This window comes from Asticcacaulis sp. W401b, assembly GCF_046503825.1.
GTDB lineage: Bacteria > Pseudomonadota > Alphaproteobacteria > Caulobacterales > Caulobacteraceae > Asticcacaulis.
Genome location: NZ_JBKFEE010000020.1, coordinates 1 through 49829, shown reverse-complemented (window position 1 = coordinate 49829; position 49829 = coordinate 1). Strand labels below are relative to the sequence as shown.

Sequence of the window (49829 nt, the reverse complement as noted above, 5' to 3'; positions counted from 1 at the left end):
CTATGACCCGTAGCCAGCTCTCAAAAGGCGACTAATAGTTAGGCACCCGCCTCCAAGTGGGGCGGCAGATAAAGCGCTTCGAACAAAATAGAGCTGGACGCCTGGTTCCGTCACTGGGTTTGAGGCAATTGGCAGAAGCATCGTTCTCTTAGCCCCTGAAGTTTCAGGTTTCGGGATTCTTCAGTAGGGAAACCCGCCGGCCCCTACTCATTGAAAGCTGGTTCACGATACATATGTAGGATCTATCAGCAGGCCCCACCTGCAAACAGTGGACGTGAAAGCCGATGGAGGTCACGTGCAGTCCGAAACTACATTTGAACGCGTACACAGCTCTGATGCCGATCGACTGCACGCTATGGCCGGGCGAATCTATCATCAGCATTACGCCGATCTTTGGGAGGATCGAGGGGCGCAGTATCTTCGAGACGCTCTTTCTGTAGAGAAGCTACGGGATGAGCTGAGCCAGCCCCAAGCACGGTTCTTCTATATCCAGTCCCGTCTGGAGAGCGCAGGATTTATCAAATTCAACCTCCCCGCCGAATCGGGCGAAAACGACGGGCTCTATCTGGAACGCCTCTACCTCGACGAGGCTTTCACTGGCCGGAGTCTTGGCAAGCTTGGCCTTCAGTTTGCCGAACAGCAGGCGATAGAATTGGGCATTGAACGCGTGTGGCTCAAAGCCATGGCGTATCGAGATGACGTGTGCCGCTTTTATGCGCGACATGGCTATACGGCGTGTGGCGAAAGCACCCTATCCTTTCCGAAAGTCGTCCACGGCCGAACAAAAATGATCACTTTCGAGAAGCGGATCAGTCGGCAATCAGACGCTACTTAGCGAGACGCGGTAGCGACACATTCGGAAAGAAAGCTTGTCTCACCTGCCGAGACAAATTTGCGTAGATTGAAGGCGAACTTTCGCAATTGTGAAGGCATCGCAATGAGCAAGCATCGGGTCGTCGTCATTGGGGGTGGATTTGGCGGACTACAACTGGTCCACGATCTTTCCGGTGCAGATTTCGAGATTACGCTCGTTGACCGACGAAACCACCATCTGTTCCAGCCTCTTCTCTATCAGGTCGCTACGAGCATACTCGCCACGTCAGAGATCGCATGGCCTATTCGCCACCTCTTCCGCGACCGCACGGATGTAAGAACGATCCTCGATGAGGTCATCGGTGTCGACACCGAGCAAAAGGGTGTCCGGCTCAGGAGCGGCGGAACCTTACCCTATGATACACTCGTGCTGGCGACCGGCGCTACGCATGCCTATTTCGGGCGCCCAGAATGGGAGTTGGTCGCGCCGGGTTTGAAGACCTTGGAAGATGCCACAACCATTCGCCGGCGAGTCCTATTGGCCTTTGAACGCGCTGAAATAGAATCCGATCCTGATATCCGAAATGCCCAACTGACCTTTTCGATCGTCGGTGCCGGTCCGACAGGTGTCGAACTGGCCGGCATTATCGCGGAACTCGCTCACAAGACCCTTCCTAAAGAATTTCGGCATATCGATACCCATCAGGCTCGCGTCGTACTGATCGAGGCCGGGCCGCGGATTCTTGCCTCGTTCTCGGAACCCCTTTCCGCCTATGCCAAGGCCACACTCGAAGCCCGCGGTGTCGATGTTCGCGTGAACACCTTTGTGACGGATCTCACATCGGAAGGGGTGACGATGGGAGAGATATTCATGCCAAGCCGCACTGTCGTCTGGGCTGCCGGCGTTCAGGCATCACCCGCTGCATCCTGGTTGGATATACCCGCCGACCGCGCGGGTCGAACGATTGTCCAGCCCGATCTGACCGCGCCGGGTCTTCCGGATATATTCGTGATCGGGGATACCGCGGCGGTGACCAACAAGGACGGCAAGCCGGTTCCAGGCGTGGCGCCGGCCGCGAAACAACAGGGCGCTTACGTTGCGAAGGTTCTGCTGGCGCGCAGATCGAAGAAACCCCTGCCCCGGCCATTCGCCTACAAGAACCAGGGCAATCTCGCTACTATCGGGCGGAGTGCCGCTATTGTGGACCTTGGGGCTTTGCGCCTTAAAGGCGGACCGGCATGGTGGTTGTGGGGCATCGCGCACATCTACTTCCTCATCGGTACAAGGTCGCGTCTGGCGGTCGCGTGGAACTGGCTTTGGATTTTCCTGACCCGGCAACATAGTGCCCGACTGATCACGCAGCGCGAGACGATCAGGACCGAAGCGCCCCCGTCGTGCTAGCTCGCCTTCCTGTTCCAGTGAGCGGCCTCGAAGCGTCGACCTTTGGAGCATCGAAAAACTCATATAGCGTCGAGCGCCTATACCGCTCTCTCGGAACCAGCCAGGGTGACGGGAACTGGAAACGATTGACCGCGTCTATGTAGCCCTGTGGCTCGACGGCGAGCGCACCCGCTGGAGCGTTTTCCCGGTTCAGTCCTGAATAGAGCTGTAAGCAGGGCTGGTCGGTCGAGACCGCAAGCTCCAGAGAATGGTCGGGTGCAATCATGCGAAACGCGGGCTCAACCGGCCTCAAGATCCAGGATTGGTTCAGGCCAATTCGGGTCAACTGGTAATGTTTGCGGGCCAGCAGATCCCCAAGTTTCGTCGCCTTGTTCAAGTCGAAGGGAGTTCTTGGCAGTCGAAGGACGTCACCTGTTGGAACGTACGTCCGATCGAGCTCTAGGACTGAATCGCTATGGACCTGAAGGAGATGATCCTCGATCGCACCACCCGCGCCGCTTGCCAGATTGAAATAGAGGTGGTGGGTCAGATCGATCGGCGTGGGCGCGTCCGTCTCCGCGTCATAGGAAATACGAAGGCTTTTGGGGGCCACAAATTCAAAGGTGGCAAGCACCTTCACATTGCCCGGAAAGCCTTCCTCACCGTTCGGTGACAAATAGGACAGAACCACACGGTGGGTCGAGTGCTCGACGATCTCCCAAACCTGTTTGCCAAAACCCTGCGCGCCGCCGTGCAAGCAGTTCGGAGCCTCGTTGGCCGTCACGTTGTGCTCGATGTTGCCGAACCGGAATTTCGCCCCGCTTATCCGGTTTGCAACCCGCCCAATTATACTGCCGATGTAGTTCTGATCGGTAATGTAATCGCGCCAATCCGGAAGATTGACGAGGACCTCACGCGGCTGGCCATGCACAAGGATGCGCAGTGAATGGAGGATGGCCCCATACGGAAGGATTGTCGCTTCTGAACCGGCCGTGTCTGATATTTTGAGTAAGGGCAGGAGCATCATACCTTATCATCACGATCTTGCCTCAGGCGATGACCCTGCGACCAAAAAATGAACCCACCCCGGCAAGCCGAGGTGGGCGTAATCAGGCGCGTCTAACAGCCCGCCACATCAAGTTAGTTCGTAGAGTCCGGAAAACGAATTGTGGTTTCGTATTCAGGCGTCATGGTGACTTTGCCGACACGAATGATCTGCTCACCCGCCTTGACCTGCGGCGGATTGGGAAGATCGACATAGAACGGCATATCCGGGAGCAGCGGGCGGAAATTGAAGAGCATGTAATCACTCTTGCCGAGGAATCGCTTCGTACCGATGCGCCACGCCTCACCGGCATAGAAGTGGTCAGCGACCAGATCATTGCCGACGAAGGCCTGAGCCGTATCCGCCTCGTAAGGCAGGTCCATCCAGACGTCGACGACGCCGGGGGGAAGGTCCTTCTTTGGCAGCGCAACCGTCACCTTGTTATAGGCGGGCCATTTGACGTCGACAGCCGGTTCGTACGCCTTTTGCGTCAGCTGGTAAGTCGCAAAGCCGCGCTTGGCCACCAGTGACTTCACAGCGCCGACGCCGACCAATTCGGGCCCCTTTGCCGGTGCCGGATACACACGAACCTGAGCGACATTCTTACCTACCGACCGGAAGGCAATCTGGCCGTTCTCGTAGAGCGGCGTCGCCTCGCTAATAAAGAGGTGCCGGTCATTATTCTCGCCCAGAACCCAGGCGTTCATAGCGGAAGCGTGATCCAGTAGGAGCACGTTCGTCTTTTTGCCGCCGGTCTCGACTTCAAACCGCGCGACATCAGCCGACTTACATTCAACCAGCTTCAGAGACTCGACGGCACGGACGGTGCAGCCGTTCGACGAGGACGCTTTAACGACCGTATTGCCCGGGAAGACGAACTGACTGGCGATGCCTTCGTGGCCGAAGAACACGTAGTGCTCTCCGCCCTTGTTGGATAGGTGCGCCATCGGTTGTACTGTCGCCGAGACCAGATTCACGCCCGACAGATCGAGATTGACGGGGAGGATCAGGTTTTCACCGGCCGGAATGTGCATCTCGCCCTTGAGCGGCAAGGCGACGGTCCCATTGGGAGTTTTCACCTCAAACCGAGCATCCTTGGCGACGTTCGTCACGTGATCCTGGAAGTTGTTGATGAAGAGGAAGCCAGATCCGTTGGCCCCCCGCGCTGCGTATCGCAGCGTCTTGGTATCCAGACGATCGATTGACGCGGCATTTGCCGGCAAGGCGACCGGGCTCGGGGCCAGACGATCGCCGAAGTCCTTCATGAAGAAATGCTGGACCTTCAGGCGATTGAAGGTCGGGCGAACATCGCCGAATTCACCCAGCGGTCCGCCGAAATCATATGACATTTTCGGGTATCCGACCGGTTCGTCAGACAGGAACGACCGTTTGCCGTGGGGCGTGGTTCCGCTCTGGAACATGTAATAGCCGATGCCATTTGAACCGCTGCCCAAGAACCGGTTCACCAACGCATCGGCACTTTCGAGAGGTATATAGGGACGACGGGCGTAATGGTTGATCATGCCAGGCCCCAACTCCGCTGCGAGGTAGGGGTACTCCGTGGCGTTATAAGACAGGGGTGCGTAGTCAGGATTTTTCTGCAGATCCGTGTAGAGATAGAGCGATGACGGCCGGGCCTTTGCGTCCCAGCTCGGATAGGCATAGGCCGCCTGCACCGGAAGCGTTTCATTCGGTACGATGGTTGCGTTGCCCCACCCGGTCGCCGTCCAAAGAGGCGCATCCATACCGGCGTCCTCTGCCAGCTTCTTCAGGGAGCGCATGTGCTCAACGCCCACCGCAGCGCGCGTGTTGACGGTCGCCGACGAGCTGACCTGATGGTGGGTCACGCCCTTATCTTCTGGCGCAACTGTATAGTCGAGGGGTTGGCCCGGATAGTTCAGTGCCCACGGTGAAGCCGAATGCTGATATTCGTTTTCGATCTGGAGGCCAACGATCGGACCACCATCTTTGAACCACAGTCCCTTCACCTGGTCAGCGATATTCTTATAAAGAATACCGACGTAATTCAGATAGACAGGATCGTTGGCGCGGACTGTCAACGGTTTTGCCAAAAGCCAGTCTGGAAATCCGCCGCTGCGCACTTCGCCGTGGCCGTAAGGACCGACCCGCAACAGCACCTTCACGTCGAGCTTCTGACACAGTTCGATAAACGCCCGAAGGTCGCGGTCGCCCGACCAGTCCCACTTGCCCTCTTCTTCTTCGTGTACGATCCAGTGCGCATAGGTGGCCACCGTATCGATGCCGCCCGCCTTCATCTTAAGAAGCTCTTCTTCCCAGTACTGATGCGGATATCGATAGTAGTGGAATTCGCCGGTGATCTTTATGACCGGCTTTCCGTCGACCGAAATATAGGACTGATTGACGGTGTAGCTGTGACCTGCCGCGTTCGTGCCACCGGATTTCAGATGGTCACCCTTATAGGTGGGCTGCGCGCCGGATAAATCAATCTGCAGCGGTTGAGATGCGGTTTGGGCACGGGCCGCGCCGCCCATTACCGCCAACAGGACGCCAGCCGACACCATCACTTTGAGAATTTGCTTTTTCATAGACCTCTCCCTCGGCGCCATGGCTAGGCGCTCTTAAAACCTCTTGGGAGTGACGTAACACCCTCACAACATGAGCGTCAAATCTGAAATTACTAATATTACAAATAATACTTCAACAATCGTTTGAGTAGCGAAAATTTAGCCCGCGCAACTTCACGGCAAAACGGAATCAACCCAAGCTTTGAGCAGAACAAAAGGGCACGGCATGGACGGGAAAGCGAACACTGGGGGCGAATGGCTGGAGCGATACTGGGTTTGGCTCGCGGCTGGAACCGTCACGCTTGCGTGGATTCTCAATCTGGGGATCGGATGGTGGCAGCTTTGGTCGGCCCTGAGGGTCAGCTCAGAGACCTATATAAATGCCGGGGTCTTCGGCGATATGTTTGGAGCAGTGAACGCGCTGTTTTCCGGTCTGAGCATAATCGGCATCGTCTACGCCATTCGCCAGCAGGATCAGCAACTCAAGCTGGCGCGCGCAGAAGTTAAAACCGCACAGGACACGCTTCGTATCGCCATAGAAGATGCCGATAAAACTAAATCCATTCTCGAGGAGCAACAGGCCCAGTCACGTGCGCAGAATGAGGCCTTGCGCACGCAGGCATACGAGAATACTCTGTTCAACGTCATACAGAACCTGCTTTCAGCCGAGAACGGCATAACCGTGCGATCGACGAGGACATCAAACGGTGAAAAAGAGGTCACGATTTATCGGGGAAAGGACGCTTTCTATAACTTCGCGGTTGGGGACGCGCAGAAGATTTATTCGGGTGAAAGCCGCGGAAACGACACCGCACATCTGACCCAGATCGCAGACCGCTACTACAGTTTTTTCGTCCGAAATAGCGGCAACTATTTTCGCATTCTCGAAAACGCATTCAGTATGACAGCCGCCTCGCCCAACCGACATTTCTACAGCAATATCGTAAAATCCAACCTGACATCGACACAAGTTCTAACGGCCGCTCTCATAGGCATCAGCGAAAAGGCGAAAACCTTGAAAGCGGCGATCGAAGAGAATGCCCTGCTAGATATTTTTGCGGACGAGCCGGAAGTCTTTGCGTTTTTCAGGCACACATATTCGGCTGCGGCTTTTGGCCTCACTGAGGAGGACTAACCCCATCGACGAGTACCGTGGTGGCCGCCATTACAGTCTCACAACCTTCGCCGTCTGAGCGACCGGCTCCACGGTCTTGAGCGGGTTCTTGAGCGCATGAACGAACGGCTTGGCGTCGATCTCGAACACGTCGCCCGCCTGCGTCTTCACGCCGTCGGCGAAGCTCGCCGTCGCCGTACCGAAGCAGTGCACATGCACATCGCCCGGCACCCGGAACAGCTCGTACTTGAAGTGGTGATGCTCAAGGTTCTCGAACGTGTGGGACATATTGTCCTCGCCGGAGATGAACGGCTTCTGCCAGATCACTTCGTTGCCGCGTACGATCTTCGACGTGCCCTCGACATGGCTCGGCAGATCGCCCGTCAGGATCTCGACGCCCAGGCTGGCCGGACGCAGCTTGGAGTGGGCCAGCCACAGATAGTTCTGCTTCTCGGTCACATGGTCCGAGAACTCGTTGGCCAGAGCAAAACCGATGCGATACGGCTGACCGTCGTCGCCGATGACGTAGATGCCGGCCATTTCCGGCTCCTCGCCGCCGTCTGCGGCAAAGCCCGGCGACACCAGTTCGGCACCCGGACCGACCAGCGCGTGGCCGTTACCTTTGTAGAACCATTCCGGCTGCGCCCCCGCCATGCCCGAAACTGGCTTGCCGTTCTTCACGCCCATCAGGAACATGCGCATCGAATCGGTCAGATTCTCTTCGCCGCCGGCCTCTTTGGCCTTCGAGTGCATCTTGTCGCGACCTTCGGCCGAACCGAGGTGTGTCAGGCCCGTCCCCGTCAGGTGCAGGTGCGCGGCGTCCGGATGGTCGATCGGGGCCAGCACGCGGCCTTCGGCCAGAGCGACGGCGATGTCCACCGCTTCGCCCAGACCCTGCTCCTTGACCTGATCGACGATCGAGCGCTTGGCGGCAATCGCGGCCCGCGCCAGTTCGTAGGTCGAGGCGACGCCCAGAATGACCTTGGCCGAGCCGTCATCCTCTCCGGCGGCCACGCCGCGCGGCCCGTGGGCATAAACAAACTGGATCAGGCGAAGGGTCATTGGAGCTTCCTTAAGTGACAAGGCCGCACCAAACCGAAGCGCCAATTATGGCGCAGGTCGCCGGCCCCTCAAGGTGGGGTATCAGTCGTGGTAGATTACCGAGCGACCACCATCGATCGTGATGACACTGGCATTGATGAAAGGGGCCTCATCCGACGCGAGGAAGACGGCTGTCATCGCGACCTCTTCCGGGCGGCACATCCGACGCGGCGGATGAATGTCTTCCGCCTTTTTACGCTCGGCGGCCGGGTCAGGGAACGTCTGGAAGTAAGCCTCGGCAATCGGCGTATCGACGTAGCCGGGGGCGATGGCGTTCACGCGCACGCCTTTCGAGGCATATTCGATGCCCAACGACCGGGTAAGGCCCAGCAGAGCGTGCTTGGCTACCGGATAGGGGAAACAGCCCGGGATGATCGAAAAAGAGTGCGTCGACGCAATATTGATGATCGCCCCTACTCCGCGTTCGATCATGCCCGGTAGCACGGCCCGACTTCCATGCATCGCACCCTCAAGATCAATTGCAAGGCACCGGCGCCAGTCTTCATCTGACATTTCGAGGGGATCACGGAACACGTTGACACCAGCATTGTTCACGAGAATATCGACACGACCGAACTCGGAGATGGTTCGAGAGATCGCATTGTCAATCGACGCACGGTCGGCAACGTCGCACTGAACCGCAATCGCACGCCCACCGTCAGCCCGGAGTTTCCAGGCGACATCTTCAGCAGTCTTTGCGTTCAGCTCGGCGATACACACAGCCGCGCCCTCTTTTATGAAGGCTTTGGCTATGGCAGCACCAATGCCTTGGCCCGCGCCCGTGATGACGGCGATTTTGTTAAGCAGACGCATCGTCGATTACCAATCCACTACGGTGCCGTCAGACAATACGGCGTCTTCGGCGATAACATCAATCGGTTCTTGCTTGAAGGGATGCTTAGCGATGATGGCTTCGTTGAGTTCGACGCCCAGACCAGGTTTTTCAGGCACCTGCCAGTTCCCATTTTTGCGGACGATCGGGCTGTCGAGCACTTCACTGAACCAAGGCACCGCGCCCGACATCTCTTCTTGAATGACGAAGTTTTGAGTGGCGACGGCAAAATGCAGTGCCGCAACGCCCGCCAACGGTCCAAGAGGGTTATGTGGGGCCAAGCCCACGCCAACGGCTTCTGCCATGGCCGCAATCTTGCGACCGGCGGTGAATCCCCCTGCGTGACAGAGATCCGGTTGCGCTATTCCAACCGCTCGGTGGGCAAACAAGTCCTGGAATTCACGCACATCGACGAGGCGCTCTCCCGTGGCGATCGGCACCGAGGTTTTGTCCGACACAGCTTTCATAGCAACGCTATCGCCCGGCGGCACCGGCTCTTCCACGAAGAGTGGGCGATGTGGCGCAAGTACGTCGATATAGGCCAGCGCAGCGGACGCCGACGCGGGGCGACCATGGAAATCGACCATGATCTCAATCTTATCGCCTACAGCGGCGCGGACGTCGCCCATGATCCGTCCCAGCAGGTCTAGATCTTTGGTAGCGGCCGTATAGTGGGTATAAGGAATGCAAACGATCTTGAAGGCATTGTACCCCGCTTCGGTCACTTTCAGGGCCTGCTCGACTACCGATTCTGAAGACATTGAACGGTAGACCGAGGTCATATCGCCGAGTCCAAGGTGAGTGTAAACCTTCACTTCGTCGCGTACCCGGCCACCCAGAAGGCGCCAGACGGGCACGTTCAAGTCCTTAGCCGTAATATCCCACAACGCCATGTCGATGCCGCTTACCGCCGACATACCGATCGCACCGAGCCGCCAGAAAGAGTGTTTGACCATTCTTTGGTGGTTGCGTTCGAGTTCACGTGGGTCACGGCCTATCAGCAATGGCTTTAGGTCTTCCACGGTTGCAGCAACGGCTCTTGTTTTCCATTCAAGCGTGGCTTCACCAAGTCCATACAGCCCAGGCTGGTCGGTATCGACCCGGACGAAAATCCAATTGCGCATGCCGGCGTTGACGATGGTCGTCGAAATGTCGGTGATCTTCATTTTTTTGTTCCTCTCCGGACGCACGACTCCTTCGCAGGCAAAACTCGCCTCCGGCAACGTCGCATTCAGGGTTCAAAAAGACCTCCGGCGCAGCCAAGGGAAAGCGACGCCGGAGGTTGGCCAGTTTCTTATTTCGGCTTCTTGTGGGCGAGTTGGGCTTCGATCTCTTCGAGTGACTTGCCCTTAGTCTCAGGCACCCGGAGGGCAATGAAGATGAAACCAGCCAGGCAGATCACGCCGTAGCACCAGAATGTTCCAGCCGCACCCAGTCGCTGGTTGAGGATCGGGAAAGTGTAGGTGACGATAAAGCACCCGATCCACAATGCAGAGACGGCGATCGACATGGCGACACCACGAATACGGTTGGGGAAAATCTCGGACAAGAGCACCCAAGTGATCGGCGCCAAAGACATACCGTAGGCGGCAATAACGCCCAGGGTGAGCAGGAGGACGATCGGACCAGTGATACCAAGATAGAATGCGCCACCAAGGAGCACATGCATGATGGTGATGGCGGCACATCCCCAAAGCATCAGGGTGCGGCGACCGAGCTTATCGACCGTGGCCGTTGCCAGCAGGGTAAAGGCAAGGTTGATCGCGCCGGTGATGACGATGTTGAACATAACACCGCTGAGGTCGTAGCCGGCACTGCGGTAGATTTCTTCGGCGTAGTTGAAGATAACGTTCGTGCCGCTCCATTGCTGCAGCACGGCAAGACCAATACCGGTCAAGAGAAGACCGAGGATCGCCGGTGAGAACAGCTCCCCCATCGAGCTTTTCTCACCGCGCTCGCGGGTCAGCCCTGCGTCAATTTCAGCAATCTGGTCTGCGGCATATTCTTCTCCGCCGATCTTGCCGAGGATATTTGTCGCCTGTTCGCGCTTGCCCATCTTCATCAGCCAGCGTGGGCTTTCCGGAACGAAGAAGGCCAAAATGAAGAAGATGATGGACGGAACCGCCACCGCCGTGAACATCCAGCGCCAGCCAAACTGGCCCTGCCAGGAGTCGCGGATCGCATTGTGATCCATGGCACCGACATCACCGGCGATGAAGAAGTTGACGATCTGCGCGCCCAGAATACCCAGAACGATGGTCAACTGGTTCATGGTCACAAGACGTCCGCGCCAGGCAGCGGGTGCGACTTCTGCGATATAGGTTGGCGAGATGTTAGAAGCGACACCGATGGCGACGCCGCCAAGGATACGCCAGAAGACGAAGATATCGAAGTTCGTCGCCCAACCGGTGAAGATCGAGGATACACCGAACAGAATGGCTGTCAGGATCAAAAGCTTTTTGCGGCCTATCCGGTCGCTCAGGACGCCGCTGATAATCGAGCCTAGCAGACACCCCAGCAGCGAGCAGCTATTGGCCCACCCGATCTGCTCTTCCGTGGTTAGATGGAAGTACGGCTCGTAAAACGGCTTGGACCCTCCAACGACGACCCAGTCATAACCGAACAAAAGCCCACCCAGAGCGGCAATTGCCGAGATCATCCAGATGTAGCCGAGATTAAAACGGTACTTGTTTGGAGCACCGGCGGCACCGGACGGGCCATCGGAGATAATATGCATTGAAATTGTGTCCCTGCGACTATTTTGATTGCGATGCGTGCCCACGCGCCAACGCATCGCACGGTCGGATATAAACCGAACTCTTAGAAGCCCGTCAAGCCTGATATTATAAATAAGTCAAATGTCAAGCACAACGGTGCGTTGTCTCCCTTGGCAGGGGAGTTTGTGACGAGTCTGCGGGGAGAGGGAGGCCCTCCCCGCAGTGTACGCTCATCGATTATTTTTAAAAGCCTGGGTCAAGGCCGGCTGCGCATTATGATTCCAGTCGAAGACAGTTGAGTTGTCGACCGCATTGTTTCCGCCCACAATCCAGCCGAAGTTGGCCTGATTAACCGCAATAGGGTCCCACCACTGGATGCCGACACACCGACCGTTGTTGACGCTTTTGCAGATGTTCATCAGGTCATAGGTGTAGTCGCGTTGCCCGGCAGGGGTCTGCGCGTAACCGACATTGCCATTATTGATCAGCTGACCCTGATAGCCGTTGGATAAGGTCGGGTTCCAATTCGTCGCCGTCTCCATGATGACGATGTCCTTGTTGTAGGTCGCCCCTATGCTGTTGAGTGACGTCAGCAGCTCAGGAAGTGTATCCGTGGTCGTGTGACCTTGGGTACTTTCCCAGTAGGGATACCAGGAGACGCCGATGACATCGAAGTTCACACCGTTATTGACGGCCGCCGTAAAGAACCAGTTCGCGTTGTAGGGCGAGTCGATGTGCAACATGACCTTTGAGGTTGGCGAGGCCGCCTTTACGGCCTGTGCGCCGGAATTTAGCAGTTGCGCTAATTGCGACCAGTTGGTGAGCGGTCCGTAGTTCCCGGGGTTGAGCAAAATCCCGCATTGCATCTGATTGCCGAGCGAGACCATGGTTGGCGGGGTACCCTGGTTCTTGAGCTTTTTGACGATGTCAAAGGTGTAGTTGTAGACCGCTGTTTTGATCTGGGCGAACGACATGCCGCTCCATTCATGCGGCACATCCTGGAGGCACCCATCTGCCCACCAGTCGGAATAGTTCAGGCTCAGTTGAACCTTCATCCCCTTGTTACCGGCCCGCTTAGCCAGATTGAGAATGTCCGTCGTATTTTGAAAACCCATCGGCATTTTGTTGGACGGTGCGTAGGCTGCGTTTCCCGGATCATTGAAAGCGCGTAGACGAACGAAATTGAAGCCGTTATCAGCAAGGATCTGCATGGGGTCTTTCAGCAGACCGTTCTGGTAATATTTAGCCCCCAGAGACTCGATATAGGTCAGACGGGACACGTCGCCGCCTTGCAGGAAGCTGTAGGCCGGGCCGGAATCGGCAGTAAACGTCACATTGTCCATTGCCACCCACTGATTGGCCGCAGCGACTGAGTAGAGTCCGATCCGGCAGGCGCCGCCGGTAACCTGAACGCCGCGCACCACGACTTTTGTCCACCCTGACGACACGGGAATGGATGTCTGCCGGACCGCCCCACCACAATTTTTAGCGTAAAGATACGCGCTAGTCTGGCCGCCGCCATTCTTGAACATGGCCGTCAAGGTGTATTGGCCGTTCGCGATACCCGTCAGCGACTGGTAGGCATCGGTTTCGTAGGGGCCGCCACTCCAGAAAACCAGACCGTAGGAACCCGTGTTCGCGCCTGTCGCCCCGACACTGGCGGAATTCATGACGTTGGTGGCGATGGTCCAGCCACTGGTTGTACCCGTTTCGAAGCCCGGGTTGTTGATCGCGGCCAGACATGGCGCCGACGCGAAGAGCAGACAGGCGATGATGGCCCGCCTGAAGCCTTTGAACACTGATTTCATTCCATGTAACTCCCTGTTTTTAGCGCCGGCAATATCGCCGGCTTAAAGGTACGCGGCACTAAACTCGGGACGTCGCAGCAGAACTAGCCAATTGGGCGCGGGGCTCCGCCTGATGGCCGCGTCGAAATCTTTCGAAGCCAGCCGCGCAGGGGCTCGTCGATCAGAATTAAGAGGAGCCACGCGATAACCGGGACCGCGACCATGATTGCTACCGCAACCGTCCATAGAAGGGTTGGATTTGGCTTTGCCTGCCAAATCCAATGTGCGAACACATACAGAAAGGGGTAGTGAAGGATGTAGAGCGGATACGACAGACGTCCGCTGATCCGGGCAATTGCATCGAGCCTGGGGCGTGAACGGGCTTCAGGTCGGTTCGCCAGCATGATGATCGCTGGGAACGCGAAAACCACCATGAGCCAGTCGAACACGCCCCCGTACGGCTTGAACTCAGGCGCCGCGAATATGAAGGCGAGCCCCAGACCGAGTACGGGAAAGGCAAAAGGTAGCCGAAAGCCCCAGTTCAGACGATAGATTAGCAGGCCAATGGTGAAGGATGCCGTAACCCGAACGAAGCCCACCCACGCGTTGTCCCACGCCCATCCACCGGTCAGACTGCCGCTAATCATCGCCGCGAGAAGCAAGCCCGAAACACCGGTCCCTGCGATGAAGACGAGCACCTGCTTTGAAAACCTGTAGCCGAAGAGGCCGTAGGCAAAATTGACGAGGTACTCCTGAAACAAAGACCAGGCCGGCCCATTCAATGAGTGGGTCATGTTCCAGCTGGCCGGCAACGCTGGCGATGGCAGGATGCAAACTATCAGCCCGAAATTAAGCGCGACCAGCCACGGCAAATCCGAGATTGCTTCCTTTTGATCGGCGGTCATGAACGGATCGAATAGATAGGCGCAGAGCCCCAGAATTGCGCCAACAACGACCAGAGGGTGCAGACGGACCAGGCGGCGCACAATGAAGGCCCTGAAAGTCAGGGTGGGCGCCGTGCAGACGCCGCCAGCCAAACCTTCGTCATAGGCGTGACCGATGATGAATCCCGACAGGCAAAAGAAGAAGTCGACCGCCAGATAGGCATGTCGGAACGCATTTTGTGCCGGACCCGGTACAATCAGTTCGACGACATGGAACAGGAAGACGCAGAGCGCAGCAATGCCGCGCAGACCGTCCAAGGTCTGAATGTGGTGTTTCATAGCGCCCTGTATTTTTATCATTCTCGGGATTTGTTTGGCGCAAGTTCACCAGCGCGTAGCTAGATCCCTTGCTCCCTTTCATCCGATGCCGCCTGTGACGCGCGCGCCACAATTCTCATCATTCGAAAAATCCCTGTTGTGTTTAATGTTACTGATATTATAAATAAGCGCAACCGTGCAGTTCAGAACAGACACGGCACCCAAGGTAAAGAGGAACAGCCTATGAAGAGAATTCTCCTGGCGACGACCGCAACTGCGGTCGTCCTGATGAGCACGCCTGCCTTCGCTCAAGAGCCCACGCCCACCGCAGACGAAACCCAGGAAGTGACGGTTGTCGGGATGCGTAAGAGCATGCGCGACGCTCTGGCCACCAAGAAGGCGCAGACAGGCGTCGTTGAAGTCATCTCCGCCAAAGACATCGGCGTCCTGCCCGATGTGACAATTGCCGAAACCCTGGCGCGGCTGCCGGGTCTGAACACAGTACGCGATCGTGGAAACGATTCGCAGGCGGCCATTCGAGGCCTAGGACCACGGATGGTTCTCGGTCTTATCAATGGCCGGGAAATGGCTTCCTCCGAACCCGACCGCAATGTCCGTTGGGAGATCTTTCCATCCGAAGTCGTCTCAGGCGTGTCTGTCTATAAGTCGACCCAGGCCAGCCTGGTTTCCGGCGGCATATCGGGTACTGTCGACATCCAGACCATCCGTCCGCTTGATTACCGCGGACCAAAAGTGACTTTGCGGGGCGGCCCGGTCTACTACGATGGTGGCACGAGCTATCCGGATTACGACGAAATGGGCTACCGCTTCTCGGGGGCCTATGTCACGAACCTCGCCCCCACGCTGGGCTTCGTCGTTGCCGCCTCTTACCAGAAGCAACAGAACGGCTATGAAAGTGTCGGCGGCGGAGGCTGGAATACGACAAACTCCGGTGCGGTGACGCCAGGGGGACCGATCGTCCAGACGCCTTGGGGCGCGAGCCTCGATGGAAAAGCACTCCAAACGGAACGCGCCAGCATCTCGTCATCGCTGCAATGGCGCCCCTCGTCTAACTTTGAAGGTCGATTCGACGTTCTCTACAGCCTCGTAAAGCTCGACGAAGCCGATGATGGCGGTTGGTTCACCGACTGGGGTAACTGGGACGGCTACAATACCGGGACCACGGCCGCCCCCGGCTATACAAACAATGTCGTTCGCGACGGCTCGCTCGTCAAAACCGATATGACGTTCAACTCAAACTTCAACTCCTACATCTCCCGCTACAAACAGGACATGAAGCTGTTTGCCACGGGCGTTAACGGCAAGTGGACGAACGAACAGTGGACCTATGTCGGTGACCTCTCCTATTCACAAGCCGAACGCTACGGCCTCTGGCAAGCGGCACTGCTGGTCAACAATACCGGTCGGGCGTCTTACGACTATACGAAGGAGCTGCCTGAAGTCTTCGTGGAAACGAGCCCCTGGGAAGCGGCGCGCAACGGCACGCTGTTCGCTCAAAATGGTCAGGCCGACACGAGCCGGCTGCGCGACACGATGTGGACAGGGAGCCTCGACGCGACCCGATACCTGTCGAACAGCATGTGGACCAACCTCAAATTCGGTCTGCGGGTAGCCGATCGTGCGAAGGAGGACGGTCCGGCGGCGACGGTCGCCAGGGCGACGGCGCTCAGCACTACGACCGCTGTAAGCCCGAACCTCTTCACGCCGTTCAATTACAAGAACTTCAAGGTGCCGACGCTCTTGCACGGTGACTTCGAACAGGTCGTCGCAGCACTTTACGGCCCGACTGGCCTTTCTACGCTGTCGCCCGATTACAAGAATACGCCATTCGTCTCGAAGGTCTCGGAAACCGTGATCGAGGCGTATGCGGAAGCGAACTACGACACGGCATTCGCTGGTCTGCCGGTCAACGGCAATGTGGGCGTGCGTCTTGTCGATGTCGATCAGTCGAGCTTCGGTCCGAGCAACGGCGTCAACATCACCATCGACAACAGCTATACGAAGGTGCTTCCGAGCGCCAGCGCACGCTTCGACCTCGGTGACGGCCAGTATGTCAAAGTTGGCCTCGGCCGCGCGCTTTCGCGTCCGCCTCTGAACGACCTTCGGGTCGATCGCAGCTTCTCGACGATCCCGCCCTACACCGGCGGGGGCGGCAACCCTTACCTGAAGCCCTACATCGCCGACCAGCTCGACATTGCCTATGAGAACTACTTCCGTTCAGACGGGCTGTTTGCGATTGCCGCCTATACAAAGAGAATCCAGAACTATGTCGGGTACGATACTCGTCCTATGACCATCGCCGGCGTGCCTCAGCCGGTGGCCTTCACCTCGCCGTTCAACGCCGAGGACAAGGGGACATTGAGCGGCCTGGAAATCACCTATCAGACGCCGTTCTATTTCATCCCGGGTCTGGAGAAGTTCGGCGTCTATTCGAACGCCGCCTTCACGACGTCCGACATCAAGGAAAACAGCCCGGCCGGCAATCCGTTCCCCATGAATGGGGTCGCGAAGCGGACGGCCATCCTCGATCTCTGGTACGCCGACGACAAGCTGGAGGCGCGTCTGGGTGTCAAGTACCACTCGCCCTATACGGTGCTGTTCACCTGGAATTCGGCGGGTCTTCAGGGCATCAAGGAGGAGACCTCTGTCGACTTCAGCGCCAGCTACCGCCTGACGGAACAGGTCAGCGTGCGCTTCCAGGCAGCCAATCTGCTTGATACGCCGCTTCGCCTTTACGACAACAACAACCCCAGCCAGATCGCCCGAAACGACGTCTATGGGCGCCACTTCCTGCTGGATTTCACGCTTAAATTCTAATCCGCCTCCCGCAAGGCCTTTTGGTACATGGCATTCCAGCCTTGCGTAACTGCAACCATGACCCGGAAACGGGTCATGGTCTCTTTTCAGGCCAGTGACCCGAAAAACCGCACTTAACCGGTATCCCGGGCGAAAATAACAGGGACATCGCTATGATCACGCGCAAGCGGCTGCTCCAGCTGATGCTTGGGGGCTCGGTATTTGCTCTATCGGGGTGCGGAGGCGGTGGGGGCGGATCAGGGGGAACGACACCAACTCCAGCTAACCCGAGCACCGGCACGTCCCTAAGTTTTGTCGACTCGTCCGGCATCTGGAAGTGGCGAGCCTCTTCAGCCGAGGTCGCACTTTTCGGCGTGAATTATTGCCTTCCGAGTGCGGCCGCCTACCGCGCTATGAAGGCCTCCGGCGCCTCATTGACCCAAACCATCAAGCAGGACGTCGCGCATTTCAAGCGTCTCGGGCTCGACGCCATACGTCTGTGTTTTTGGGGGGACTGGGAAAATTCGACACTGACTGGCGAGCTGATTGTCAACGAGCATCTGACCCTGCTGGACTTCCTTGTCGCCGAGGCGACATCGGCGGGCATCTATATGTTACTCTCGCCCATCGCGACCTACGACGCCAACTGGCCTGACAATATGTCGGCGCCGAAGGCTGGCTTTCAGAGCGCCTTTGACCGGTCTGTCATGGGCACCGATCCGAACGCCCTGAAGGCAACGACGACCTATCTCGATCAGCTGCTTAAGCGTATCAACAGCATCACCGGCAAGACCTATGCGGCCGAGCCCAACATCATTGCCATCGAGCCGGTCAACGAACCTTGGCACCATTCAAACGATGTTGCCGGCTCGATCAAATACATCAATGCCCTCGCCGACGCCGTGCGTAAGGCCGGTTCGGATCGGCCGGTTTTCCATAATCTGACGCAGGATATGGGGATGGCGAACCCCATTCGGGAATCGACGGCCGAAGGTGCGACCTATGCCTGGTATCCCACCCGCCTCGCCCTTGGGACCGAAGTGGAAACCAACGGCCTGCTACTTGTCGACACCTATCCTCAATTCAAAGATCCGCGCGTCAGCACCAAGGCGAAGCTGGTTTATGAGTTCGACGCCGCCATGAGCTCGGTGAATTATATGTTCCCGGCCATGGCGCGCACCTTTCGTGAAGGCGGCGCGCAATGGGCGACCATGTTTACCTATGACGCCTGGCCAATCGCGGCCGGCAACCTGGAATATACTGACCACTTCCTGAATCTGGCCTACACGCCGCAAAAGGCCATCAGCCTGATGATCGCGGCACAGGCCTTCAGAACCCTGCCGAGGGGACAGTCTTACGGCCAGTATCCGGCCAGCATGTCGTTTGGGAACACCCGTGTCGATGATCGCTTGAACCTGGCCGAATGGCGTACCGACGACACTCTCATCTACACGAGCGACACGGTTACGACCGTGTCTTCACCCGCCAACCTGACAAAAGTCATCGGTTGCGGGTCGTCCGCCTACGCCGATTACGATGGCCTTGGTGCTTATTTCCTTGAGAAGCTGACTGACGGGGCCTGGCGCCTTGAGGTCTATCCGGACGCCCTCATGATCGACAATCCGTTCGACGAGAGCATGAGCAAACGCCCGGTTTCTCGAGTAGTCTGGCGTCAACGGAATCTCCGCTTGAGTGTGCCCAACCTCGGCCCAAATTTCGCATTCGAGAAGATCGACAGCGTCGGAACACCGGGTACAGCCTCTGGCGGCGCGTTTACCGTCACACCCGGCGTTTATCTGCTCCGGCGAGACGGGTCGATTGCCAAACCCGCGGCAAATGCCTCTTACTTCGCACCGCCCTCAGAAAATGGCGCTGTCTCCGTCGTGCACAGGGCCCCGCGGCCTATACGCCCTGGTGAAATCTGGACGCCTGAGGTTGCCGTTGTCGGGGCCACCGATCCCGAGCGCGTATGGATCGACATCGTCTGGGGCGGAACCGGTCAGATCGAACTGACCAAGGGCAAGGGCTTCACCTGGTCTGGTAGCTTCAACACGTCTGCCCTGCCCAATGGCACCGTCTACTACCGCGTCAATGTCCGCGTGGGAGGCGTTACAACCGCGTATCCCGCCGCTCCGTCGAGCTACTACACGGCCGTGGATAAGGCCGATGCCATTACCCTTTTTGAATCGAGTCGAGATTGGGAGAAGATACTGACGCCGACCGGCAATTGGGCCGATTGGGGCAAGGTCAGCGTCATCTGGAGCGGCAGTACGGCGTCCAGCATTTTTATCGATGGCACCAACGTGCTCTACGAAACGGGACAAGACGCTACCTGTCAGTTCAGCTGGCAGGGTCCGGTGGACCTGAAAGAAATGGCCGCTGGTGCGTTCACCAAGCTCAATATCGACGCGCGCTCCGCGAGCGGCTCACCCGGGAAGGCCACTGTCATCCTGCTTGAGCGAGACGGCCTGGCGTGGGGCAAAACGCTCGTCCTCGACACGACCATCAAAACCTACACGATCGCGTTGAATGATCTCGTACAAGCTCAGGCCGCGATGCTTCCTCGGGCCTATCCCAACGCGATCGCCCCGGCCTTTCTGCGGCCACCGGAGAACGCATCGAGCCGGACGCGCGTCGCCGTCGATAACCTGATTGGCGTTCAGGTCTCGATTGGCACGCGGTTCATGTCGGGCGGGGATGCCACAGCTATGGTCGAGTTTAAAAAGGTAACTCTCAGCGTGTAGCGGGTATCCGACAACATCTGCCACCCCACAGGCTAGATCGGGATTCGTAATATTATAAATAATATATTTACAACGCCTTGTTTATTGGCGAGAAGCGTCAGGACAAGGAGGCAGCTTCATGGAAACGATAATTGGCCGCACTGCGCCCGGCGCGAAGGTGGGCGAAGGACCAATCTGGTCGGCACGCGATGGCTGCCTCTATTGGGTCGATATTCTGGGTAATGCGCTGCATGCCTATTATCTTCAGTCCGGTTCAACACGTACGTGGTCGTTTCGCCAGCACGTTTGCTGGATTATCGAGCGGGAGAAGGGTGGGTTTATTTTGGGCCTTGCCGACGGCATCTACACGCTAAGGCTTGAACCTTTTGCCATGACGCATCTGGCAACGCTGTTTCCCGCGGAAAGCCAAAACCGCCTGAATGACGCGAAGGCCGATAATTTGGGTCGCATCTGGGCCGGGTCGACGCATATGCCGCAAACTGAAAAAAGCGGTGCTTTCTACCGCCTCAACACCGACCTTACGACGGTAGAGGTCGACGGGCCGTACCAAATTGCGAACGGACCGACCTTCTCTGCCGACCACAGGAAGGTCTATCATACAGATTCCGCCGAAAGTGATGTCTTTGTCTTCGATCTGATCGATGGGGAGCTTGCCAATAAGAGGCGGTTTGTCCACTTCCAGTGGGACTGGGGTGCACCTGACGGCATGACGACGGACGCACAGGGTGGGATCTGGATCGCGCATTGGGGCGGCGGCCGGATCAGCCGCTTCACGGAATCGGGCGAATTAGATTTCGACATCCCCATTCCCGCTCGTCAGGTGACAAGCCTTTGCTTTGCCGGAAACGATCTTGATCGCCTTTTTGTCACCACGGCAGCGCTTGATCAACCATCGGACCGGCTCGCGGGAACCCTCTTCGAAGTCACCGGTGATGCCCTTCGCGGCCATACCGGTCTGCCCACTCAAAATTTCAAAGGATAAGCCGTGCCTCGTTCACTCGTTGCCGCCGACTGGGGCACCACGAACTTCCGCCTGTTCCTTTTCGATGATTCCGGTCAGGTAATCGCACGCCAGACCGCCAATATAGGCTTGAAAAATCTCGGCGTGTTGACGTTCGAGCAGGCGCTGCATAGCGTTCTGAAGGACGACTTCTCTGGGCTGGAGCAACTGCCTTTCCTATTGGCGGGGATGGTAGGCTCGCGCCAAGGCTGGATCGAAGCGCCGTATGTCGCCTGCCCCGCAGGCCTCGACACGATTGCCGATGGCATCGTCTCGGCGCCTTCAGAGCGTCTGAACGTATCGATCGTCCCCGGTCTCTTCGCCGAGACCCCGGGGACGGGGCTCTTGAACGTGATGCGGGGCGAGGAAACGCAGATCCTCGGCATAATGCAGTCGGATTCCGCGGACGGCTTTATGGTCTTGCCGGGCACACATTCGAAATGGGCGCTTATCCGGGACGGACGCATCCAATCCTTCTCGACGCATATGACCGGGGAGATGTTTCAGGTCCTGAGGGCGCACTCAATTCTGGGCCTCCTGATGGCGCATGACGCGGCGGATGAAACGGCCTTTCTGAAGGGGGTAGAACGCGGCATGTACAATCGGGCCTTTCTCTCGGTAATCTTTTCCGTGCGAACGGAAGCACTCTTCAACAATATCCCACCCCAGCAACTGTCGGCTTATCTTTCAGGCCTCCTCATCGGCGCGGAGGTGATCGCCGAACTGGAGCGCCACGGGCACTGCCCTGTCCGTCTCGTCGGCGATGGTGCGCTCGTCAATCTTTACGAAAAGGCCCTCAGCTATGCCGGCTTCAAGGACGTGACCCGGATCGACGGCTCCGCGGCTGCCGAAGCCGGTTTGTGGGCCCTACATCAGCAAAGGAGCTGCGCATGAACGCCCTCGATCAGTGGAAAAGCATTCTCGACACCCTGCCCTTAGTCGCAATCCTACGAGGTCTTACCCCCGCTGACGCGATCGCAACGGGTGACGCTTTGATCGAGGCCGGCTTTCAGGTCGTTGAGGTCCCGCTCAACTCGCCGCAACCTTTCGATTCCATCAAAGCGCTTGTTAGCCACCTTGGTTCGAGAGCCATAGTCGGTGCTGGAACGGTCCTGCGGGTTGAGGACGTAAGACGCCTCAAAGACGTAGGTGGTCAGATATGTATCTCGCCGAACGCCAACCCCGAAGTGATTCGCCAGGCCAAATCGGACGGTTTGATTTCGTTTCCAGCCTTCTTCACCCCGACAGAGGCGTTCACGGCCATTGACGCGGGGGCCGACGCCCTGAAGCTCTTTCCGGCGGAACTGGCGGGGCCAAGCGGCTTGAAGGCCGTAAAAGCTGTTCTGCCACGCACGGTGCCCGTCTTTCCGGTCGGGGGCGTCGAACCCGGCAATATGGGCATTTATCTGGATGCCGGCGCCGCAGGTTTCGGAATAGGTTCAAGCGTTTACAGGCCGGGTGACACCCCTGACATCGTCTTCGCCAAGGCGCGTAGTTTTGTCGAGGGATGGCATTCTCTGAAGGTGAGCTCCAAAGTCTGAGGCGTGAAGACCAAACGCTTTTGGTTTCGAGTGGAACCAAATATTGACCAACACAGGACAGCTCCAAAAGTAAAAACTCTCGCGCAATAACAATCATTTGAGTAAATTGGGGTATTGTAATATCCCTATGCGGATTAGCCGTTTTACCTCGGAATTTCATGCGCTCCCCAGTCGTCAGCACCAGCGTCACGCAGTCAATCGTTCAGGATTTGGGCGCAGGTATCGTCACGGGTCGATTCAGCGAGAGTGCCTTTCCGAGCGAGAGCTTGCTTTGCGAACACTATGGCGCTGCCCGGACGGTCGTTCGCGAAGCGGTGAAAATGCTGGTGGCCAAGGGGCTGATCTCCACCCGACCCCGCCAGGGTATTCGCATTGCTGCCGAAGACGATTGGAACCTGCTCGATCCGGACGTTTTGCGTTGGCTGCTCGAGCGCAAATTTTCGATGAAGTTGCTGGTCGAGTTCACTCAGATCAGACTTGACGTGGAACCGGGTGCCGCCGCCCTTGCGGCCATTCACGCCACCGCTGAAGATCGCCGCAATATTACGCGGGCTATCGAGCGGATGTACGCGGCTGAGAACGGCGATGATGACTCGCTTACGGCTGACATCGCTTTCCATGTGGCGGTTCTAAACGCCAGCGGAAACCGCTTCTACCGCCAACTGCGCGAAATGATTTCGACCGCGCTTCACGTCAGCATTCAGCGAACCAACAAGCTGAAGGGCGTGCACAAGGCCAGTGCCAAGGACCACGATAAGGTCGCCAAAGCGATTTTGTCCGGTGACCCGGAAGCTGCGCGCAAGGCAATGTTTGACCTGATCGACGGTGTGTTCGTACTCATGGGCGACGACGCAAAGTTCGCTGAAAAATAATATTTATAATACAAGACGCTTGACGCCAAACGGTTGCGCAACTATCGTTCCCCTATAACAAATAGGGTCGAAAACGCACGCGTCAAAGACCCCTTCCCGTAAGGGCTTTCCCATGCTTGACAACATCTCTGCGTCGCCGGTTCAGGCGACCTCGCTCAATGCCTCGATCAAGTCGATAGAGGTCTTTCCCGTGCCGCCGCGCTGGCTCTTCGTTCGGGTGGAGACCGAGAACGGATCGGTCGGTTGGGGCGAAGCTTCGCTCGAAGGGCACACTGAGGCGGTGCAGGGCGCGTTTGCATCGCTGCGTGACCGTTTTATCGGTACTGATCCGGAACGCATCGAAGACGTGTGGCAGACGGCGTATCGTCTGGGCTTTTATCGAGGGGGGCCGGTTCTCATGTCCGCGCTCTCAGGCCTCGATCAGGCGCTCTGGGATTTGAAGGGCAAGGCGCTCGGCGTGCCCGTACATCAATTACTGGGTGGCCGTGTGCGCGATCGCATTCCCGTCTATGCCTGGATCGGAGGCGACCGCCCGTCCGACGTGGTTGAGGCCGCGCGCGTGCGCAAAGCCCAAGGTTTCACCTGCCTGAAGATGAACGGCACCGAGGAAATGGGCTGGCTGGACTCGCCCAAGTCGCTGGATGCGACCGTGAAGCGTTTGGAAGCCGTCAAAGGTGAAGGTATGGATGCCGGCCTTGATTTCCATGGCCGCGTCCACAAGCCCATGGCCAAGCAACTTGCTAAGGTTTTGGAACCGTTACGCCCGCTCTTCATCGAAGAGCCGCTGCTGAGTGAACATCCTGAAGCGATCGCTCAGTTAAGCCAGCTTACAACCATCCCCATTGCGCTCGGTGAGCGACTTTACAGCCGCTGGGACATAAAGCCCTTCCTCGCCGCCGCCTCGATCGACATTCTCCAGCCTGACCTAAGTCATGCCGGCGGTATTTCTGAAGTTAGACGTATGGCGGCGATGGCCGAAGCCTATGACGTTGCCATTGCGCCGCACTGCCCGCTCGGGCCTATCGCCCTGGCAGCCTGTATGCAGGTGGCGCTCTCGACGCCCAACTTCGTCATTCAGGAGATGTCGCTGGGTATCCACTACAATACCGGCGGCCACGACCTCCTGTCCTACATGCTCAACCCGGCGATCTACGACGTTAAGGACGGCATGGTCGAAGCCTTCTTCGGCCCTGGCCTTGGCGTCGAGGTTGACGAAGACAAGGTGCGTCAGATGAGCCGCGACTGCCCACCGTGGCGCAACCCGGTCTGGCGCGGCCAGGATGGCTTTATTCGTGAGTGGTAAGATGAGATTCGAAAACAAGACGGTGATAATCACCGGTGCCGGCAGCGGCATCGGACAGGCAACGGCGATCCGTTTGTCAGCCGAAGGCGCGAACGTCGTCCTCATCGGACGCGATGTCACGGCGCTTGAGGAAACACAAGGACGCGTGGCCAATCCCGATAAGGTCCTCCTACGCCCCCATGATGTCGCGGACGAGACTGAGGCCGGCGCCACCTATCAGGCGGCAATTGATCGATTTGGCTATGTGGATGGCTTCGTCAACGTCGCTGGCACGATGATCTACCAGTCACTTGGCGATCTGACCGGGGATGATTGGGCGCGTATCATGAAGATCAATTTCTTCGCGGCGGCGTTCTTCACTCGTCATGCCTTTAATCACATGGCGAAAGGTGGCAGCCTCGTCTACGTCTCCAGTATTCATGCGCATCAGACCTCACCTCTGGTCGGCCCGTATGCGGCCGCCAAGGCGGCGCTGACTTCACTCGCCCGTACGGCGTCGATTGAGGGCCGGGCCAAGAACATCCGCGCGAATTCGGTTCTTCCGGGTGCTGTCGATACACCCATGCTGCGCGAGAGCCCCAATATCAAATCCGGGCTTGAAGTGCTCGACCCGCTCGATATCGGTCAACCTGAGGACATCGCCGCCGCCGTGGCGTTTGCCCTGAGCGACGAGGCGAAGTTCCTGACCGGTTCGGAAATCACGGTCGACGGTGGAAGGCTTGCAAAGCTTTAGAAACGCGGCCAAAGACGCAACCCAACGTTTATTCGATCTGTAGAATCGGGCATATTCGGACTATGTTCGAATTCGCCGTGCAAGTTCCGGAAGACTTCCCCCTCGACGACGTGAACGGTCTTGCCGAACGCCTTCAGTCGTCGGGGTTCGTTGTGCCTGGTTTTGTTCCCTCAGACTACGGTCCGCTAGACTTCGCATCAGTCAAATACCAGTCAGGTATAGACGGGCTCCAGTTCATGGTCCTGCCTGACCGCAACATCGCCTCACGGATGGCTCGGATTGCGAAGGCGGGGCTGACCGAGCCAATCGATACGCCAACCCGGACCGCCGTAGATATGATGGCCTACGCGCAAGCGATGGGCTTCGACATCGAACCTTCCATCGCTTTTCATGAACTCGGACACGTTCAGGGCAATGCGATCGCTAACGAAGAACTGTCATGGTTTCGAGCGGCGGACAGGGGCGAGTTTGCGCACGAATGGGTGGATATAGCGATGGGACGGCGCACCCAGCTGTCCAACGCCTACCCGGATGACATCGGTAATCTCGATCTGGCCTTCCCGCTCAAGCGCTGGCAGAAGAACTACGTCGCCATCCTGAAGATCGCAGAATTAGAACTCTCCGAACTCAGCCCGCTCGATAAATTCGTAGCGCTGATCGACTGGATGTATCGAGACTTTATGGTCGCTGGTCCCGCCGCAATCTTGTCCGCTTTCTATTTCTCCCCGTCCTCGCAACGCAAGAGAGTGCTTAAGCAGCTGCGATCGCCCGCCCGGGGCTCTGCGATCCAAGGTATCCAAAATGCGGCTTGGGACGTGACGCACCTTAGCGACTTCGTCAAGCGGGTCCCAGAGGGAGAAGAAACGGGAACCAGATATCTGTTCGTGTCTGCAGATAAGACACTGACGACCATAGCTCCGCTTCTGTTGCTCCCATTTGAGGCGGATGAACATCAGCCCTCGCTGGCGGAATCTCTTGCCAATTGGTGGCCCGCAAAGGCCGCCGAACAAATCGCCGGTATGCTCAACACGTACACCGGTAAAGCGAATGAAGAGACATGGCGTCGCCAGCGCACAGGGAAGACAATCCCAGAGTTTATCGAAGACGGCGAAAGAAAGATCCTGGCTTGGGCCGAGCGGAGGTAGCAAAGAAGGTGCGGGCAACAGCTATTCGTTCGCGTCAACCACGCTCAGCCTAGTCGATCAGCACGAGTTCGCCCGTCGCGGTCATCACGTACTCATAATAGAACCATTTGTCTGTATCGCTCGCGGCTTCGATTTTGAAGGCGGTGATCAGGCGCTTGCCGTCCGTTTTTAGATAGATGGCGCCGTAGACTTCCACATTGGTTTTGGCGAGCTTTCGCAAATCAGCCTTGATAGCGTCCAACGCGGCCGTGGTCGGAGCCTTGGCAAGCTTTTCGGTCGCTTTTGCGATGTCGTCGATGAGTGCTTTGTCTGCTTTTTCGCGCGTCGATCTTTGGAGCTCAGTCGACAACAAGACCGGCGACGCGCCGCGGCCCGCACGCCCCAGACGGCCGAGCAAATCGGGCCGTGGATGGACGTGGCCCTCCTCATCGCCGGACGATATTATGAAGCAGGCAGGATTGACGGCCTCCAGAAAGGCGTCCGTGACCTTCTCCGATCCGTGGTGGCAAACCTTCATGACTTCTGATCTGAAGCGCTCCGCCACCTTTCCCACCATCATCCGATACTCTGGGCTTCCAACTCTCGGGTAAGTGTCCAGTCCAGCATAGCGCATCAACAGATTGCGCTCTGCAGGCTCATTCAGGTCGCCGCCGAAGAACACACTGAAACGACCGAAGCTCAGGCGCAGCAAAATCGAATGGCCATTCTTGGTCTCGCCGAAATCCCCTATCTTTCGCAATCTCGCCTTTCCGGCACCATCCCGTTCGACCACGGGCCCCAGGACCTCGATCGTGTAGCCTCGGCCCGTTGATGGCGCATAGCCTGGTATGTAGCTCCGACCGTCCTCGATCTGACCATGCTCGCTCGAGAGCATGGCGATCTGCCCGACCTTTGGATTATCTATCGCGCCCTGAAGTACCTTCGGATAGGAGAACTTTGCATTCGCTGCGGGATTGGGCAGTATCGACTTCACATCCGCGTAGGTCTCTCCCAGCTCCGTAAAGTATGTGATCTTGCTTACGGGGTCAGGTAAGGATGGCCCGAGCTTCGGCCACTTGCCACTGATGGGACGTTCCACAAGTCCGTTCTGCCAGATCGACTTGAAGCCAATCTTTGGATTGGCGAATATAGCCCCAAAGCCCAGATAGTGGTCGTTGTCGGAGTGCGTAATGACCGCTGAGTCGAAATCGAATCCTCGGTAGGCCTTGAAACGGCCGTTGAGAAACCGCTCCATATTGTCGCCCTTGCCAGCATCGACTACGATCACACCCTCATCTGCGCCTGTTTCCGGGGTGATCAGCACCGCGCCGTCGCCCTGCCCCACATCGAGAAAAACGATCTCCAGCGGGCGAGTCTCCTGCGTGTCAGATTTGCGGATATAGACGGTTTTCGGGTTGATCTTCGGAGACCAGATGATCCGCAGCCAGCCGTCTGGCTCCTCCCCGTCGACGGAGAGCCAGTCTCCCCACAAGACCTGCCGGAACTCCGTTTCCCGGTCGGCTTCGTAGAGATAAAGCTTTCGACCCTTTTCGCCGAGTCCCGCAAAAACGTTGGCCATAATCTCCCCTCCCCGTTATGGAAGATTAATATAACACAACCATTGCGACATCTCGATTGCCATCGCGAAAGAATTAGGGCCACCGCCTGAAATGCGGTGGCCCTATTTTATACCAGTTCAATGCCAGAAATTGCGACCTGCAGTTCCACCGCATCCCCCGGCTGGGTGAAGGCTGACCCCAACCTGAGCTGCACCGCATTGATACGAGAAAGCTTCATGGCCGCGTTAGCCGGCGTCGACCGATTCCAGGGCTGGATGTATTTCGGAAACTCCTTCGGTACGACCTGAACGTCTCCGGGCTTGAAGTCTGAGAGAGGAATCGTCAGGCTCGTTTGTCCCGGCTCGGCTCGAACCGTGGCTGTAAAGCCATGACCGTCGAATTCGATAAGGGCGACGTTGAATCTTCCAGCCTTTGCCACGGGTTTGGCCAGTTTGATCGTCACGGCCTTGCGATCCTGCAGATTGACGGGGAGATCGGCCAGTGTTTCGTCGAATGTAAACTGACCCACATATTCCCAGGCCGCAGGAAGCCCTTTGCCATCGAGTTGGATGACGCTGGCCCCCTGTTCGGACACGACCTTGACGCCGGGATGCGCTGTCCAGTTCCGGTAGGGCACGAGCAGTGAGCCCTCGTCCCGCGCAGGATCGATCAACGGAATCGGCGCACCTTTGCGAGTGACGGATACGGTGGCCTTGGCCAGAATTGCGTCACCCGCCGCTGCCGACACGATAGCGCTGCCTTCAATGACCGTCTCTGCGGGGAGGATGACCTCGTAGTGGAACACGCGTCCGGTTGCCCTGACAGGTAGTTCCGAGCTTCCCACCGTCATCTTCAGTGGCGCGCTGCCGGTATAAAGAACCGCCAGCCTGACGGTTTGGCCTGCCTCGATCAGCCGTGGCACATCGATACGGCAGAGTGCTTTGGGCGCACCTGCGGGCGGGCAGTAATAGGGTTCCTCAGTCGAACGGTCAGGAATCGATATTGAGGCTGTGCGACGGAGGTAATATACGCCCGGTTCGACACGCATCTGTCCCGCAACAGCCTTCGATATCTTTCCGTCAACTGCTACGGCCTCAAACGTTTCGCCCAGATCCGGCAGTTTCACCGTCATCTGCCGCGCGCCCGCGAAGACAACGGCAACGTCACGCTTGTCTATCTCGATCGGATAGGGATTGGCGCCCGGAACCACGTCAGGATAGACCTCAAGGCGCCATAGACCGGGGGATGTCTTGTCGAGGAAGTATGCGCCAAGTCCCTCGTAGGTGACGACCATCGAGGAGCCAAGGCCCGCCACATGCGCGAGGGTATCAAGCGAGATCGGCGCCACTTTGGTCGAATTGGTATGATAGAAGCGGGTTTCATCGCGAAGCAGTGCCAGATCATCCTCGGGATAGAGCTCCACCCCCGCAAATGATTTCGTCGCTGGGTAGGCGATGACATTACCGCCGTGAGGCAGGCGCTTGAAGGCCGTGGCGGCAATGAGCGCGCCGATGGCCTTCGGCGCGGTGTAGACCAAATTAAGATAGTGGTCGTTCATCTCCGCATTGTTTGCGGCGATGTCGATGGCATCATACTGGAACTGCGTCGCCCATTGCGCGCCGCCTTGACGGAAAGATCGCGCCATCGCCGGGAAAACATAAGAGGCCGCCGTCATGGTCGAATCAAATTCGTAGACCATTTTGACCTTCGTTTTGAACTCCGGCTTTCGCATTTGCGGGTAATCATCGACGACAAGCAGGTGATTGCCGAATACCGGACGCCGCTCCTGCAGACCTTCCGGGTACCAGGCAAAGGTCGCACCGGCCAAAAGCGGCTCGTCGCGGATAAAGGGCGCCATCGCCATATCCTGGGTTACGTTCCAGAAGATCGGTCCTTTGAACCCTCCGGAGCGCACGGCCCTGGCCATGATGTTCAGGTAAAGCTTGGTGATATCCGGCTTGTCGGGATGGTGCCACGGCTCGTTGATCGGCTCGACGGCGACGATCTCGGGTTCCGTGCCGTAGGTGTTGCCCGTCAGCGGGTTGGTGCGCTTCAGGAAGGCGTTGAGATAGGTCACCTGCGCTTGAATCGGCTGACGCGCCTGTCCCAAATCTTCCTTTTTAAAAGCGTTGGAAAAGCCCCCTTTCTTCTCGCCCAGAGCGTCTGGCCACCAGGCGTCATAGGTGACGATCGGCGAAAGGAGCATATAGAAACCGCGTTTTTTGGCTTCCGCGACCAGATAGTCGAGAAGTTCGAGATGTTCATTGACGATCAACTCGCCCTTCGGCGTCGAGTTTTCCCAATCCCCCCAGAAGCAGAGGCGAATGGCATCCTGCCCCATGCGCTTGAGGTGATTCAGATCGCGACGGATGCAGGCCTTAAAGTCGCTGCCGACACGTTTCGCGGCACGGTAGGCCGAGGCGGAAGGCAGGCTGTAGTTGACGCCATAAAGCGCCACCTCAGACTTGTCCTTCTGCCAGCGCCACACACCTTCGGCATCGACGAAGGTCAGGGGGGCGGAGGTGTCCGCCGCATCTGCCCTTGCCAGTGACGCTGTCGAGGCAAGGCCAGCAGCGGAGAGGAGTTGAAGGCAGATGCGGCGTGTCGTCATCTTATTTCTTCCGCTTCTTGGCTGGTGCGACTGGTGCCGTGTCGAGCGTCAATTCGTACTCGGGAACCACCTTGATCGATTTGACCTCAGCGACCTGCTCCTGACCCTTTGGCAGTTTCGAACGGAACTCATCGTCGATATAGACCTGAGCATCGGAGCGGAACGGCAGAATGGTAAGCGTCAAAGGCTTCTGAGCCTCGGCTTTGAAGCGCTTCAGCCCTATCCGCCACGTCGGCCCGTACCAGAAATCATCGTCGAGCAACTTCACGTCACTAAACAGCCGGGCCACGTCGCCTTGATAGTCGATCTCGAGGAAGGCATCGCTCACACCGTCAAGGGCCTTCGGGTCGACGCTGACCTCCCAGGCGGCAGACCTGCCGAACAGCTCCGGCGCTGGCTGTAGCGCTGCATTGGCCAGCCCGCCGATTTTCAGCGGCGGGACCTCCTGTGCATCCCGCACCTTCGTCAGCGTTACGGTCGGCGTCTTGGCGACCGCTTGCGCTTCGAACACCTGGAACAGTCCCTCTTTGCTTTGCGTCAGAGACAAGGTGCTCTTCGGTGCCGCGGCCAGAGGCGGATAGACGGCGAGACGGAACTTGTTATCGTTCTTCGAACGAACCGTCAGCTTGCTGCCGTTCGTAAAGGCGAAGTCGCTCGAGATTATCAGGCGCTTGGCACCGGCAAAGTCGAGAAGTGTCGCGTTTTTCGCGTCCTCCTCAGACAGGACGACAACCGAGATCTTGCCCTTAGCGTTGCTGAAGGACAAAGCGTTCACCAGGCCCGGCTTGATACCGGTAATGATGGTGCGGCTGCCCACCTTCTTCACGGTACCGCCAGGCGCGTCGAGGCCGTTGAGATCCCCATCGAAGGCCAGCTCCGGGACGATCCCCTTTTCGGCAATGAAGACGAATTTCGTTTCGGTCGATGTCTGAAGGCGGGTTAGCGGTTGCGCCGTGGCCCACGCCAGATTGGTGCCGTCAATGTCGAAGTTGAACGGCCAGATGAAGTGTGCGCCGGTCGGGACAGTTACGGCTTCGCTGGGGAACGAGAGCGTACCCGACGGGAGCTTGACGTTGAAGCGCACGTCCTTCTGCTCAGCCATATCGTGCTGACGGACATAGTTGTTGAAGAATATGAAGCCGCCTTCACCCTTCGAGCGCACACTGAAGCGCGGGGTTTGGAGATCACCCTGGCTGGCGGGTTCCTTGGCCGGGCGATGCACAACCATCGGGGCGAGTCGTTCACCGAAACTGTGCAGGAACATGTGGTAGGGCCGAATGGTGTTCAACACCGGATGGGTGTCGCCGTACTGGCCAAAGGGTGCCTGGAAGTCGTAGTTCACGATCTGCATGTCGTTGTAGGCGCCCAGCAGTGCGTTCTCTTCAAGGGTGGTGTAGCCCTCGGGGTTACGGCCGCCGTGGTACATGTAATAGCCATAAAGGTTCGCACCCGAGCCGAGTTGAACCGGAAGCATGGCACCGATGTCGTCGGGACGCATATAGGGCCGCCGACGATACATGATTGGCACACCGCCACCATATTCGGCGCCAAGGAACGGCGTATCCTTCATGTCTTCTACGGCGGTTCCTGCGGTGGCGGCCCGCGTCTGTGCACCGACGTCACCGGCGACGCGGTTATCAAAACGGAAGCTGTAGACTTCTTTGGGTGGAAGCATATCGGCCGTCAGGCCCCAGGGCTCATCGGCGTAGCCCGCGAATACCGGGACCACTTCGCCACGCGGATAAATCGCGCCGTCCCAACCGGTCACAGTATAATACGGCACATCGAAACCGTGCTTGCGGGCAATCTCTTTCAACGCGGAGATATGCTCTGCACCGCGCCCCGGGCCAAAGAGATTATATTCGTTTTCGAGTTGGATCGCGATGATCGGACCGCCGTCCTTGAAGAACTGGCCCTTCACCTCTGCGGCAAGCTTTGTCCAGTAGCGATCAACATACTTGAGGTAGGTCGGGTCGTTGCGGCGGGTCGGCATGGCATTGACAACCCAGTCCGGGGTGCCGCCGAACCGGACCTCGCCGTGCGCCCACGGCCCGATACGAAGCACGACCTTCATGTCATGCTTTTGCGCGAGTTGCAAAAACTGACGCAGGTTGCGATCGCCCTTGAAGTTGAACTCGCCGGCGCGTTCCTCGTGATGGTTCCACACCACATAGGTCGCAATCGCATCGAGGCCAGACGCCTTCATTTTCAGTATTTGCTCTTCCCAGTATTGCGGCGGGAAGCGCGTGTAATGGAATTCGCCCATGACTGGCAGCCACGGCTTTCCGTCCTTTACGAGGTAGAGGTTATTGATGCCGAAGCTGTGCCCTTTCCCGTCGGTCGCGGTTCCCGTTTTCAAATGTTCGGAGCGTATAGCGGGGGGCTGCACCGTAGCGTCGACATCAAGCGTCGCCGCAAAGGTTGAGGTTGAGACCGCGACAGACGCAAAAGCCAGAAGCAATGCTTTGAAAGTGGGGCCACGGCGGGGGGAATGGTGGATCGACATCATTAGCCTCGTCGGTTGTGTTATTGAAAAAAAGGTCGGCAGAAGGCTCTGCCGACCTGGTACGGCTTTAGAAAAGGGAGAAAAGCCAGTTACGGGAACACTTACAGTACGCGCTTATAGGAAACCCCCAGCCAATACCGGCGGCCGAAGAGTTCATAACGGCCGGAACGGTCTTCGTAGCCGCTATAGGTTTGGAACGGATCGTTGGTCAGGTTGTTCGCCTGGAACGTGACCGCGACGCCCTTCAAAGGTGTGTCTTCCGGGAAGTTGTAAGACGCAAAGAAGTCTACGAGGGCGTCCGAGCGGTTGAATGTGATCTTGTTCTGACCGCCGATATTGCCGGCATAGGCATCGCGGTAACGATACGCGATCCGGGCTTCGAAGCCACTCTTGTAGTAATAGATGCCCGCATTGCCGACATTCTTGGACAGGCCAGGAAGCGGAATGTTAGAAATCGGGTTGGCTGCCTCATTCACCGAGACATCGCTATCGGTGTAAGAGTAGTTGCCGAAGAAGCCGAGACCATCGAACGGCGCTGGCAGGAAGCTAAAGGCTTGCTGGTAGGCCAGCTCCACGCCCTTGACCACGCCGCCTTCGCCGTTGATAGGCTTTTCGCGCGTGCCGAAGACGGGGACGCCGTTTACAATAGCAGAGACGTCGAGGATTTCCGAGACGATAAAGCTCTTAAGATCCTTGTAGAAAAGCGACACAGTGAGTGCCGTATCCTTGGTGAAGTAACGCTCCCAGGCCAGATCGACTTGCGTTGCGCGGTAGGGATCAAGATCCGGGTTACCGGCATAGGCGGAATAGGTGGCATAGTTATAGGTGCGCTCAGTCACCGACAGCAGATCGAGCGGGGCACGTGCCATAGCCTTCGATGCGCCAAAGCGGATCTGGTTGCCCGGGCCAAGGATCAGGGTCAGGTTCAGGTTCGGCAGCACATCGGTGAACTCTTTCGAGAAGTTCTGCGGAGTGCGGGTAATGACCCCATTGTTGTCGACAATCAGCTCACCGAGGCTCTGGGTCTTCGTTCTGACGACACGGACGCCAATGTTCCCGTTTAGATCGTAGCCAAAGAGGTTGGTACCGATATTGCCTTGAACGTAGAAGGACTTGGTGTCTTCGATCACCTTCCAGTCCGTCGGCCCTTTCTGAGTCTGGATGCCGCCGTACGATGCGACCAGGCCCGGAATGTCGATATTCATGGCATCCGGATAGCCGGCGAAGTCACCGTCGAAATGAATAGGATCGAGGATAAACTGCGCCGGTACGGGCGTCGACGTGTCATAGGCCGTCGGCATGCCGTAGAAGTTGTTGTACGAGTTGAAGGCGAACAGGGTCTGGTTGACCTCCGAGCTGCCTTTTGTACGATCGGTAACACGCGCGCCGACGAGCAGTTGGTTGAAGATGCCGAATTCGACATCCTTGGAGTAATCCGCCGAGAAGGTCGCCATCTCGTCATTGGTGTAGGTCGTCTCCACCGTCCCCGAACCGAGGACATTGGTGAATCGGTCGGTCAATGGCCGATCGAACCCGAGACGCGGTGCCGTGTCGGCTTCCGACTTCCAGAATACCGTATAACCGAAGTTGTTCGGGCCACCCGGTGGCGAGAAGAACCACTGGTCACCCGACGGCACTGTACGCAGATGGACATAGTCAGCGACGCGATCAGCGTTCGAGTACCCGCCGTCGAGCGTGAATGACCAGTCGCCACCGCGCCATACGGCATTCAAACCACCCGACCACACCTTGTCCTCGAACTCGTAGCTGGAGTTCGAGTTGGACGGCAGCAGGCCGTAGTTTGAACTGTGCGCCCAGTTGGTCCAGCCGGTTGTCGACGTCATGCCGTTGTTGGTCACCGTGCCGGTTCCAGACAGCCAGTTGCCGTAGGGCATGCCGTCGACTTCGAAGCCCTTTTGCTCCTCTGCATAGTGAAGTTTGGAGTAGAACAGGTCACCGACCAGCTCAAACGTCTCGTTAGGGCGATATTGGAATGTACCGAGTGCGCCGAAACGCTTGTCAGAACCTTGACGCTCAAGGGCGCTGAAGCCGAACGGCACTTCATCGTTCGCGCTACCGTCCCCGTTCAGGTCCATGAACGAGTTAGTGTAGGGATAGATGTCCGCGCGCTTGGTCGTAACGGGCTCGTCGCGGCCCGTAATGCCGATAGCCACACCCAGTTTTCCATCGAGAAAATGGTCGATGTAAGATGCGCTGCCGAGCCAACCCGACTCCTTGGCGTCGTTAATATTCCGCGCCAGATCGCTGTACTCGCCCTTCACGGCGACGTTAAGCTGAGGGTCTTTGATCGCCAGAGGCCGTACGGTCTTCATGTCGACCTGGCCGGCGATGGCGCCTTCAGCCTGCGCGGCCGACGGTGACTTATAGACATAGGCGCCGGTGATGAGCTCAGACGGGTAGGACTCATAGCGCACGTTGCGCGAGGCTTCCGCCGAAGCCTGTTCGCGGCCGTTGATGAGCGTGTTTGTGAACTCCGCGCCCATACCGCGGATGTTGATCGAGCTGGCATTTCCACGGTCACGGTTAGCTGCCAGACCTGGCAGACGCGAGAGGGACTCAGCGATCGAAAGGTCCGGCAGCTTGCCGATATCTTCGGACGCCAGCACTTCGACGATCTTGTCGGCTTTCTGCTTATTTTGCAGCGCCGTGCGCAACGAGCGCTTCGTCCCGACGACGACGACTTCAGTTTCATCGCTCGCGACCGGGACCTGCGCACTCGCCGAAGCGTCCTGAGCGGATACTTGCGTTGCCGCGACAAGCGTAATGAAGCTGGCAGCACCAAGCCATAGGGCTTTCTGGGTAGTCATACATCCTCTCCTGAAGGGAAGCATTATCGTTGGCCGAACTCTAAGCACATTTATATTACCAGAACTAGAGCCAAAATGCCACATATGTCAGTTTTCATCCGATTTCAAATACGATTTTGACATGATTGTTATTTTTAAAGATGAACAATCCGTTGCCATCCGGCGCTGCACTTTTCGAGATCGCAGAAGGCGCGACCGCCACGATTTTCACGTCCGGTCAGCATAGGAGCGATTGCAGCGTATCCGACGCGACCGCCGCACGAGGCACAAAACCACGCACCCGATCCTGTCCAACAACAATGACACGTCCGGGCATTGCGATGACATCTTGATAGTCATACGTGACTGCAACGACAGCATACCCACTTGCAGCGAGGGCGCGAGCTTCACCCGCACGGGTATGTGGACAGGCTTCACCTGATGTCAGGTCGAGGAGCCTGATGTCGCAACCACTAAAGACGTCCTTGCTAGGGTCACGCCGGGTTGCCTTAACTGACGGTTTATCCAAGGCATAAAGCCGTCGCCGATAACGGTTCGCCGCCATGTGAGCCCAGCCCTGAAGCGAACCCAGCGCGAAGCGGACCTCACGCGAACCACTCTTTATATATAAGCTTCCCGACGCCCCCGCATCTTGGCCGCTAAATAGGCTAAGCAGGTCTCGGATTCCCGATCCCTCGCAACCGAAAACGGTGATGACCTCCCCCCGGCGGATAAAAAAAGAGGTCGGATGCTCGATGGCGTTGGTCACCAGATTATTGGCGGAAAAGACGATCTCAGCCGTCGCGTCGAAGCCACGTCGGCCACTATCTGAGGTCGCGCTATCAAAAGCGCTCGGGTGCGCTGACTGTTCCATTTGCCTTCCCTGTCCGCTGTTCTCGCGTCGAGCTTTTCGCTTCTACGTTGGCCATTCTATAATCTGGACACAAAGAGTCAAATCTAATATTATAAATGATACCAATGAGAGTTCTACCCTTCCCTAAAACGATAAAATCGAGTTAATCTAGGCCCCCAAACACAGCTCACACTTGCAATTAGTTTATTTCGGCGGCAAGGTGGTATAATGTTGCAATGAGAAAGCATATCGTTCTCAAGAAGCAATAATTGGCAGGCAACGCCTAAGCACCCCCAATGGCACAGGGGCAGGCAATTGCCGTATGAACTTGGCTGTTTGTGGAGAATGTCTGCGTATGACTGACCAGCAAGACGCTATAGTCGAGCATTCGCTCGGCTTACTCGAGAAAACGATAGAGCTTCTTCAAAAGAACGGACTTCCCGATTACGCTGGCTTTATCGCTACCGCTTTCCAGAACTGCCTCGACACCTATATCAGTGAACAGGGCAACGGCCTTCGGGACATCCTGACAAATCACGGGCGACCCAAGCCGCCCACCGATGAAAGCTAGTTTGCGCTTTCAGAATCCTTCAGTGCGCGGATAAGCTTCATAACAGCGTCTTGGTGGCCTTGGGATAACGATTGAAATTCACGCGACAGCCGAATGCCCGCCGCCGATTCAAAAAAACCGGCGCTGTCCATCGTTGCGTCTTCCACCCCACTCTCGTCTACCGGACGGAAGAACCGACTCATTGGCACTTTTAAGAAGCTCGCCACGGCGTACAACCTGTTGGCGGTTATACGGTTTGAGCCATCTTCATATTTCTGAAGTTGTTGGGGCGAAATGCCGATAACCTCGGCAAGCTCCGACGGGCCGACACCGACCGCCTTCCGGATAGACCTGATCTGCGCACCAATGGATACGTCCATCGGGTCCCGCTCTTGGTCCGCCACTCTGCCTCCGCCAAATTATCCTGCCCTGAATCGCGCAGCTTGCCCCAAACTATCCCGTGAGGGAGAGCGTGGCAACCTGCACCTAAAGGCCCCGCCCCTTATCCCGAGAGAAGCGGGACGTCAACGCCTCAGCCAGCCGCCGGTCCTCCCGATCCTCGGATCGTGACAGTGCAGACAGCACCGCCTCGAAAGCGGGATCAGCGCGTTGAGGCGTGACCCTTGGGCTCATGGTAACGCCCGATCGCGACGCAGCCTTAATGACACCTATCGCCACACCTTGTATGCCCTGCTGTCGGAGACGCCGCGGTGTCGCGGTCGCTTCAATGCCGTGTTCTCCAAGATGGCGCGCGAACGACTCTCGCCAAATCTGGAGATCGGCCTTTCGGGGATTGAGCCTCACCCCGTCATGCGACCTGGCTTTTACGACCAAATGCACATGTGGATGTTTCGCCGGCTTGGGGTCAGGGTCTGTGTCGAAGGTGTGCAGCGCCATCGCATATTGATGATCTGGAAAAAGCTCCGAGGCAAAGTCCCGCGCCGCCCGCTTCAATGACTGTTCATTCGTTCCCTCGGGCATCGAAAGCACTATGTTGAAGGCTTCACGGAAATGCCCGTCCTCGGGCACCGGGTATCCCCCGTTCTGCCAGCTGTCGCGCAAATCCGAGACATCACGTCGGCTCTGCGTAACGAGGCCATCCTGATCCTCCAGCTCAATTTCCCCGTTGCGGGAAATGTAATCCAGATGCGCCTTGATCTGACGCATGCCGTTGCCCCCACCGGAAATCTTGACCATGACCTCCGGTACGCGACGCACTACAGCGCGCAGTTTGCCCCGCACACTAGCAGCTTGGGCGTCCGCCCCTATCGTTCCCCGCCCGGCCTTCGCACGTTCCATTTTCGAAGCACGCGGTAGACCGGTCGGCCCCCGTTCGATCTGCCCGGAGCGTCGCCGGATAACCTTGAGATCGAACGCTAGATCATCCCATTCGGCCAGCAAGGCGTCCACCGCACCTCGCTTCATCGGACCGTCCACCGTTCAAGACTACTCGCCATCAGGCGCGACACCTTCGTGGTATGGCCCGATATCTCTCGACGCATTTGGTCGATCGTCATCACCTCAGGCACTTCGGACGAGCGGCCGGACAAGACGAGATTGAGCTGATGCAGCTGGCGCGAGAGAGTCGAAAGACGCAGGTTGGATTCCGCCAGAGCATCAAGTTCTGCAGCACCAAACTGGGGGGTATTTGTGAGGCGGGCCCGGATGACTGCCGCCAGCCACTTCGGTACGGAGAAGCCCTCACTTTCCGCAAGCACTTTCGCCCGGAAAAGCTCCGAAGGTGTCAGCGCAATTTCCCGTCGTTCAGTCGGACGCTCTGGCGAGTGCACCCTAACCGAGGTTGCAGATATCGCCTTCGCCTTACTCCGCGAGCGAACCGTGCTGCGGACAAGTTCGCGCATGGCGGAAGTCGGTTTGACGCCTTTTTCGGCGCACCATTTCAACCAGGGTTCACGACAATCGAGGAGGTCGACGGCGAAAAGGCCTGATCGCTTCTGAGGTTTAGGTTTGCGGGGTTCGGGGGACATTATAAACCATCGCTGTGGTTGATCCTTGCATCAACCACAGTAATACATTTTCCGGCGAAAGCCTATCCTGCATCTAGCCAATTTCGACACACTGAATCACGTTTTTGGCATTGAATCTTACTGAAAAAAGCGTGCCGGCACCACGCTCGCGCGGAGACATGCCGGCACTCCGCTGCCCACCAATCGGGGCGGGTGGGCGGGAAAAAAAGACGCGCGTCCGCAAAAGGCGCGCGACCGTCCAGACCCTCGAAGATGCCTCTCGGGAGCAGCAAAATAGCCCCGGTCATCGACCAGGGCCCGCATACACAAATGTCGCCGGAAGCTCAAAACGCCCCGTCTCCCTGAAGTTCTTTTCCATCGCATCAACCATCGCGTCCAGTTCTGAAACATCGTGCCTTTCGCCAATGACTTCGTAAGAGTCGCGCTCCGGTAACCCCATGGCGCGCTCGTCCGCCAAGATTTCGATGAGGTCGATATCTGTGTTTACAAAGTCGAGCGCCTCACGCTGCTCGGCTTCCCATGCGGCCATTTCGTTTTCAAACTCACCATCGATAAACATGCAAATCGTCTCCTCTGCGGCATCATTGCCGTCCGCAGAGAAGCTGATCGGGGTCCCCACCAGTCACCGAGTAAGCCCCGTCTCCGGGGCGAAGCGAGGGGAACGGCAACGCCGTTGACTTGTGGGGTGATCAGCTACGATGGCGGCGCAATGAGGCTAAGAGAGGGTGGCGAGCGACCAGCTCGCCACGCCCTCAAGACAGGCCCCAGCCCCAACCGTTTGGTGTGCCCTTTGGAATCGGATAGAACTCTCAACACGAGGGGATCGCATGACTGCAAAAACACCAAATTTCACAAAGCTGGCCTGGCGGGAAACGCTATCCGAAGTAAAGCTGACATCTCCGGTTGCGATGATCCTTACACTCGGCTCTGCCGCCACGACTATCGCGGTCACCTACGTTATGACCCGTTCAGTGGCGATTTCAGCGATCTGCAGTCTGGCGCTCCTTGCAGCGATGATTGTCGTGCTCTTCTTGTGGAAGCTGATCAGCCTTCCCCGACGGCTGCTCGCCGAAGAAATGCAGAAGACAGACCAGCTTACCCGGGCAGCAAACACGGCCTCGGCTTCCCCACCTGCTCCACACGATATGGAGCTGTTTAGGAAATTCACCCTTCTCATTACGGACAATGACGTGAACTTTTTCGGCGGCCATCATTTTGGCGATGACATACCGAAGTCTCGTCTCGTCAGCGCGCGCGAGTTTTATTCCATCTGGGACAAGCCCCAGTACGAATTCGTTGCACCGGACATGAATGCCCGTTTTGACGAAGTGAAAGCCTCGGTTGCAGATCTATGCAACGCCATAATGAAAAATACGATGACGAACCGCCTTCGCCCCGATTGCCTCACCGTCCGCCACGACGGTGACCCGTATGGCGAGTCCGACCGAACAAAGGAAGAGACAAAGGAGATGAACGCGGCCGCCACGCGTTTTGTTGAAACGGTGAAGGCCTTCCACCGGTTCGCACTCGAACGCGGCTTCCTATTCGGCTGAGACCGCAAAGGGATCGACGATTTTGTGAAGAGGCTGCGCCCGGCCCATCCAGGGCCGGGGCCGGATTTCCCGGACCCAATCGGCAAAGGAGGGGATGAATCCGAGGTCCTCGATCACATGCTGCTCCCCGATCAGACGCACGGGCACGATGCGTCCCGTCGAAAGCGTAAGCGTGGCACCGAAGAACCGCTCCAGCATAAAGATGCCTTCGGCATGATGGCGAAGCGCCCGATGACGGAAGTCAGCCGTGATGGACTTCGATTCATCGAACCATTGGTGCAGCGACAGGAACTCGCTGGCTTCCCCTCCCCACTTGCGAGCTGAGGAAACCGCATGATGATAACAATGTCCCATGCCCGCCCCCCCCTAAAGCTGATGTTCGCTGTAGTCGCTTGAGGTATAGCGGGCATTGAATTGCAACCTCGCCTCCCCGGCTTCGACATCGAACTGTAGTTCACCATAGGCACCGTCGTTGTTCTCCCAGCCGCCCTCATAGTGTTCGAGCGCATCATAGGTCACCTGTTCGAGGGCATCACGAAGAGAACAGGCATCGGCTATGGCGGTCGTCGTAAGGTCGTACGGGATTGTGTAGATGATGATCTGAGTGTCCGGCAGCGCCAACTCGGCCTCGCCCGGGCCGATGACTTCAATCTCCTCGATCTGGCCGCCGTCCCCCTGACCGTCGAATGAGACCTGAACCCGCGCAATGCCGCCGGCAGCGAGCGCGGCCAGTACGGCGGATTTATTGAACGCCATATAGTCCTGCCAGGTGGCCACGCCCCCTTCGGCAATCAGCGGCGCCGGGACTGGCGCAATAGTATTTTCCGTCATCGGTGTCTCTCCTTTCAAGATCAAAGACACCGACGCCTCCCCTCTCGTGCTTCTTTCCCGAAACATCGAAAAAAGACCCGGCCGAAGCCGGGTCGTGCGATACTCAGAATGGGATTTCGTCATCGAGATCGTCGGGTGCAGATCCACCCTGGCTCTCGTCCTTCGGCTTCTTCGAGATGTTGAAGCGGATGTCGTGGGCGAAGACTTCGACCGAAAGCCCCTTTGAGCCATCATTGCGTTCGAACGCCTTCTGCGCCAACGCCCCGGTGATGATGAGCTGGTCACCCTTGTTGATATTGTCCTCGATCAGACGGATCAGGTGGGCTCCCGTGGCCTTGACGGCATACCAATCAGTTTCCTCGACAGCCTCGCCCTTGGCGCGGAAGCGGCGGCTGACCGCCACTGAGAAGCTGGCGATCTGGCGACCGTCCGGAAATGTGCGAACGGCATCGATGCGACCGACATTGCCAACGAGGGTGATATAAGCGGCAGTAGACATGAGATCCTCCTTCATGATGACCCGTGGGGCCAATCCCCTTGGGCTTGCGAGCTGCGCCCGCAAATCATGCGTACAACCCCGCCCGCCGTCCAAGGCGGTCCGCACCCGCAGGGCCGAAACGCAGTGAAGGAGGGCTTGCCCTTGTGGACCGTCGCGGCGGGAGAAATTTGTGCGTGTGATTGCGGTCGCGGCTCTCACCGGGATGGCCAGGGTTTGAAAGGGGGGCTGATGCGCCGCCCAACCCTCGCCAATGTCCCGCCGGCACCGTAGCTCTTCGTCCCCCGCCAAAACGCCAAAGAAAGAAAGGCGGGTTACCCCGCCCGCCACGCCTTCAGCCAGCGCTTGAAAGCGACACGCCGCCGCTTGGCCTCAACCCAGCGCTTTCGTGATATCCGCCGGATCACGAGACTGCTCGTGTTCTCACGTAAATGCCGCCGGACAAAACAGGCTGCCTCTTGCGGCCTATGCAACTGACGCAACTCCCCGATGGTGGCCTCGTACAGAGCCATCGCCAAAACAGACTTCTCGAAGTCGCGCACTTCCCAGCATGGGCAGGTTTCGCCCGCAATCTCGATTTCGAACGCAAACCCACGGGTTTCAAACATACGTCCAATAAGGTGGGGAACTCCTAACATTGCCAATATCCTTGTCTGGCGTGAACGAAGTCCCTCCTTCCCCGTCGGGGCCTCGATCGGTCACCACAGCGGCGCGTTGGCGGCGCGGCGGGGAACGGCCGGCCGTTGACGGATCGGGGTGACGGGTAGGATTGCGATTTCGATGACGCCCCTCAATCCGCGTGCATCGCCCGGCGGGAGCGGCGATGCGGCCTTCCAAGCGATCCGCGCGGAAGCACACCTCCTGTGGGCGGTGCTCCTTATGGCGCCCTCCAGCGCGTCCGGCGTTGCGGCAACTTGCCCGAAAAAATGATCGCGATCGGACTATTCAAATACGCGTTTCAAGCGTATGGTCTGGGCAGCGGCTTATCCGGCCGTGCCGTCCACAATGGCGAAGCTCAACGAGCAGGTGTTGCATACAATTGACCCATCTGACCTTTTCTCAAGGTGCACCTGGGCGAAGTGGACACGTTCAATTCCGCACCGAGGAAAGTACAAATGCGTCTGAATTTCATAGACTCTTCACGGCCGAAGAAGGCCGCACAAAAGCTCAGCAAGTTCCTGCCGGGCGTTTCACTTTCGCGCGCTCAGCAAGCCGTCGCCCGCGCCGCGGGCTATTCGAGCTGGTACGAGCTCGAACATGGCTTGCAAGGCGAAACCCTGCCGCCCCCTGATCCCGCCGTTGATGCGGGTCTCGTGGCCATCGCTCAACAGATCGGCATTATCAGTGCTTTCACCGAGCGTCCGCAAGGCGATGTCCTCTACGCGCTATCGAAGACGCATCTCAATGGCGGCCGCCCCTGGACCTTAGAAGAACACCTGGCCTTACGCTTGCGGTTATGGAGAGAGGCAGGCGTACTGCATTCCAGACCCCACGAAGCGGGCGCAGTCGTGCGCGTGACGGGCAACGGTCGTGAAGAAATCGGCATCCTCTTGACCTATGGCGGCCCTTCGCGCGCGATGCTCGACGCCGGCCCGGCGCATCGCGCGGATTTCGAAATCAAGTGGCCCGAACATCCCCTACCCGATTTCCTTCCAGCCTATCTCTGGCTCCCTTACGGTTACTGGGTACTCGAAGATAAATCGATTGTGGTCTTCGGCCGCGAATATATGCCGCTCTGGCACATTCACGCGGACGGCGTCACACGCCTGCCGCCCTGGCTGTGGATCGACACGATCGTCGAAGAAAAGCGCTTCGCTGATAACACGCCGCTCTCCTACATTGACCCCGTAGTTCGCCGGAAGGCGATGGCATGGCTCGAAGACCATGGCGTGACGGGCCTGCCCATGCTCGCTGAAACCCTGCCGGACTTCATTATCGAGGATCACCAGTCGACGATTCAGGATGCCGTCTACGCCCTTCGGCAACGAACGACAGGGCCCGACCCCGTCGGACCGTGGCACGTACCGGGCAATTATAAGTAAGGCCAAAACAGAAAGAAAAGGCGGCAGGTTCGTTCGAACCTGCCGCCTTTTCTAAATTAACGCCCACATCTCAATCGATCGCGCCGAAGATCAGATCGGCCTCCGGGTGCTCCATGGCATATTCATAGAGCCGCTCGTACCCTTCAGCCAGTTCGCGCGGCGCCCCCGGTGAAAACGACAGGTGGGACAGCGCGAACATCGTCGTGACGATGCCTGCAGCCTGCGGCGTCAAAGTGCCGCTGAACCCGTTGCCCCAACCGTAGACGTCGCAGGGTTCAAACCGCTTAGGCGCTAAAAACCGTGCACCGTTACTGACCTCGAAGAAGTCCCAGAAGCCGCCACGATAGTCGCGGCAGAGCTCTTCCATAAAACTGTAAACAGCCATTTCGCCGCGCAGATACCAGGACCCGAACAGCTTCGGCAGGAAGTTTGCTCGGTCATCGAGCGCGACCTCGACGACGGTTAAAGGGTCGACGGGATTATCGGTCATGACAGGCTCCTTTTCAGAATTGAGGGATGCCTGCCCGTCCCTTTCCTCTTCTTTCGCTGCCGGGTTCAGTTGATAGTCCCGTCCGGCAAGGCCAAAGCGATAGAGGCTACCCGTCTCCAGCGACCGGTAGACGAGGTTTCGCCGGAACGCCGCCCGCGTCGCCTGAAACCGCGTCACCGACGCACCGTCCCGGAACGTCACGGGCTCGGCCAAAACCACGATGTCGCCTTCTTTCGGTCGTGGCCGTCTTTGTTTTTCGCGGGCCATCGCCAGATTTGCCCGGCAGTCCGCCCGCCATCCAATGGCGTATTCATAGTCGGTAGGTGTCAGGAGATCGAGGATCGCGGCGGGGCACCGTCTCTCGTAGGGACCGACTGTCTCGTCCATATCCTTAGAGGCAAAGATGTAGCCGTCCTTTGCTTTCGGTGTGTAGCGGAACAGGCATATCACGGCGAAAACGCTGCGTACGCCGTCGGCTGTCAGCACGCGCTCGACGGCCGCGTAGTAGACCCGCCCAACGACAGACGAACGAAGCACCTGATTGTCGGCCTCTTCATTCGACCAGGTGAATTGCGCATCGAGATAGGCCTTGGGTGTGCGATGCCCCGACAGGCTCATCACAGATAACCATCCCATGACCGCCCCTACCCTTCGATGCCCAGGTCTGCGAACTGCGCCTCAAGCCAGGTATCGGTTGAGATCCAGCGTATGACGTTGGCGGTGATGAAGGCGGCAAATCCGCCAAAGCCGTCGATGCGCATCTTGGTGCAAGTATGGGCGCCGCAGACGGTCACATAGGTCAGGGCAGGCGAGCGGCGAACAACATCCTGCAGGATCACGGTGTAGGCTAGCTCATCCAGATGAGCGTCGAAATCGAGAACCGCATATGCGTCCTCACCCTCGTCAGCTATCTTTGCCAGCCAAAGGTCGATAGCGGGTCGAAGCTGGCTCTCGAAACCTACGCTGGCGGCGACGGCTTTACGCAAATCACCGATATTGAGTTCGACATCGCTGGTGTAGCTTTGCTCAAAGAAGCAATAGAGACCTTCGCCGTTGATTTCGGTCTGGATCATTGCGTCGAGCAGCAAACGCTCAAGCGGACTTACACCGGCCAGTGGCAGGTCGGGCTGGATAACGGCGGTGGAATGATAGTCGGCCATGATGGGCGCTCCTTCAAAAAATGAATGCGACCGGCCCGGCCCCTTCTCCCTTCTTTCTTCACGTCTTGTAACAGCGGCGAAGCGCCGATTCATTTTCCATCCCGGTATGTGAGACTTTTCAGACCGTTAAAAGCAAAGACGCGTCGATGCCTCCCGCGGGCCCCATAGGCGGGTTAACCACCCTTGGTCGGGAATTCCTAACCGTACTGCGGCACGCTGAGGGCGTGGAGGTGCGGATGGGATACTCAACGAGCGCGCGACTGGTATTCATGGCGAATGCGGACCTGCGCCTGATGGTCATCCGTCCGATCGGCCGCCTGCCCGCGACTGAATTGCTCGACCAGATGTTCGAGAAACTCGCAGAGGTCGAAACCCCCTGGCACTATGATCGCGCCGTGGATTTGCGTCGGTTCGAGGGCGAATTGACCAGCTTCGAAAGCGACGCGCTTGCGCGCCGCTGGAAGACCCTTCGCGGCAAAAACCGCTCCTTCGCGCATGTGGCACTGATCAGGCTCGATGCCTGTCGCCGTCTGCACGAGCCTGGGCCACTGCCGGGCTTTCCCGACGAAACCCTATGTCGCTTCACGTCGTACAATGAAGCCTATGGCTGGCTGACGGCGGGAGATCGCCACCACTACCTCAACCAGTTGGCCAACAGCCACTCGACCCGATCGACGCGTCAGCGGCCGCACCCGGGCGCCCATCGGATCGACGACCTTATTGACGGGTAACACGGGCCGGATCGAGGCCATCAAGTAGGTTCTGGTGTCCCAGCGCCTTCAGATTTTCCAACATGGCGGCCTTTTCGGCGGAATTGGGCACATAGGTCTGGAAATTCCGGGTTAGGCTCGGGTCGCTGAGAACCGGTAGAGGCACGTCCTCGCCGAAAGCACTCACGCCCAAGTAATGACTATCGGTACCGGACTTGGCGCGAAGCACGGGGATGTCCTCGATTTTCAGATGGGCGGCCGCGCTACTTAAGCGGTCAATGCCTCTGGCATTGCAAAGCCAGGCGAAATCCTGTCGATCGAGCCAGAGCGTTATCTTCTTGAGCCCGGCCATTCGCGCCAGTTCGAGGCTCTTCAACAATCGGGCTTCGACACGAGACACCGGCGTACCGTCGAGCGTCTGCGCGGACTGGGCGCAGAGGATCTCTACCAGCAGCTCAAACGGCAAGGGGCGCGGAAACGGTGGCATGCCGACAGAATGAAGGGCTTGTGTCTCAAGTCAAGGCGCTCAGATCTCGCAACGGGATCGGGCTCGCCGGATAGCAACCGCCACCGACAGAGAAAGCGCCTAAGCGACACATCGCAAATCCATCGGCCGCGTGAACTGGCGATCCAGTTCGCTGAGACGAAGGCCCTCTTCAACCACCAAACGCAGTGCGGCCTCGAGCTCCTCGGCTGGAGCGCCTTTGACCTTTGCATAACTCGCGCGCAACGCGATCCAGGCACGCGCCTGCGCCATCCCCTTTACCCGGCGACTTAAATAGCTGTCGCTCCACGATACGACCTCACTAAAATGCCTCTGGAAGGCCTCCACCTCATCCGCGACGGCCATATTCTCATGGCCAATTTTAACAAGCGTGGGCACGTCGACATCCAGGGCCTGGTGGGGCGCTGACTCGCACACTGACCTGTACTGTTCGATGGTAAAAAACAGGCTGTCGCACGACAGTTCGGAAGCGGCCTGCTTCACCCTCGTTTTCATATCCGCGCATTCTCCACAGACGAAATGCGTCTCCCGGTGCGTGACCCGATCCTCGGCGACCCCTTCGGACCTATTAAACACTCTGTCGAAGACATACTCATAATGACGCGTGATGTGTCCCGTCCATTTTCTGTCCTTGTTGCCGCGGCGGATGATCTCGACTTTCGAGCGGTCGCAGATCGGGCAAGTCCAGTCTTCCGGCACAAGTACCCAGGTCTCCGACAATGTACTTGGCGTAAAGGCCGCAATCTCTTCCGCCGAGGGTATCTCAACCTTGCGACGGCGGGCGGTCGTACGCTTCCTGACGCCATCGGTTGGCGTCGAGGCCCGGCCGAAGGCCGACAAGTCTTTCGCGAAGGCCATATGTACTTCGGGTGCATAAAGCGCGCAGGTGCGTGAAAGTTGCCCCTCGACGGTCAGGGCGTTGGCACCGGCGAAATCAAGGCCATTGCTTTTTTCCTGGCGTAAGCCGCCGTTCGCCAGTCGGTCGGCAAGTTTCCCGAACATCGCGGTGCGAAGTTCGAAATCGACCGCGACGCTATCGAAAACTCTCCTCACGGCTGGTAAATCAAGCGAGTGGGGTTGGTGAGGCCTCACCTTGATAAATTGCCCGATCTCGACCGGCGAAAAGCTAAAATGCCGCGGTAGTCCGAGAGCAGCTTTTGCGCTGCCGTCGGCTGTATTGCAGTCTTCGCAAACGATGCTCTCGTCGAAGCGGCGCAGCGCACGTGACAGGCGGAACACTTCGCGGTGTGGATAGTCGGGCGAGCGTTTCGCGTCGGGCCCGAGGCGAACCTTCATCAGGGTGGTGAGATGATCCTGAAGATGATCGTGGTGCTTGTGCAGGTGGGCTGTCAGAACCTCGCCGGCGGTCACACGGAATATCTCAGCTTTTACTCTCTGGCAGGCCGGGCATCTCCAGCCTCTGGGTGTGGCCGCCCAAGGCTCGTTTAGATCAAGCTTTTCAGTTTTGAACTGCGCCATGGCGGCGCGGGTCTGCTCACTCCACGCCCCGTCTCTAAAAGGAAACATGCGCTCGCGCTGATCGACCGTGAGCTCTGCCAGCGCCGGCAGACGAAACATATGCTCTGTCTTGCCCTCACCCATACCCGCTCTCTCTCCGTCCGAATCGCCGAAGTCTACCATCAGAAACCGGGCTGCCAAAAATTGTCAGCATGCCCGACAACTGACTGTGAGGCATGGCGTGAGATCAGGAGATCGCGCGCCCCGCGTTAGGGATCGAGCCCGAAGGGTGGAGACCCGGCACGGGGCTCCATCGCAGACGACGAGCCCGGCGGCGCAACCGCGACGCAACGCCCGCGCTTTACGCTTTCCGCCACGCGCGATTCACCCTAACCCGCAGCACATGGACCTCGACTTCGATAAGCTCAAAATCGCAACCGCTGCCATTCACCGTACCGTGGAGGGCCTGAACGCCCTTCCGGGCCCATTGGTGGGTGGGCAGGCGGCGGCGGCTGGTACCTTGAGGTCGATCCATAACCGCCTCGCTACCCTGGTCGATGTCTGGACCGAACGCGGCCTCAACCAAAGCGAACGCGCCGAACCTGGCCGCGCCGCTCTATCTATCAAATGGCTGATGGAGGACGACTGGGTCGCAAGCGGGTTCAACAACCTGCCCATCCCCAGTCTCGACGGCCAGTCCCTGGTTGACTATCGCGAAGGCATGCGCACCCTGTATGATCTGGTGATCGACGCAGGGGCTTAGCTATCCGCCGGCTTGGTCAACAGAAACCTAAGCCATTGGACAACCCGCTCAATCGGCGCTTCGTTGCCAAGTGACCCGGTGAACGCGGGATAGACCCGAGGATAGGCTTCCATTCCGTAGTGTCTTAGCAGCGTCTTTGCTGAGGAGGGTAACTTCGCGGTCGTCAACAGCACGAGAAGCGGCTCACTAGGTGTGCGACCCGGCATGACAAAATGCCAGTCGAGATCGATGGCGACGCCCAAAAAGGCGCGAGCGATGTTCAGGTCAAGGGTCGA

43 protein-coding genes are annotated in these 49829 nt (G+C 57.9%); 17 read left to right on the top strand and 26 right to left on the bottom strand.

Going from position 1 to position 49829, the window contains the following annotated elements:
- Window positions 1–295 precede the first annotated feature (295 nt).
- Together ACK8OE_RS19340 and ACK8OE_RS19335 are read left to right on the top strand one after the other, a co-directional pair.
- Entirely contained in the window at window positions 296–835 is a 540-nt protein-coding gene (locus ACK8OE_RS19340; protein WP_410273962.1) for a GNAT family N-acetyltransferase, read from the top strand.
- A 102-nt stretch (window positions 836–937) separates the two neighbouring features.
- Window positions 938–2215 (top strand): NAD(P)/FAD-dependent oxidoreductase, encoded by a 1278-nt coding sequence (locus ACK8OE_RS19335; RefSeq protein WP_410273961.1) that lies wholly within the window; start codon window positions 938–940, stop codon window positions 2213–2215.
- On the opposite strand, the gene ACK8OE_RS19330 is transcribed toward ACK8OE_RS19335, so the two are convergent.
- Both ACK8OE_RS19330 and ACK8OE_RS19325 read right to left on the bottom strand, forming a co-directional pair.
- Window positions 2187–3221 (bottom strand): aldose epimerase family protein, encoded by a 1035-nt coding sequence (locus ACK8OE_RS19330; protein WP_410273960.1) that lies wholly within the window; start codon window positions 3219–3221, stop codon window positions 2187–2189. The genes ACK8OE_RS19335 and ACK8OE_RS19330 overlap by 29 nt on opposite strands.
- A gap of 113 nt (window positions 3222–3334) precedes the next feature.
- Complete coding sequence (locus tag ACK8OE_RS19325; protein ID WP_410273959.1) at window positions 3335–5806, bottom strand: beta-galactosidase; 2472 nt, start codon at window positions 5804–5806, stop codon at window positions 3335–3337.
- Between the two features lie 205 nt (window positions 5807–6011).
- Between ACK8OE_RS19325 and ACK8OE_RS19320 the strand changes: the two genes are divergently transcribed.
- On the top strand, window positions 6012–6920 hold the full coding sequence (locus tag ACK8OE_RS19320) for a hypothetical protein (protein ID WP_410273958.1): 909 nt from the start codon (window positions 6012–6014) through the stop codon (window positions 6918–6920).
- Between the two features lie 30 nt (window positions 6921–6950).
- Here the strand turns inward: ACK8OE_RS19320 and araD1 are convergent, their stop codons facing one another.
- The 6 genes from araD1 to ACK8OE_RS19290 form a co-directional block, all read right to left on the bottom strand.
- A complete protein-coding gene (gene araD1 / locus ACK8OE_RS19315; protein ID WP_410273957.1) occupies window positions 6951–7961 on the bottom strand; it encodes an AraD1 family protein in 1011 nt (336 codons plus the stop codon).
- Between the two features lie 81 nt (window positions 7962–8042).
- Window positions 8043–8813, bottom strand: coding sequence for an SDR family oxidoreductase (locus ACK8OE_RS19310; protein WP_410273956.1), 771 nt, complete (start codon window positions 8811–8813; stop codon window positions 8043–8045).
- A 6-nt stretch (window positions 8814–8819) separates the two neighbouring features.
- On the bottom strand, window positions 8820–9998 hold the full coding sequence (gene dgoD / locus ACK8OE_RS19305) for a galactonate dehydratase (protein WP_410273955.1): 1179 nt from the start codon (window positions 9996–9998) through the stop codon (window positions 8820–8822).
- 128 nt (window positions 9999–10126) lie between these two features.
- Window positions 10127–11569 (bottom strand): sugar porter family MFS transporter, encoded by a 1443-nt coding sequence (locus tag ACK8OE_RS19300; RefSeq protein ID WP_410273954.1) that lies wholly within the window; start codon window positions 11567–11569, stop codon window positions 10127–10129.
- 210 nt (window positions 11570–11779) lie between these two features.
- A complete protein-coding gene (locus ACK8OE_RS19295; RefSeq protein ID WP_410273953.1) occupies window positions 11780–13357 on the bottom strand; it encodes an arabinogalactan endo-beta-1,4-galactanase in 1578 nt (525 codons plus the stop codon).
- An 83-nt stretch (window positions 13358–13440) separates the two neighbouring features.
- Complete coding sequence (locus ACK8OE_RS19290; RefSeq protein ID WP_410273952.1) at window positions 13441–14559, bottom strand: acyltransferase family protein; 1119 nt, start codon at window positions 14557–14559, stop codon at window positions 13441–13443.
- Window positions 14560–14781: 222 nt separating this feature from the next.
- On the opposite strand from ACK8OE_RS19290, the gene ACK8OE_RS19285 reads away from it, so the two are divergent.
- The 9 genes from ACK8OE_RS19285 (at window position 14782) to ACK8OE_RS19245 (ending at window position 26693) form a co-directional block, all read left to right on the top strand.
- Window positions 14782–17376 carry a TonB-dependent receptor gene (locus ACK8OE_RS19285; protein ID WP_410273951.1) on the top strand — a complete coding sequence of 865 codons (2595 nt, stop codon included), beginning with the start codon at window positions 14782–14784 and terminating at the stop codon, window positions 17374–17376.
- A 152-nt stretch (window positions 17377–17528) separates the two neighbouring features.
- Window positions 17529–20099, top strand: coding sequence for a hypothetical protein (locus ACK8OE_RS19280; protein ID WP_410273950.1), 2571 nt, complete (start codon window positions 17529–17531; stop codon window positions 20097–20099).
- Window positions 20100–20217: 118 nt separating this feature from the next.
- Window positions 20218–21081: an SMP-30/gluconolactonase/LRE family protein gene (locus ACK8OE_RS19275; protein WP_410273949.1), complete on the top strand. Its 864-nt coding sequence runs from the start codon at window positions 20218–20220 to the stop codon at window positions 21079–21081.
- A 3-nt stretch (window positions 21082–21084) separates the two neighbouring features.
- The gene (locus ACK8OE_RS19270; RefSeq protein ID WP_410273948.1) at window positions 21085–21993 is read left to right on the top strand and encodes a 2-dehydro-3-deoxygalactonokinase; all 909 of its coding nucleotides are present in this window, start codon (window positions 21085–21087) and stop codon (window positions 21991–21993) included.
- Entirely contained in the window at window positions 21990–22640 is a 651-nt protein-coding gene (locus ACK8OE_RS19265; RefSeq protein ID WP_410273947.1) for a 2-dehydro-3-deoxy-6-phosphogalactonate aldolase, read from the top strand. The genes ACK8OE_RS19270 and ACK8OE_RS19265 overlap by 4 nt, the downstream gene beginning before the upstream one ends.
- Before the next feature lie 158 nt (window positions 22641–22798).
- Window positions 22799–23512 carry a FadR/GntR family transcriptional regulator gene (locus tag ACK8OE_RS19260; protein WP_410273946.1) on the top strand — a complete coding sequence of 238 codons (714 nt, stop codon included), beginning with the start codon at window positions 22799–22801 and terminating at the stop codon, window positions 23510–23512.
- 112 nt (window positions 23513–23624) lie between these two features.
- A complete protein-coding gene (gene dgoD / locus ACK8OE_RS19255; RefSeq protein ID WP_410273945.1) occupies window positions 23625–24815 on the top strand; it encodes a galactonate dehydratase in 1191 nt (396 codons plus the stop codon).
- Between the two features lies 1 nt (window position 24816).
- Window positions 24817–25548, top strand: coding sequence for an SDR family NAD(P)-dependent oxidoreductase (locus tag ACK8OE_RS19250; RefSeq protein ID WP_410273944.1), 732 nt, complete (start codon window positions 24817–24819; stop codon window positions 25546–25548).
- A 62-nt stretch (window positions 25549–25610) separates the two neighbouring features.
- Window positions 25611–26693 (top strand): hypothetical protein, encoded by a 1083-nt coding sequence (locus ACK8OE_RS19245; protein WP_410273943.1) that lies wholly within the window; start codon window positions 25611–25613, stop codon window positions 26691–26693.
- A gap of 49 nt (window positions 26694–26742) precedes the next feature.
- Here the strand turns inward: ACK8OE_RS19245 and ACK8OE_RS19240 are convergent, their stop codons facing one another.
- The 5 genes from ACK8OE_RS19240 to ACK8OE_RS19220 all read right to left on the bottom strand — a co-directional run bounded on the left by ACK8OE_RS19240 (window position 26743) and on the right by ACK8OE_RS19220 (window position 37029).
- Entirely contained in the window at window positions 26743–28251 is a 1509-nt protein-coding gene (locus ACK8OE_RS19240) for a ComEC/Rec2 family competence protein (RefSeq protein ID WP_410273942.1), read from the bottom strand.
- A 107-nt stretch (window positions 28252–28358) separates the two neighbouring features.
- On the bottom strand, window positions 28359–30842 hold the full coding sequence (locus ACK8OE_RS19235) for a hypothetical protein (protein ID WP_410273941.1): 2484 nt from the start codon (window positions 30840–30842) through the stop codon (window positions 28359–28361).
- Between the two features lies 1 nt (window position 30843).
- Window positions 30844–33351, bottom strand: a complete 2508-nt coding sequence (locus tag ACK8OE_RS19230) for a beta-galactosidase (protein WP_410273940.1) — start codon at window positions 33349–33351, stop codon at window positions 30844–30846.
- 98 nt (window positions 33352–33449) lie between these two features.
- Window positions 33450–36176: a TonB-dependent receptor gene (locus ACK8OE_RS19225; protein ID WP_410273939.1), complete on the bottom strand. Its 2727-nt coding sequence runs from the start codon at window positions 36174–36176 to the stop codon at window positions 33450–33452.
- Window positions 36177–36393: 217 nt separating this feature from the next.
- Window positions 36394–37029 carry a hypothetical protein gene (locus ACK8OE_RS19220; RefSeq protein WP_410273938.1) on the bottom strand — a complete coding sequence of 212 codons (636 nt, stop codon included), beginning with the start codon at window positions 37027–37029 and terminating at the stop codon, window positions 36394–36396.
- Window positions 37030–37363: 334 nt separating this feature from the next.
- On the opposite strand from ACK8OE_RS19220, the gene ACK8OE_RS19215 reads away from it, so the two are divergent.
- The gene (locus ACK8OE_RS19215; protein ID WP_410273937.1) at window positions 37364–37579 is read left to right on the top strand and encodes a hypothetical protein; all 216 of its coding nucleotides are present in this window, start codon (window positions 37364–37366) and stop codon (window positions 37577–37579) included.
- On the opposite strand, the gene ACK8OE_RS19210 is transcribed toward ACK8OE_RS19215, so the two are convergent.
- From ACK8OE_RS19210 to ACK8OE_RS19195, 4 genes are all read right to left on the bottom strand, one after another.
- Window positions 37576–37938 carry a helix-turn-helix domain-containing protein gene (locus ACK8OE_RS19210; RefSeq protein WP_410273936.1) on the bottom strand — a complete coding sequence of 121 codons (363 nt, stop codon included), beginning with the start codon at window positions 37936–37938 and terminating at the stop codon, window positions 37576–37578. The two genes, ACK8OE_RS19215 and ACK8OE_RS19210, sit on opposite strands and share 4 nt — an antisense overlap.
- A 106-nt stretch (window positions 37939–38044) precedes the next feature.
- A complete protein-coding gene (locus ACK8OE_RS19205; protein ID WP_410273935.1) occupies window positions 38045–38755 on the bottom strand; it encodes a relaxase/mobilization nuclease domain-containing protein in 711 nt (236 codons plus the stop codon).
- A 224-nt stretch (window positions 38756–38979) separates the two neighbouring features.
- A complete protein-coding gene (locus ACK8OE_RS19200; RefSeq protein WP_410273934.1) occupies window positions 38980–39546 on the bottom strand; it encodes a hypothetical protein in 567 nt (188 codons plus the stop codon).
- A 283-nt stretch (window positions 39547–39829) separates the two neighbouring features.
- The gene (locus ACK8OE_RS19195) at window positions 39830–40105 is read right to left on the bottom strand and encodes a hypothetical protein (protein WP_410273933.1); all 276 of its coding nucleotides are present in this window, start codon (window positions 40103–40105) and stop codon (window positions 39830–39832) included.
- Between the two features lie 268 nt (window positions 40106–40373).
- On the opposite strand from ACK8OE_RS19195, the gene ACK8OE_RS19190 reads away from it, so the two are divergent.
- Window positions 40374–41099, top strand: a complete 726-nt coding sequence (locus ACK8OE_RS19190; protein WP_410273932.1) for a hypothetical protein — start codon at window positions 40374–40376, stop codon at window positions 41097–41099.
- Here the strand turns inward: ACK8OE_RS19190 and ACK8OE_RS19185 are convergent.
- The 4 genes from ACK8OE_RS19185 to ACK8OE_RS19170 form a co-directional block, all read right to left on the bottom strand.
- Complete coding sequence (locus ACK8OE_RS19185) at window positions 41088–41453, bottom strand: DUF6915 family protein (RefSeq protein ID WP_410273931.1); 366 nt, start codon at window positions 41451–41453, stop codon at window positions 41088–41090. The two genes, ACK8OE_RS19190 and ACK8OE_RS19185, sit on opposite strands and share 12 nt — an antisense overlap.
- Before the next feature lie 12 nt (window positions 41454–41465).
- Entirely contained in the window at window positions 41466–41930 is a 465-nt protein-coding gene (locus tag ACK8OE_RS19180; protein ID WP_410273930.1) for a DUF6878 family protein, read from the bottom strand.
- 103 nt (window positions 41931–42033) lie between these two features.
- Complete coding sequence (locus tag ACK8OE_RS19175) at window positions 42034–42429, bottom strand: single-stranded DNA-binding protein (protein ID WP_410273929.1); 396 nt, start codon at window positions 42427–42429, stop codon at window positions 42034–42036.
- 311 nt (window positions 42430–42740) lie between these two features.
- Complete coding sequence (locus ACK8OE_RS19170) at window positions 42741–43034, bottom strand: hypothetical protein (RefSeq protein WP_410273928.1); 294 nt, start codon at window positions 43032–43034, stop codon at window positions 42741–42743.
- A gap of 507 nt (window positions 43035–43541) precedes the next feature.
- Between ACK8OE_RS19170 and ACK8OE_RS19165 the strand changes: the two genes are divergently transcribed.
- Window positions 43542–44468: a hypothetical protein gene (locus ACK8OE_RS19165; RefSeq protein ID WP_410273927.1), complete on the top strand. Its 927-nt coding sequence runs from the start codon at window positions 43542–43544 to the stop codon at window positions 44466–44468.
- A 70-nt stretch (window positions 44469–44538) separates the two neighbouring features.
- On the opposite strand, the gene ACK8OE_RS19160 is transcribed toward ACK8OE_RS19165, so the two are convergent.
- On the bottom strand, window positions 44539–45594 hold the full coding sequence (locus tag ACK8OE_RS19160; protein WP_410273926.1) for an antirestriction protein: 1056 nt from the start codon (window positions 45592–45594) through the stop codon (window positions 44539–44541).
- An 8-nt stretch (window positions 45595–45602) separates the two neighbouring features.
- Window positions 45603–46118, bottom strand: coding sequence for a hypothetical protein (locus ACK8OE_RS19155; RefSeq protein ID WP_410273925.1), 516 nt, complete (start codon window positions 46116–46118; stop codon window positions 45603–45605).
- Between the two features lie 236 nt (window positions 46119–46354).
- Between ACK8OE_RS19155 and ACK8OE_RS19150 the strand changes: the two genes are divergently transcribed.
- Entirely contained in the window at window positions 46355–46849 is a 495-nt protein-coding gene (locus tag ACK8OE_RS19150; RefSeq protein WP_410273924.1) for a hypothetical protein, read from the top strand.
- Here the strand turns inward: ACK8OE_RS19150 and ACK8OE_RS19145 are convergent.
- Together ACK8OE_RS19145 and ACK8OE_RS19140 are read right to left on the bottom strand one after the other, a co-directional pair.
- Entirely contained in the window at window positions 46836–47315 is a 480-nt protein-coding gene (locus ACK8OE_RS19145) for a hypothetical protein (RefSeq protein WP_410273923.1), read from the bottom strand. The genes ACK8OE_RS19150 and ACK8OE_RS19145 overlap by 14 nt on opposite strands.
- Window positions 47316–47414: 99 nt before the next feature.
- Entirely contained in the window at window positions 47415–48935 is a 1521-nt protein-coding gene (locus ACK8OE_RS19140; protein ID WP_410273922.1) for a hypothetical protein, read from the bottom strand.
- Between the two features lie 259 nt (window positions 48936–49194).
- Here ACK8OE_RS19140 and ACK8OE_RS19135 point away from each other — a divergent pair, with 259 nt between their 5' ends.
- Complete coding sequence (locus ACK8OE_RS19135; protein WP_410273921.1) at window positions 49195–49554, top strand: hypothetical protein; 360 nt, start codon at window positions 49195–49197, stop codon at window positions 49552–49554.
- Here ACK8OE_RS19135 and ACK8OE_RS19130 read toward each other — a convergent pair.
- Window positions 49551–49829 (bottom strand): hypothetical protein (locus ACK8OE_RS19130; RefSeq protein ID WP_410273920.1); only part of this gene is annotated, 279 nt, incomplete at its 5' end. The genes ACK8OE_RS19135 and ACK8OE_RS19130 overlap by 4 nt on opposite strands.

Coding starts and splice junctions, on each gene's coding strand:
- ACK8OE_RS19335 (WP_410273961.1), top strand. CDS start 938: ATGAGCAAGCATCGGGTCGTCGTCATTGGGGGTGGATTTGGCGGACTA.
- ACK8OE_RS19330 (WP_410273960.1), bottom strand. CDS start 3,221: ATGATGCTCCTGCCCTTACTCAAAATATCAGACACGGCCGGTTCAGAA.
- ACK8OE_RS19325 (WP_410273959.1), bottom strand. CDS start 5,806: ATGAAAAAGCAAATTCTCAAAGTGATGGTGTCGGCTGGCGTCCTGTTG.
- ACK8OE_RS19320 (WP_410273958.1), top strand. CDS start 6,012: ATGGACGGGAAAGCGAACACTGGGGGCGAATGGCTGGAGCGATACTGG.
- araD1 (WP_410273957.1), bottom strand. CDS start 7,961: ATGACCCTTCGCCTGATCCAGTTTGTTTATGCCCACGGGCCGCGCGGC.
- ACK8OE_RS19310 (WP_410273956.1), bottom strand. CDS start 8,813: ATGCGTCTGCTTAACAAAATCGCCGTCATCACGGGCGCGGGCCAAGGC.
- dgoD (WP_410273955.1), bottom strand. CDS start 9,998: ATGAAGATCACCGACATTTCGACGACCATCGTCAACGCCGGCATGCGC.
- ACK8OE_RS19300 (WP_410273954.1), bottom strand. CDS start 11,569: ATGCATATTATCTCCGATGGCCCGTCCGGTGCCGCCGGTGCTCCAAAC.
- ACK8OE_RS19295 (WP_410273953.1), bottom strand. CDS start 13,357: ATGAAATCAGTGTTCAAAGGCTTCAGGCGGGCCATCATCGCCTGTCTG.
- ACK8OE_RS19290 (WP_410273952.1), bottom strand. CDS start 14,559: ATGAAACACCACATTCAGACCTTGGACGGTCTGCGCGGCATTGCTGCG.
- ACK8OE_RS19285 (WP_410273951.1), top strand. CDS start 14,782: ATGAAGAGAATTCTCCTGGCGACGACCGCAACTGCGGTCGTCCTGATG.
- ACK8OE_RS19280 (WP_410273950.1), top strand. CDS start 17,529: ATGATCACGCGCAAGCGGCTGCTCCAGCTGATGCTTGGGGGCTCGGTA.
- ACK8OE_RS19275 (WP_410273949.1), top strand. CDS start 20,218: ATGGAAACGATAATTGGCCGCACTGCGCCCGGCGCGAAGGTGGGCGAA.
- ACK8OE_RS19265 (WP_410273947.1), top strand. CDS start 21,990: ATGAACGCCCTCGATCAGTGGAAAAGCATTCTCGACACCCTGCCCTTA.
- ACK8OE_RS19260 (WP_410273946.1), top strand. CDS start 22,799: ATGCGCTCCCCAGTCGTCAGCACCAGCGTCACGCAGTCAATCGTTCAG.
- dgoD (WP_410273945.1), top strand. CDS start 23,625: ATGCTTGACAACATCTCTGCGTCGCCGGTTCAGGCGACCTCGCTCAAT.
- ACK8OE_RS19250 (WP_410273944.1), top strand. CDS start 24,817: ATGAGATTCGAAAACAAGACGGTGATAATCACCGGTGCCGGCAGCGGC.
- ACK8OE_RS19245 (WP_410273943.1), top strand. CDS start 25,611: ATGTTCGAATTCGCCGTGCAAGTTCCGGAAGACTTCCCCCTCGACGAC.
- ACK8OE_RS19240 (WP_410273942.1), bottom strand. CDS start 28,251: ATGGCCAACGTTTTTGCGGGACTCGGCGAAAAGGGTCGAAAGCTTTAT.
- ACK8OE_RS19235 (WP_410273941.1), bottom strand. CDS start 30,842: ATGACGACACGCCGCATCTGCCTTCAACTCCTCTCCGCTGCTGGCCTT.
- ACK8OE_RS19230 (WP_410273940.1), bottom strand. CDS start 33,351: ATGATGTCGATCCACCATTCCCCCCGCCGTGGCCCCACTTTCAAAGCA.
- ACK8OE_RS19225 (WP_410273939.1), bottom strand. CDS start 36,176: ATGACTACCCAGAAAGCCCTATGGCTTGGTGCTGCCAGCTTCATTACG.
- ACK8OE_RS19220 (WP_410273938.1), bottom strand. CDS start 37,029: ATGGAACAGTCAGCGCACCCGAGCGCTTTTGATAGCGCGACCTCAGAT.
- ACK8OE_RS19215 (WP_410273937.1), top strand. CDS start 37,364: ATGACTGACCAGCAAGACGCTATAGTCGAGCATTCGCTCGGCTTACTC.
- ACK8OE_RS19210 (WP_410273936.1), bottom strand. CDS start 37,938: ATGGACGTATCCATTGGTGCGCAGATCAGGTCTATCCGGAAGGCGGTC.
- ACK8OE_RS19205 (WP_410273935.1), bottom strand. CDS start 38,755: ATGGTCAAGATTTCCGGTGGGGGCAACGGCATGCGTCAGATCAAGGCG.
- ACK8OE_RS19200 (WP_410273934.1), bottom strand. CDS start 39,546: ATGTCCCCCGAACCCCGCAAACCTAAACCTCAGAAGCGATCAGGCCTT.
- ACK8OE_RS19195 (WP_410273933.1), bottom strand. CDS start 40,105: ATGTTTATCGATGGTGAGTTTGAAAACGAAATGGCCGCATGGGAAGCC.
- ACK8OE_RS19190 (WP_410273932.1), top strand. CDS start 40,374: ATGACTGCAAAAACACCAAATTTCACAAAGCTGGCCTGGCGGGAAACG.
- ACK8OE_RS19185 (WP_410273931.1), bottom strand. CDS start 41,453: ATGGGACATTGTTATCATCATGCGGTTTCCTCAGCTCGCAAGTGGGGA.
- ACK8OE_RS19180 (WP_410273930.1), bottom strand. CDS start 41,930: ATGACGGAAAATACTATTGCGCCAGTCCCGGCGCCGCTGATTGCCGAA.
- ACK8OE_RS19175 (WP_410273929.1), bottom strand. CDS start 42,429: ATGTCTACTGCCGCTTATATCACCCTCGTTGGCAATGTCGGTCGCATC.
- ACK8OE_RS19170 (WP_410273928.1), bottom strand. CDS start 43,034: ATGTTTGAAACCCGTGGGTTTGCGTTCGAAATCGAGATTGCGGGCGAA.
- ACK8OE_RS19165 (WP_410273927.1), top strand. CDS start 43,542: ATGCGTCTGAATTTCATAGACTCTTCACGGCCGAAGAAGGCCGCACAA.
- ACK8OE_RS19160 (WP_410273926.1), bottom strand. CDS start 45,594: ATGGGATGGTTATCTGTGATGAGCCTGTCGGGGCATCGCACACCCAAG.
- ACK8OE_RS19155 (WP_410273925.1), bottom strand. CDS start 46,118: ATGGCCGACTATCATTCCACCGCCGTTATCCAGCCCGACCTGCCACTG.
- ACK8OE_RS19150 (WP_410273924.1), top strand. CDS start 46,355: ATGGGATACTCAACGAGCGCGCGACTGGTATTCATGGCGAATGCGGAC.
- ACK8OE_RS19145 (WP_410273923.1), bottom strand. CDS start 47,315: ATGCCACCGTTTCCGCGCCCCTTGCCGTTTGAGCTGCTGGTAGAGATC.
- ACK8OE_RS19140 (WP_410273922.1), bottom strand. CDS start 48,935: ATGGGTGAGGGCAAGACAGAGCATATGTTTCGTCTGCCGGCGCTGGCA.
- ACK8OE_RS19135 (WP_410273921.1), top strand. CDS start 49,195: ATGGACCTCGACTTCGATAAGCTCAAAATCGCAACCGCTGCCATTCAC.